The 57,671-nt window shown below is 50.6% G+C and carries 49 protein-coding genes and 5 tRNA genes (2 of these 54 cut by a window edge); 41 read left to right on the top strand and 13 right to left on the bottom strand.

What is annotated here, in order from left to right; translation table 11 throughout:
• Positions 1-558 carry the 3' portion of a DNA endonuclease SmrA gene (smrA, locus tag CWI83_RS04465; protein ID WP_126826320.1) on the top strand. Its footprint begins 18 nt before the window's first position, so 558 of the gene's 576 nt are visible here — the last part of the coding sequence; the start codon falls outside the window, past its left edge; its stop codon occupies positions 556-558.
• Here smrA and CWI83_RS04460 read toward each other — a convergent pair.
• Both CWI83_RS04460 and CWI83_RS04455 read right to left on the bottom strand, forming a co-directional pair.
• Positions 555-1,868: a dicarboxylate/amino acid:cation symporter gene (locus CWI83_RS04460; RefSeq protein WP_126826318.1), complete on the bottom strand. Its 1,314-nt coding sequence runs from the start codon at positions 1,866-1,868 to the stop codon at positions 555-557. The two genes, smrA and CWI83_RS04460, sit on opposite strands and share 4 nt — an antisense overlap.
• A gap of 124 nt (positions 1,869-1,992) precedes the next feature.
• Entirely contained in the window at positions 1,993-2,592 is a 600-nt protein-coding gene (locus CWI83_RS04455) for a Yip1 family protein (protein WP_126826315.1), read from the bottom strand.
• Positions 2,593-2,740: 148 nt separating this feature from the next.
• Between CWI83_RS04455 and miaE the strand changes: the two genes are divergently transcribed.
• A complete protein-coding gene (gene miaE, locus CWI83_RS04450; protein ID WP_126826312.1) occupies positions 2,741-3,532 on the top strand; it encodes a tRNA isopentenyl-2-thiomethyl-A-37 hydroxylase MiaE in 792 nt (263 codons plus the stop codon).
• Here the strand turns inward: miaE and CWI83_RS04445 are convergent.
• Together CWI83_RS04445 and CWI83_RS04440 are read right to left on the bottom strand one after the other, a co-directional pair.
• A complete protein-coding gene (locus CWI83_RS04445) occupies positions 3,529-4,257 on the bottom strand; it encodes a UDP-2,3-diacylglucosamine diphosphatase (RefSeq protein ID WP_126826309.1) in 729 nt (242 codons plus the stop codon). The genes miaE and CWI83_RS04445 overlap by 4 nt on opposite strands.
• A 10-nt stretch (positions 4,258-4,267) precedes the next feature.
• Positions 4,268-4,765: a peptidylprolyl isomerase gene (locus CWI83_RS04440; RefSeq protein ID WP_126826307.1), complete on the bottom strand. Its 498-nt coding sequence runs from the start codon at positions 4,763-4,765 to the stop codon at positions 4,268-4,270.
• 155 nt (positions 4,766-4,920) lie between these two features.
• Between CWI83_RS04440 and cysS the strand changes: the two genes are divergently transcribed.
• The 3 genes from cysS to CWI83_RS04425 are packed head-to-tail and all read left to right on the top strand — an operon-like array spanning position 4,921 to position 8,785.
• On the top strand, positions 4,921-6,306 hold the full coding sequence (gene cysS, locus CWI83_RS04435) for a cysteine--tRNA ligase (protein ID WP_126826304.1): 1,386 nt from the start codon (positions 4,921-4,923) through the stop codon (positions 6,304-6,306).
• A gap of 12 nt (positions 6,307-6,318) precedes the next feature.
• Positions 6,319-7,851 (top strand): M17 family metallopeptidase, encoded by a 1,533-nt coding sequence (locus CWI83_RS04430; RefSeq protein WP_126826302.1) that lies wholly within the window; start codon positions 6,319-6,321, stop codon positions 7,849-7,851.
• Between the two features lie 52 nt (positions 7,852-7,903).
• On the top strand, positions 7,904-8,785 hold the full coding sequence (locus CWI83_RS04425) for an MBL fold metallo-hydrolase (protein ID WP_126826299.1): 882 nt from the start codon (positions 7,904-7,906) through the stop codon (positions 8,783-8,785).
• A 27-nt stretch (positions 8,786-8,812) separates the two neighbouring features.
• On the opposite strand, the gene CWI83_RS04420 is transcribed toward CWI83_RS04425, so the two are convergent.
• From CWI83_RS04420 to CWI83_RS04410, 3 genes are all read right to left on the bottom strand, one after another.
• A complete protein-coding gene (locus tag CWI83_RS04420; protein ID WP_126826296.1) occupies positions 8,813-9,211 on the bottom strand; it encodes an acyl-CoA thioesterase in 399 nt (132 codons plus the stop codon).
• Positions 9,212-9,252: 41 nt separating this feature from the next.
• Positions 9,253-11,505: a S9 family peptidase gene (locus tag CWI83_RS04415; protein WP_126826293.1), complete on the bottom strand. Its 2,253-nt coding sequence runs from the start codon at positions 11,503-11,505 to the stop codon at positions 9,253-9,255.
• A gap of 123 nt (positions 11,506-11,628) precedes the next feature.
• Positions 11,629-13,833, bottom strand: a complete 2,205-nt coding sequence (locus CWI83_RS04410; RefSeq protein ID WP_126826291.1) for a TonB-dependent receptor — start codon at positions 13,831-13,833, stop codon at positions 11,629-11,631.
• 175 nt (positions 13,834-14,008) lie between these two features.
• Here CWI83_RS04410 and CWI83_RS04405 point away from each other — a divergent pair, with 175 nt between their 5' ends.
• A complete protein-coding gene (locus tag CWI83_RS04405) occupies positions 14,009-15,649 on the top strand; it encodes a M28 family metallopeptidase (RefSeq protein ID WP_126826288.1) in 1,641 nt (546 codons plus the stop codon).
• Here the strand turns inward: CWI83_RS04405 and CWI83_RS04400 are convergent.
• Positions 15,646-18,036 carry a zinc-dependent metalloprotease gene (locus CWI83_RS04400; protein WP_126826285.1) on the bottom strand — a complete coding sequence of 797 codons (2,391 nt, stop codon included), beginning with the start codon at positions 18,034-18,036 and terminating at the stop codon, positions 15,646-15,648. The genes CWI83_RS04405 and CWI83_RS04400 overlap by 4 nt on opposite strands.
• Before the next feature lie 37 nt (positions 18,037-18,073).
• Here CWI83_RS04400 and CWI83_RS04395 point away from each other — a divergent pair, with 37 nt between their 5' ends.
• The gene (locus CWI83_RS04395; protein WP_126826282.1) at positions 18,074-18,514 is read left to right on the top strand and encodes an HIT domain-containing protein; all 441 of its coding nucleotides are present in this window, start codon (positions 18,074-18,076) and stop codon (positions 18,512-18,514) included.
• Here CWI83_RS04395 and fldB read toward each other — a convergent pair.
• The gene (gene fldB / locus CWI83_RS04390) at positions 18,494-19,045 is read right to left on the bottom strand and encodes a flavodoxin FldB (RefSeq protein WP_126826280.1); all 552 of its coding nucleotides are present in this window, start codon (positions 19,043-19,045) and stop codon (positions 18,494-18,496) included. The genes CWI83_RS04395 and fldB overlap by 21 nt on opposite strands.
• Positions 19,046-19,149: 104 nt before the next feature.
• On the opposite strand from fldB, the gene CWI83_RS04385 reads away from it, so the two are divergent.
• Complete coding sequence (locus CWI83_RS04385) at positions 19,150-19,431, top strand: YfcL family protein (protein WP_126826277.1); 282 nt, start codon at positions 19,150-19,152, stop codon at positions 19,429-19,431.
• On the opposite strand, the gene mnmC is transcribed toward CWI83_RS04385, so the two are convergent.
• Positions 19,400-21,235 carry a bifunctional tRNA (5-methylaminomethyl-2-thiouridine)(34)-methyltransferase MnmC2/FAD-dependent 5-carboxymethylaminomethyl-2-thiouridine(34) oxidoreductase MnmC1 gene (gene mnmC, locus CWI83_RS04380; protein ID WP_126826274.1) on the bottom strand — a complete coding sequence of 612 codons (1,836 nt, stop codon included), beginning with the start codon at positions 21,233-21,235 and terminating at the stop codon, positions 19,400-19,402. The genes CWI83_RS04385 and mnmC overlap by 32 nt on opposite strands.
• 138 nt (positions 21,236-21,373) lie before the next feature.
• On the opposite strand from mnmC, the gene fabB reads away from it, so the two are divergent.
• From fabB to purF, 10 genes are all read left to right on the top strand, one after another.
• A complete protein-coding gene (gene fabB / locus CWI83_RS04375; protein ID WP_126826271.1) occupies positions 21,374-22,591 on the top strand; it encodes a beta-ketoacyl-ACP synthase I in 1,218 nt (405 codons plus the stop codon).
• Positions 22,592-22,703: 112 nt separating this feature from the next.
• Positions 22,704-23,873 carry a 4-phosphoerythronate dehydrogenase gene (locus tag CWI83_RS04370; RefSeq protein WP_126826269.1) on the top strand — a complete coding sequence of 390 codons (1,170 nt, stop codon included), beginning with the start codon at positions 22,704-22,706 and terminating at the stop codon, positions 23,871-23,873.
• Positions 23,873-24,889, top strand: coding sequence for an aspartate-semialdehyde dehydrogenase (locus CWI83_RS04365; RefSeq protein ID WP_126827395.1), 1,017 nt, complete (start codon positions 23,873-23,875; stop codon positions 24,887-24,889). Before CWI83_RS04370 ends, CWI83_RS04365 begins: the two co-directional genes overlap by 1 nt.
• 60 nt (positions 24,890-24,949) lie before the next feature.
• Positions 24,950-26,845 (top strand): FimV/HubP family polar landmark protein, encoded by a 1,896-nt coding sequence (locus tag CWI83_RS04360; protein ID WP_126826266.1) that lies wholly within the window; start codon positions 24,950-24,952, stop codon positions 26,843-26,845.
• The gene (gene truA, locus CWI83_RS04355; RefSeq protein WP_126826264.1) at positions 26,842-27,633 is read left to right on the top strand and encodes a tRNA pseudouridine(38-40) synthase TruA; all 792 of its coding nucleotides are present in this window, start codon (positions 26,842-26,844) and stop codon (positions 27,631-27,633) included. Before CWI83_RS04360 ends, truA begins: the two co-directional genes overlap by 4 nt.
• 89 nt (positions 27,634-27,722) lie before the next feature.
• Entirely contained in the window at positions 27,723-28,592 is an 870-nt protein-coding gene (accD, locus tag CWI83_RS04350) for an acetyl-CoA carboxylase, carboxyltransferase subunit beta (RefSeq protein ID WP_126826261.1), read from the top strand.
• Positions 28,585-29,862, top strand: coding sequence for a bifunctional tetrahydrofolate synthase/dihydrofolate synthase (gene folC, locus CWI83_RS04345; protein ID WP_126826258.1), 1,278 nt, complete (start codon positions 28,585-28,587; stop codon positions 29,860-29,862). Before accD ends, folC begins: the two co-directional genes overlap by 8 nt.
• A gap of 3 nt (positions 29,863-29,865) precedes the next feature.
• Positions 29,866-30,417, top strand: coding sequence for an SPOR domain-containing protein (locus CWI83_RS04340; protein ID WP_126826255.1), 552 nt, complete (start codon positions 29,866-29,868; stop codon positions 30,415-30,417).
• A gap of 76 nt (positions 30,418-30,493) precedes the next feature.
• On the top strand, positions 30,494-30,985 hold the full coding sequence (locus CWI83_RS04335) for a CvpA family protein (RefSeq protein ID WP_126826253.1): 492 nt from the start codon (positions 30,494-30,496) through the stop codon (positions 30,983-30,985).
• A gap of 15 nt (positions 30,986-31,000) precedes the next feature.
• Entirely contained in the window at positions 31,001-32,518 is a 1,518-nt protein-coding gene (gene purF, locus CWI83_RS04330) for an amidophosphoribosyltransferase (protein WP_126826251.1), read from the top strand.
• Positions 32,519-32,541: 23 nt separating this feature from the next.
• Here purF and astB read toward each other — a convergent pair whose 3' ends face one another.
• On the bottom strand, positions 32,542-33,885 hold the full coding sequence (astB, locus tag CWI83_RS04325) for an N-succinylarginine dihydrolase (protein WP_126826248.1): 1,344 nt from the start codon (positions 33,883-33,885) through the stop codon (positions 32,542-32,544).
• 243 nt (positions 33,886-34,128) lie between these two features.
• On the opposite strand from astB, the gene topA reads away from it, so the two are divergent.
• The 11 genes from topA to CWI83_RS04270 all read left to right on the top strand — a co-directional run bounded on the left by topA (position 34,129) and on the right by CWI83_RS04270 (position 44,892).
• A complete protein-coding gene (topA, locus tag CWI83_RS04320; protein WP_126826245.1) occupies positions 34,129-36,810 on the top strand; it encodes a type I DNA topoisomerase in 2,682 nt (893 codons plus the stop codon).
• A gap of 102 nt (positions 36,811-36,912) precedes the next feature.
• The gene (locus CWI83_RS04315) at positions 36,913-37,335 is read left to right on the top strand and encodes a hypothetical protein (protein ID WP_126826242.1); all 423 of its coding nucleotides are present in this window, start codon (positions 36,913-36,915) and stop codon (positions 37,333-37,335) included.
• On the top strand, positions 37,335-38,813 hold the full coding sequence (locus tag CWI83_RS04310; protein ID WP_126826239.1) for a hypothetical protein: 1,479 nt from the start codon (positions 37,335-37,337) through the stop codon (positions 38,811-38,813). Before CWI83_RS04315 ends, CWI83_RS04310 begins: the two co-directional genes overlap by 1 nt.
• A gap of 3 nt (positions 38,814-38,816) precedes the next feature.
• The gene (locus tag CWI83_RS04305) at positions 38,817-40,004 is read left to right on the top strand and encodes a hypothetical protein (RefSeq protein ID WP_126826236.1); all 1,188 of its coding nucleotides are present in this window, start codon (positions 38,817-38,819) and stop codon (positions 40,002-40,004) included.
• 19 nt (positions 40,005-40,023) lie between these two features.
• Positions 40,024-40,440, top strand: a complete 417-nt coding sequence (locus CWI83_RS04300; RefSeq protein ID WP_126826234.1) for a hypothetical protein — start codon at positions 40,024-40,026, stop codon at positions 40,438-40,440.
• Positions 40,437-41,834, top strand: a complete 1,398-nt coding sequence (locus tag CWI83_RS04295; protein ID WP_126826231.1) for a GspE/PulE family protein — start codon at positions 40,437-40,439, stop codon at positions 41,832-41,834. The genes CWI83_RS04300 and CWI83_RS04295 overlap by 4 nt, the downstream gene beginning before the upstream one ends.
• Positions 41,818-42,846, top strand: a complete 1,029-nt coding sequence (locus tag CWI83_RS04290; RefSeq protein WP_126826228.1) for a type II secretion system F family protein — start codon at positions 41,818-41,820, stop codon at positions 42,844-42,846. Before CWI83_RS04295 ends, CWI83_RS04290 begins: the two co-directional genes overlap by 17 nt.
• A gap of 22 nt (positions 42,847-42,868) precedes the next feature.
• Entirely contained in the window at positions 42,869-43,309 is a 441-nt protein-coding gene (locus CWI83_RS04285) for a type II secretion system protein (protein ID WP_126826225.1), read from the top strand.
• On the top strand, positions 43,306-43,530 hold the full coding sequence (locus tag CWI83_RS04280; protein WP_126826222.1) for a hypothetical protein: 225 nt from the start codon (positions 43,306-43,308) through the stop codon (positions 43,528-43,530). The genes CWI83_RS04285 and CWI83_RS04280 overlap by 4 nt, the downstream gene beginning before the upstream one ends.
• Positions 43,503-44,243, top strand: a complete 741-nt coding sequence (locus CWI83_RS04275) for a type II secretion system protein (protein ID WP_126826219.1) — start codon at positions 43,503-43,505, stop codon at positions 44,241-44,243. Before CWI83_RS04280 ends, CWI83_RS04275 begins: the two co-directional genes overlap by 28 nt.
• The gene (locus CWI83_RS04270; protein ID WP_157980362.1) at positions 44,236-44,892 is read left to right on the top strand and encodes a TadE/TadG family type IV pilus assembly protein; all 657 of its coding nucleotides are present in this window, start codon (positions 44,236-44,238) and stop codon (positions 44,890-44,892) included. Before CWI83_RS04275 ends, CWI83_RS04270 begins: the two co-directional genes overlap by 8 nt.
• A gap of 1 nt (position 44,893) precedes the next feature.
• Here the strand turns inward: CWI83_RS04270 and folD are convergent, their stop codons facing one another.
• Positions 44,894-45,757, bottom strand: a complete 864-nt coding sequence (gene folD / locus CWI83_RS04265) for a bifunctional methylenetetrahydrofolate dehydrogenase/methenyltetrahydrofolate cyclohydrolase FolD (protein WP_126826214.1) — start codon at positions 45,755-45,757, stop codon at positions 44,894-44,896.
• A gap of 246 nt (positions 45,758-46,003) precedes the next feature.
• Between folD and CWI83_RS04260 the strand changes: the two genes are divergently transcribed.
• The 12 genes from CWI83_RS04260 to CWI83_RS04205 all read left to right on the top strand — a co-directional run bounded on the left by CWI83_RS04260 (position 46,004) and on the right by CWI83_RS04205 (position 55,953).
• Positions 46,004-46,080 (top strand) — tRNA-Pro (locus CWI83_RS04260).
• A gap of 19 nt (positions 46,081-46,099) precedes the next feature.
• A tRNA-Arg gene (locus tag CWI83_RS04255) sits at positions 46,100-46,176 on the top strand.
• Between the two features lie 35 nt (positions 46,177-46,211).
• Positions 46,212-46,287 (top strand) — tRNA-His (locus tag CWI83_RS04250).
• 27 nt (positions 46,288-46,314) lie between these two features.
• Positions 46,315-46,391 (top strand) — tRNA-Pro (locus CWI83_RS04245).
• A gap of 90 nt (positions 46,392-46,481) precedes the next feature.
• Complete coding sequence (locus CWI83_RS04240) at positions 46,482-47,414, top strand: tetratricopeptide repeat protein (protein WP_157980361.1); 933 nt, start codon at positions 46,482-46,484, stop codon at positions 47,412-47,414.
• Between the two features lie 131 nt (positions 47,415-47,545).
• Entirely contained in the window at positions 47,546-48,847 is a 1,302-nt protein-coding gene (gene tig, locus CWI83_RS04235) for a trigger factor (protein ID WP_126826207.1), read from the top strand.
• 86 nt (positions 48,848-48,933) lie between these two features.
• The gene (gene clpP, locus CWI83_RS04230) at positions 48,934-49,551 is read left to right on the top strand and encodes an ATP-dependent Clp endopeptidase proteolytic subunit ClpP (protein ID WP_126826204.1); all 618 of its coding nucleotides are present in this window, start codon (positions 48,934-48,936) and stop codon (positions 49,549-49,551) included.
• Between the two features lies 1 nt (position 49,552).
• Entirely contained in the window at positions 49,553-50,836 is a 1,284-nt protein-coding gene (gene clpX, locus CWI83_RS04225) for an ATP-dependent protease ATP-binding subunit ClpX (protein WP_126826201.1), read from the top strand.
• Between the two features lie 142 nt (positions 50,837-50,978).
• Positions 50,979-53,312, top strand: coding sequence for an endopeptidase La (gene lon / locus CWI83_RS04220; protein ID WP_126826198.1), 2,334 nt, complete (start codon positions 50,979-50,981; stop codon positions 53,310-53,312).
• Between the two features lie 314 nt (positions 53,313-53,626).
• Positions 53,627-53,899, top strand: coding sequence for a nucleoid-associated protein HU-beta (hupB, locus tag CWI83_RS04215; RefSeq protein WP_126826195.1), 273 nt, complete (start codon positions 53,627-53,629; stop codon positions 53,897-53,899).
• Between the two features lie 7 nt (positions 53,900-53,906).
• Positions 53,907-53,983 (top strand) — tRNA-Asp (locus tag CWI83_RS04210).
• Positions 53,984-54,087: 104 nt separating this feature from the next.
• A complete protein-coding gene (locus CWI83_RS04205) occupies positions 54,088-55,953 on the top strand; it encodes a SurA N-terminal domain-containing protein (protein WP_126826192.1) in 1,866 nt (621 codons plus the stop codon).
• A 68-nt stretch (positions 55,954-56,021) separates the two neighbouring features.
• Here CWI83_RS04205 and CWI83_RS04200 read toward each other — a convergent pair whose 3' ends face one another.
• Positions 56,022-57,671: the 3' portion of a BatD family protein gene (locus CWI83_RS04200; RefSeq protein ID WP_126826190.1), read on the bottom strand. 90 nt of this gene lie beyond the right edge of the window; the window shows 1,650 of its 1,740 coding nt (coding positions 91-1,740); its start codon lies off the right edge, out of view; the stop codon is at positions 56,022-56,024.

Below are 57,671 nucleotides of genomic sequence, written 5' to 3'. Positions count from 1 at the left end.
TTGTTTCGTCGTGAAATGATGGGCGTGACGCCATTAAGTGGGGAAGAAGTCGCGGATATTCGCACGGCCTTTGAACCAACGTTAGCACAACAGCAACGGCGTGCGGCTGCTGAGCGGCAAGAGCAAGAAGATGCCAACTTCTTAAGCCGTGAGTATGTTGACTTAGTTGAGCCGGACGAGTTATTGAGTTTTCGTCGTGATGGCGTTCAGCATGGCGTTTATAAGCGCTTGCGGCTGGGCCAATACAGCCTCGAAGCGAGTTTGAATTTGCACCATCACACCCTCGAGGAGGCTCGTCGGGCGCTTTATCAGTTTGTCCAAGATTGTCATCGCAGCGGAGTTCGGTCAGGTTTGGTGATTCATGGTATGGGTAAGAACTCTAAGCCTCATCCGGCGCTGATTAAAAGTTATGTCAACAAGTGGCTGCGTGAACTTGAGCCAGTGATGGCGTTTCATAGTGCGCAACGCGCGCATGGTGGCCGCGGTGCGCTCTATGTGATGTTTCGTAAAAATGCGGAACAGAAACAACTTAACCGAGAACGGCATCAGCGTCGCTAACTGCGACGCTGTTCCAATTGTGATTCGACATCGCGAGCTGCAATATCTGCGTTCGGATCATTGAATACCGCAACATCCAAATCCCCTTCACTTTTCGCAATAATCACGCTCACCATGGCATCGCCGGTAACGTTGACTGCAGTACGGGTCATATCCAACAAGCGGTCGACCCCAATAATCAAACCAATCCCTTCAACAGGCAGGCCAACTTGGCCAAGCACCATAGCCAGCATGATTAAGCCCACGCCAGGTACACCTGCGGTGCCAACTGAGGCAAGGGTAGCAGTCAACACCACCATCAAGTAGTCCGCCATAGATAAATCAACCAGGTAGACTTGAGCGATAAAGACAGTCGCAACCCCTTGCATAATCGCGGTGCCATCCATGTTAATAGTGGCACCGAGAGGCACGGTAAAGGAACCGACTCGGTTGTGTACGCCAAGGCGCTTGGTGACGGTTTCTAGCGTCACCGGCATGGTGGCGTTACTGCTGGAGGTGGAGAAACCGAAGATCTGTACTTCGCGCATTTTGCGCAAGAACAAGCGAGGACTGAGGCCCGTCATGCCCTTCAGAATAATTGAGTACGACACTAAGCCATGCAGAATCAAGACCACGAATACCAGTAAGAAATACTGACCTAGGTTGATGATGGTATCGAACTCGGTTTCGGTGAAAAGTTTCGCCATCAAGGCAAACACCCCATAAGGTGCGATGTTCATCAAGATCACCACCAGCTTCATAATGACGGTGTTGAAATCTTCGAACATGTTCTTCAAGCGGTCGCCGGCAGGACCGACTAACGCCATCGCAATCCCAAACAGCAGCGCGAACACGATGATTTGTAGCATATTGCCATCGGCCATCGCGTTGAACGGGTTTTTCGGGAACAAATCAATAATCACCTGAGCCAAACTTGGCGCTGCTTTGGCCTCATAGACCGCGTCTGTGGCAAGTTCTAGACCAACGCCTGGTTGCACCAAGGTCGCAGCGAAAATCGCAAAGCTAATGGCGATAGCGGTGGTAATCAGATATAAGCCGACTGCCTTGCCACCGAGGCGGCCGAGTTTGCTCGGGTCGCTCAATGAACAGGTCCCGACGACCAGGGAGACAAATACCAAGGGCACTACAATCATTTGTAGCGAAGCAATAAAAATTTGGCCGATGACGTGGAATAAACCTTTAGTGAGGTAACCATCGACGAGCGTGTTGTCGGGGAATGCTAATTTAAGCAGTACGCCAACTGCGATACCGGCGAGCATCCCGATGACGATGCGAGTGGTCAGGCTCAATTTATTGTCATTATTCTGCATTGTTTATCCTGCTATATTGCAATTATGAGACGGGCTTTAGCCTATCAGATAATCGGCTTTGACCCTAGTCAGGAAATGAAAAAGCCACCGCAGGGGTGGCTTTATTCAACGAATCAAAGAGTCTTTAGCCAACGTATTGTGGCATAAACCCGTTGGTCCAGATAATGGCAGAAGTCACCATAAGTACGACCAACATAATTAATCCAGCAGTGACGACTGAACTGGCGTAGATAAAGCCGCGCTCTTCTGGGATATGCATCAAAATCGGTACACCAGTGTAGAGCAAGTACACCGAGTAGGCGATACCGGCGAGGAATACCATAGTGATGAACCAAAGTTCAGGGTATAAAGCGCCGACACCTGACATGATTGCAGGTGTTGCAGTGTAAGCGGCCAACTCAAATGATTGGGTGAAGGTTGGCTTGGCGCCAAATGTTTTGGCCATCCAGTGAATCAGGTAACCGAGCGCAAAGCAGCCGACGATAATACCGAGGTACATGGCAACGGCCATCATAGTTGCACTTTCAGCGGTTAAAAAGGTGGTATCACGGGCGCCAATGTTCCAACCAATGTGAACTGATGCGTAATATGCGATAGCACATGGGATCAGGGCAATCAGGAGAATGTGGCTGAGCGCATAGGGCATGGATTCATGCCGCTCGTCGATTGTTTTCCATTCTTTGAGCGGGTGAGCGTATAGCCCCCAAATATGATTCAAAATCATGACAGACCTCAACTTCGTTTCGTTGTTCTAAAGTTTTATTGTTATTATTAGCGTTATGAACCGATTATTTTTTTCGGCTTAACTTCTATATTGGTCGGATTTTATCGAGAGTCAAGCAGTTTTCTGATTAACTTTTAAGCGGTACCGAATGTCCTATAAAGAATTACTTACACCTATCCACGCGTTCCTCGGTTGTAAAACACCGCAGGCATGGATCGAGCTGGCCCGTCGTCCTGAGCATTTGCCCACGCTATTGATTGACCATGCAAACTGTGAATTGAAAGCGGCACAGTCGGCGATGCTGTTGATTCGACGTTATGCGGTGGATGATGAAAGCGGTAAAGCCTTACTCGCGTGGCTGAAACCCTATGAGGATTTCACCTACCGGCAAATTGGTGATTGGCACCAACTGGCGGAGCAAAATAGGCTCACCAAGGCGATGTTGCCGCGCACCGAAAGCAGCGAACAAAGCGAGTTAATCGAAAAGATGGTGCTGCTGATTAAAGAAGAGTTACATCACTTTTTTCAAGTACTAGAGATTCTCGAAGCGCGCGGCATCGACTATCAGCACCTGACTTCAAGCCGTTATGCCCGCGGGCTGTTTCGTGAAGTTCGCACCCATGAACCCGCGACCTTAGTGGATAAGTTGATTTGTGGGGCATTTATCGAGGCCCGTTCGTGTGAGCGCTTTGCGGCTTTAGCGGCGGTGGTCGATGACGATTTAAGTCGCTTCTACACGTCGTTGTTACGCTCAGAGGCGCGTCACTACCAAGATTATTTAAGCTTAGCGCAAAACTACGCGAGTGCTGATGAGATTGCACAGCGGGTGGCTGATTTTCGCGCCTGTGAAGCAGGCTTGATTGAAGCGGAAGATAGCCAATTAAGATTCCACAGTGGGGTCCCCGCGAGCGCACTCACGAGCACCGAGGCGGCTGCTTAATGGTTTGCGGTCGGCAGCGGTTGACTGAGTAATTCGTAGCCGTTTTCGTCCACCCGCAACATACTCCCTTGCTGGTACCAATCGCCAAGCACAATACGAGTCCCGTAGTGCTCTTGATGGATGGCGGGACGGTGCGTGTGGCCGTGGATCATAAGCGTGATTTGATGCTCGGCAAAGCAAGACTTCACACTGCTTTGATTCACATCCATGATGGCCAGTTGCGCGCTGGTGAGGGGTTGCTGAGTTTTTGAGGCAGCCCGCAGTTTAGTGGCAATCCGCATCCGCAAGCGCAGCGGTAAACTCAATAGCAACTTAATCAGCCAGCGCTGGCGAATGATGCGCCGAAAGCGTTGATAACTGACGTCATCAGTGCAAAGGCTATCGCCATGGAGTAACAGGGTGGGTTGGCCGCAGAGCTCTAGTTTGTGTGGTTCGGGTAACACGGTAATGCCGGTATCGGCAGCAAATCGGTGACCGATTAAAAAGTCACGATTGCCTGCCATAAAAAACACCTCAACCCTGCGCGTAACTAGTTTAGCAAGAGTTTGGCGCAGGGCATTGGCAAATGGACTCTGATCATCATCCCCAAGCCAAGCATCGACCAAGTCGCCAAGAATATAGAGCTGTTCGCCAGCTTTTAATTGCTGGCAAAAGCGTTCGAACAGCTCGGTTATATCCGGGCGACTGGGGCTCAGATGCAGGTCTGAGATAAACCAGGTTGCCATCAGTCGTCGCTTAGTCGATGACGACTGCAGACTCAATTACAACATCTTCGTAAGGCACGTCTTGATGGAAGCTCCGTGAAGTGGTGCGCACCGCTTCAATTTTTTGCACCACATCCATACCTTCGCTGACTTCGCCAAAGACACAATAGCCCCAGCCGCCAACGCTTTCATTTTTGAAGTTGAGAAAATCATTATTAGCGACGTTAATGAAAAATTGAGCTGTCGCTGAATGAGGGTCTTGAGTACGCGCCATAGCGATGGTGCCGACATTATTGGCCAGCCCATTGTTGGCTTCGTTTTTGATTGGGGCGCGGGTTTCTTTTTGAACGAACTCTTGGTCCATGCCACCGCCTTGAATCATAAAGCCTTTAATCACCCGATGAAAAAGCGTGCCATTGTAGAAGCCGTCTTTTACATACTGAACAAAGTTAGCAACGGTTTCGGGGGCTTTATCAGCGAAAAGGTTAAGGGTGATATCGCCATGGTTGGTGGTTAATTTAACGTGCATTTTCTCACTCCGTTTAAAAAGGCGCTCGACACGGCTCGAGCTTAATTAAAAGCAAACTCAAAATAGTTTAGCACTGTTTGTGACAAGGCTACACCATGCGGTATCATATGACCCTTATTTTTGGTCTCCGCAGCGACATTTGATAGGAACTTTCGATGCTAACCTTGTTTAATACCCTGACGCGCAAAAAAGAAGTGTTTAAGCCCATTACCGCAGGGACCGTCAAACTGTATGTTTGCGGGGTGACCATTTATGACTACTGTCACATCGGCCACGCGCGGACTTATGTCTCGTTCGATGTGGTGGTGCGTTACTTGCGTGCGCTCGGCTATCAGGTCACCTATGTCCGCAACATTACCGATGTGGATGACAAGATTATTCGCCGTGCCAATGAAAATAATGAATCTATTGATGCGGTCACCGAACGCTTTACCCGTGCTATGCATGATGATTTCGCTGCGTTGAATTTACTTGAACCGGATATTGAACCGACGGTGACCGGGCATATGGATGACATCATCCAGATGATTCAAGACTTGCTCGATAAAGGTCATGCTTATGTGGCCGATGACGGTGATGTTTTGTTTGCGGTTAAAACCTTCTCTAATTATGGTGCTTTGAGTCGCCAAGATTTAGAGCAGTTGCAGGCCGGCGCTCGCGTTGAAGTGACTCAGAGTAAAAAAGATCCACTCGATTTCGTTCTCTGGAAACGCGCTAAAGCAGGCGAGCCGAGCTGGGCATCACCTTGGGGCGAGGGCCGTCCGGGTTGGCATATTGAATGTTCAGCGATGAACAAACGCCACCTCGGCGCCCATTTCGATATCCACGGTGGCGGTTCGGATTTGATCTTCCCGCACCATGAAAACGAGGTGGCGCAGAGTTGCTGTGCCAATCACGGTCAATATGTCAATTATTGGATGCACAGCGGTATGGTCCAAGTCGACGAAGTGAAAATGTCTAAATCACTTGGTAACTTTTTCACCATTCGTGATGTGCTGGCACAGTACGATGCTGAAACCGTGCGTTACTTTCTGCTCTCGAGCCATTATCGCTCGCAATTGAATTACACCACGGACAATTTAGAGCAGGCTCATGCTGCGCTGGAACGACTCTACACTGCCTTGCGTGGAGTAGAGGCTGTGAACGTCGATCTGGAGCAGATCGCAACTGAACAGCAGCAAGCGTTTCATGCGGCGATGCAGGATGATTTTAACGTTCCTGAAGCCTTGGCGGTATTATTTGATTTAGCCCGCCAAGTGAACCGTGCTGAGCAGCCGCAAGATAAACAAAAACTTGCCGCAGTTCTGAAACATCTTGCCGCTATGCTCGGTTTGCTCGAGCAAGAGCCTGAAGCCTTTTTGCAAGGTGGTCGCGCGGATGCCGACGATGTGGCACAGATTGAAGCCTTGATTACCGAGCGCAATGAAGCGCGCGCAGCCAAAGATTGGGCTCGAGCTGATGCGGCTCGTGATCAACTCACTGCGCTTGGCATTGAATTAGAAGATACTGCCGAGGGGACGCGCTGGCGTCGTCGTGGCTAAGGAGACCTATAGATGGCATTCCCACAAGTAGAGATTTTTGCAAGTTACTCAGAGGCATTGGCACAAGATTTTGATGCGGTGGTGTTACTCGGTGACTTTAATCAGCACATTCCGGCAGAATTTAGCGACAGCGTGAAGCAAGCACGACAATTTGACCAACGGCTTGGCCAACACCCGATTCTGGTTGCTGCCGATGTTGCTGGTGGGCGCTTGATTTGCGCGCCAACGGGCGATTTGAGCAATGATTATGCGGATGCTAGAAGTATAAGTTCAGCCGCCGCAGATGCCGCAAAATTGTGCAGTGCTGCAGGCGTAAAGGCGCCGTTGCTGGTCGTTTTTGGGGTTCCTGAGCAAGCGCAATTTAGCCAAGCCGAGGCGTTGGCGTATTGGGGCTTTTGCCAGGCCGTATATCAACCACTTGAAGCACGCGAAGCGTATGGTGAAGAGGAATTAGAACCTATCACTCGGATTGGTTTGATTGCAGCAGTTGATGCGCAGTGGCTTACAGCAGTTGAAGCCGGCAAGCGCGTTGCCCGCGACTTGGCGGGCACCGAGCCGGAGCGGATGGCGCCGAAGCAGTTTGCAGAGTATTGTCAGCAAGTCTTTGCCGGCACGCCAGTGCAAGTGACCGTGATTGACGATATCCCCACCTTACAGCGTGACTATCCTTTGTTGATGTCGGTGGCACGCGCGTCGCTTGGGGTTGAGCGCCATTGGCCCTGTGTTATTCGGCTTGAATACACTACTCCAACAGCCGCGCAAACCTTGCTCATGGCAGGTAAAGGAATCGTCTACGACACCGGTGGTGCAGACCTCAAAACCGGCGGCCATATGGCTGGGATGAGTCGTGATAAAGGTGGTGCTGCAGGTGTTGCCGGCTTTGTTAAAACCGTCGCAGCAATGGCACCAAAGGATATCAATGTGATCGCGGAACTCGGTTGTGTGCGTAATAGTATCGGTGCTGATGCTTTTGTAGCGGACGAGATCATCACTGCGCACAGCGGCGTTCGGGTTCGTATCGGTAATACCGATGCAGAAGGGCGTCTGGTGTTGGCTGATTTATTGTCGCATCTCCGTGAGCGCGCGCTCAGCAGCGTTAAGCCACAATTGTTTAGCGTGGCGACTTTAACCGGTCATGCGGCACTTGCCAAAGGGCCATACACGGCTTTGGTCCCCAACGCTGTGGCTCGCTCTGCGAGATTAGCTGAAGGTTTATTCGAAGCGGGTGAACAAGCAGGCGATCCGGCTGAAATCAGTTGGTTGCGGCGCGAAGATTATGCCATGGTGAAAGCACGTACCCGTGCTGATGATGTCCTCTCGAGTAATAACGGACCGTCAGCGACGACCGTTCGCGGGCATCAGTTCCCTGCTGCGTTTTTATCGATTGCAGCAGGCCTTGAACAACACGGTGTGGGGAGCAACACCCCCTTACCTTACATTCATGTTGATATCGCTGGCAGTGGTGTTGAGGGCGGTGACTGGCAACATGGAAAACCGACAGCAGCGCCAGTGGGCTGCTTGGCGGATTATTATTTACAACGCTAGAGTAGTGCGACCGAGCGCTGCTCGGCATTGATCAACGACAGAGGATTTGAAGATGAGCAAAATGCGAACAGCGCTAGTCTTGACCTTAGCCATGATTACCGGAACGGCCTTATTGGCGCCTGCAGCGCAGGCACAAGCGACCATGGCAGATGTTGAAGTGAAAGCTCAACAACTCTCCGATAAGGTCTATATGGTCACTGGAGCCGGTGGCAACATTGGTCTGTTTGTGGGGGACGATGGCGTGGTCATGGTGGATGCCCAATATGCGGCCATTTCCGATAAAATTTTGGCAGCATTACGGGATATTACCCAACAGCCATTAAAACTGTTAGTGAATACCCACCATCATCGTGATCATGTTGATGGCAATGCTAATTTCGTTGCCGCCGGTGCCGTGGTCGTCGCTCATGAAAAAGTTGTGCCACGCGTCATGAATGATGAAAATTTTGACCCTGTTGGTGCCCCGACGATTACCTTCAGCGACAAGCTCAGCCTGCGCGTTGCTGGTGATATGTTGCAGTTACAACATTTTCCTACTGCGCATACCGACAATGATGCCGTGGTGTGGTTTGCCGATGAGAATGTGATCCACGCCGGTGACTTATTCTTCAAAGATCGTTTCCCGTTTATTGACCTCAACTCAGGCGGGACAGTGCAAGGCTATATCGATGCAATTGAGCACACCATGGCGATGCTAGCGGATGACACGCAAATTATTCCTGGCCACGGTAGCCTTGCCAACAAAGCCGATTGGCAGCGTTTGGTCTCAATGATTGTGATGACGCGCGAAGAAGTTCGCTTGATGATGTTAGACGGATTAACCGTTGAGCAGATGGTTGAGCAGGGCTTAGCTGAGCAATGGCAAGACTGGTCGTGGGGCTTTATCAACGAAGAGCGTTGGATCCGCACCTTGTATAACGATATGACCAGCTAATGGCTTGTTCCGATAATAACGCCGGCATTACGCCGGCGTTTCTATTTTAATCGCATCTAAATCTTGTTTGGTTTTACCGTGTGCAAGCGGTTTACGAGTGTTCGGGTCGATATGCACAAAAACAATATCGTCCGCCACACAAATGGTCTGCTTGGTTTGTTTGTTACGTACTACGCAGGTGAGGGTGATCGAGGTTTTACCGGCCGCTTTGACACCCAGTCCAAACTCCACCACGTCGCCTTGATAAGCCGACGATTCGAAGCTAATCGCACCAATGTGCTTGGTCACTAAACTTTTTGCATCAAGCTGACAAGCGGCGTAGATATATGCCTCTTCATCAATCCATTCGAGAATACGGCCCCCGAACAGAGAGCCAGCAAAGTTGAGATCGTTTGGCATGACCAAACGCCTTGATAAGAAATTCATCGGACAACTCCTTGCTGATTAATTACGCTAGCCTAGCATATTTAGCGTAAATGGCGATCAAAGAAGTCGGCAATCAATTGATAACGATGAATATTGGTTTCACGTCCGCGCAGTCCATGTTGCTTACCTGGGTAGGCCATCAACTCAAACGGTAACATCGCTTGTTGCAGGGCATAAGACAGCATTGCGGTATGACTGTAGAGAACGTTGTCATCGGCCATGCCGTGATATACCAGTAAAGGTCGCTTTAATTGGCTGGCATAGCTCATCACATTCGCAGCTCGGTACCCTTCAGGGTTGTCCTGCGGTGTGCCCATGTAGCGCTCGGTGTAATGGGTATCATACAAGGCCCAATCGGTGACAGGTGCACCGGCAACGGCAGCAGCAAAGACGTCGTCGGCCCGCAGAATCAAGTGCAAGGCCATATAACCACCATAACTGTGGCCGAATACGCCGATCCGTTCTGGATCAATATAGGGGAGCGAACGCAAATACTCGGCTCCCAAGCGCTGATCAGCAACTTCGAGCTGACTTAATTGGCGGTAAATGCCTTGTTCAAAACGATTGCCGCGATTGCCACTACCCCGGTTATCGAGTTGGAATACAACATAGCCTTGTTGGACGAGGTATTGGGTAAAGTAGCTCCCCCAGCGGTTCAGGACACGCTGGGCGCGCGGACCGCCATAGACTAAAACCACCGCGGGATAGCGCTTATTGTCGGCCAATACCTGTGGCGTGGTCATTTGATAATAAAGAGTCTGGCCATCGGCAGCTTGAAGCTCGCCAAACTGAGTTGTACCAAACTGATCGATATAGTCAGCTAACGGATGATCTGGGGTAATTTGATTCTCATGAATCCAGGTCAAGCGCTCGCCAGATGGACCATGCAAACTCACTTGCGGGGGCTGCTCGGTATTGGAAAAATAACTCACATAAGCTTGCGCTGAGCGACTGAAGCTAAATTGATGATAGCCATCCCGCTGGCTCAACCGGGTCGGTTGGCTTGGGGTTTTGGTGGCCAAGCTTGAGCGGTATAAATGGCGCTCGATTGCGCTGTCTTTGCGCCCGGAAAAATAGAACAGTCCAGCAGTTTCATCCACAGCTTCAAGTTGATCAACTTGCCATTCGCCACTGGTCAATTGCCGAATGAGGGTGCCATCGAGCCGATAGAGATACAGATGTTTGAAGCCTGAGCGCGCCGAAGCCCAGATAAAGTGTGGGCTATTGCTCAAGAAGTGTAAGTCATCGTGCAAGTTAATCCAGTACTCACTGGTTTCTTGTAAAATACGCTGATGTTCAGTGCTAGCGAGGTCATAGCGCCACAAGGTGAGCTCAGATTGGCTGCGATTTTGCCATTGATAAGTCAGGATATTTCGCTGCGGCACCCAATTTACCCGCGCCAAATAGCCATCCCCGTAACGCTGCTCGAGTTCCAACCAGTTGATGGTGCGGTCGCTCAGATTCAATACGCCAAGATCAACCGCGGCATTTGCTTCACCAGCGGCGGGGTAGCGCTGTTTCACTAACTCGCTACGATCAGCATAGATATCGACGCGCGTTTTGACTCCAACCGGGCGCACATCGACCCGCGTGAGCGCAATATGTTGTTCATCACTGGCCCACCAGTAGCCAGTCATGCGCTTCATCTCTTCTTGCGCAACAAACTCGGCAACGCCATAACTGATTTTGCGGGAAGCCCCGGTGGTGAGTTGGATTTGCTTGTTTTGTTCGGTATCAAAAGCCCACAAATTTCCCGCTTCAATAAAGCTAATAAAGCGCCCTTGCGGCGAAAAACCGGCATCGGTCGCCTGCTGCTCGGCGCTGGTTAGCGTCTGTAGCGCTGGAACTTCAGAAGTTGGATTCAAGCGATATAAAAACAGTTGCCCCGCAATCGGGATCAATAACGCATCGCCCTTTGGTGACCAGCGATAATCGACGATACCGCTATTGCGGATCCGCAGGCGCTCACGCCGAGCTTGCTCCGCTGCCGACATGGCAGTGACATCGGTGACCAGTTCAGTGGCCGCCAACAGCAAACGATGTTGCTGAGCTTTTAAATCATACACCCATAAGTCGAGCACATCGGGCGCTTGCTCTGAGCCTTTCAGATAGGTGAGCAGCGTCTCATCCGGAGAAAATTTAAGTTGAGTTGGCGCTGCGGTGTCGAGCGCGGGGGCTGAGAAAATGCGTTCAATGGTGAGCGCTTGCGCTGGCTTGCTTTGCCCATGCGCCACTGAGCTGAAGATCAGCATGACAGCAAGCACGGTCGAGTAAAGCAGGCGGTTCGGTTGCATCACAGGCTCCAGAAACGTGATTCTCAGTAAACTGTATATAGCGTACCAAAATAAAACGCGGTCTCGCATGAGCTGCGATAGACCGCGTTATGTTTGCGCTTAATGTAGGCGAATTAACGCGCGTTAGAACGAGCCTCGGACGCCAATACTGAAATTGCGACCACGCAATGGTGCGTCTTCTTTCAGGAATGAGGTGTGCATCAGGCCTAACTCATCGGTAAGGTTTTCGCCTTTAGCGTAAACACTCAAGTTATAGTCACTGAAGGCCTGCGGGTACCAGTTGACTTGTGCGTGTAGCAGGCCAAAGCTATCCGTTGGTGTTTCATTGACGCTAATTTGATTTTGCTCGCCATGCCAGGTGTAACCAAATTTCGCCACCCACTGTTGCTGGCTGAACTCAAATTCAGTTCCGATCCGTTGTGCTGGAATGCGCGGTAAATCACCTGAGCCATCGCGCGCACGGGCACGAATGTAATCGCTGAAGACATTCACTTTCCAAGCTTCATTGAAGGCGTAGTCAGCGCTCATTTCGTAGCCGAATAACTCAACATCACGCTGTACGAAGGCGACGACAGCAAGGCCCTCGCTATGGTCGTGTGCTTCCTCTTCGTGTGCGTGCTCGTCATGTGCGTGCTCTTCTTCAGCGTGCTCGCTGTGAAGATCCATGTTGTTGACGCCTGTGTAGGCTTCAAAAATATAATCATCTACGCGGTTGTAGAACAGGTTGTACTGGAAGTGGAAGTTATCCTGCTCGATATGAAAACCGAGATCGAAGTTATTTGAAACTTCCATCTCAGGACGCATGTTCACTGCTTCAATGTGATACTCATGCTCGCCTTCCTCGTGCAGTTCATACGCCAAACCGATCTCGTAGGTTTGAGTCGCCAGGTGAGCGCCATTTGCATAGACTTCATTACCGGCTGGAGCCCGCTCTGCATGGCTATAGTTCACCGCGACTTGTAATTCTGGCAGCCACTGATACGTAAAGCCTAATGATGCTGAAATGGGCTCAAAGCTGAGCGAGTTTAAAGCGAGGTTGTTAAGTGTTGGAGCGCTCAAGTCAACTTGCTCATAGCGCAGACCCGTTTGCACATTGAGGTCGCCATAGCTGCGCTCGAGTAACCAGAATAAACCGTTACGGGTGCTGGTCGATGGCGGTGTGTAAGCTTCTTCACCAAACGCATTCAGCTCTTGGTCAAAGAAGTGGTAGCCAATTGCGCCATTCCACTCGCCGAGTGGCGCATGAGTCGCAATTAAACGTAATTCTTGTTGCTCATTTTGGAAGGTGCTCGCAGCTTCGATACCTTCAATTTCTTGATGCTGATAATCCGTAAAAGCGTAGCGTAACTCGAGCTTTTCGATACCATTAACAGGGTTCATCCAGCCGCCATGAATTTGCGTACGGTTTTGCCAAAGATCAGCAAATGGACCCGCTTCTTCTTCATGATGCTCTTCTTCGGCATGTTCTTCGCCTTCATGCTCATCGTGGTGATGATGACCATGGCCTGGGATCCCGTACTCTTGTTCCATGCGGCCAAAAGATACCCCAAAGTAGCCAGTATCAAAGATATAACTTAAGCCAACGGTTGCACCTTGTGCATTGATAAAGGAGTTCTCGACTTTATCGACCACTTCGCCCTCATCGTTGGTAAAGCTGGGAGTTGAATAGTCTTCACTGCTGCGGGCGAAAGCGTCTGCATGAAATACCATTGAGCCAACATCTGAGGAGAAACTCAGGCTTCCTTCACGCTGTTCGCTGGCAGTGTTCAAACCGAGATCAAAATGACCTTCTTGACCACCGATAAAGTCTTGCGCAATGCGATTATCGACCACGTTGACGACGCCACCGATGGCACCGCTGCCGTACAGTAGGGTCGCCGGACCGCGCAGAATTTCGACTTGCTGAGCGATGGATGTTTCAGTTGTTACGGCGTGGTCTGGGCTGGCGCGTGATACGTCAGCGGTATCTAGACCATTTTGAGTGATTTTGACGCGTGGGCCGTCAAGACCACGAATAATTGGGCTACCGACGACACCACCGAAGTGAGAGTTATTGATTCCGGGCTCTTGTGCCAATGTCTCACCAAGCGTGTGCGCATGACGCTCGGCCAGCTCATCACCTGAAATGACACTGATCGGTTGAGCTGAATCTAAAACAGTTCGGGCAAGTGGAGAGGCGGTAATTTGAATCACCTCAGTTGGTTTAACTGGGGTTGTTTCCTCTTGTTCGGTGGCAACGGCTTCGCTAACTTGTTGCGCACTGACCATGACCGGAGCAAATAGAGCGCTGGTAAGCGCAAGAGTAACCGCTGACTTTTTAAACTGCATGATTAACCTCGGTAAAGTAAATCAAATTAAACCCAAGCAAATGTAATAATATAACATTACATTTATTTTCTGGCTGCTGCAACAATTTTCCATCTACGCTAGCCCTGTCGGCCAAGTCTGGGCATAATATCCAGTAGGTAACTTCCTTAATTGCAAAGAAAAAAGGACTCAATCAATGAACTCTCCCATGGTTAAGGCGTGGCTGCTCGGTAGCGCTTGTTTAGCGTTGGTTGCGTGCACAGAGGCGCCATCGACTCAGACCGAGGCGGCCAGTGCAAAAGCTGAGGTGCTGCAAGCGCATCTTGAATTTTTGGCGAGCGATGCCTTAGAAGGGCGCGATACGGGTAGTGCAGGACACGAAATCGCATCACACTATATTGCTGCGCAATTCAAAGCACTTGGATTAGAGCCTGCCGGCGATGACGGTAGCTATTATCAACGTATTCCATTTCGGCGCGCGTATTTAGTCGAAAATTCCGCCAGCTTTCGTTTTGAAGATGCCAACGGGCAGACAGGGCGTTTAAATTATCCGAAACAGTTTCTAACTAGTCCCAGTGTCTATAGTGAACAGGATGAAGTTACCGCGCCGCTGGTATTTGTGGGGTATGGTCTAGTGTCTGAGCGGTTTGGTTTAGATGACTACGCTGGCTTAGATGTCGCGGGCAAGATTGTGGTGATGTTAACCGGTCGCCCTGAGGATTTGCCAAGTGAAGAAGGTGCGCACTTAAATAATAACAAGACGCGCTTCGCGGCTGAGCGCGGCGCAGTGGGCATTATTACCATTCATACGCCGGAGCGTGAGAAAGTTCGCCCGTATGAGGTGAGCATTATGTATCAACGTGCACCTCGGGTCACCTGGTTGCAACCCAATGGTGAACCAAACGTAACCTACCAAAGCATCGTTGCCAGTGCCTATGTCCATCATGAGGCGGCGACCACTTTATTTCGTTCAGCACCGCAGCAACTCGAGCAGATTTTTGCGCAACAAGAAGCCGGTGAAGAAATTCGTGGGTTTGACCTTGGTATGACTGCGAGTCTTGGACGCGCATCTCGCTTTGAAGAAATTTCAAGCCCGAATGTTGCCGCGATTCTGCCTGGAAGTGACCCGGCTTTAGCGGATGAATATGTGCTCTATACCGCACATTCGGACCATATCGGCATCACCGAAGATTTCAGCCAAGATGATCACATTAATAATGGTGCGATGGACAATGCATCAGGTGTTTCGGTAATGCTCGAAACCGCGCGCTTATTTGCTGAAGCGGAACAAAAGCCGCGCCGTTCGATTCTATTCGTGGCCGTGACTGCCGAGGAGCGGGGCTTGTTGGGGGCTGATTATTTTGCTCATTTTCCAACTGTACCGCTTGGCCAGATTGTCGGTAACGTCAATCTAGATATGCCGGTCTTGCTCTATAACTTTGCCGATGTCATTGCCTTCGGTTCGAATCACTCGACTATGGGAGCTGCGGTTGCGAAAGCTGCGGGCCAATTTGGGATTGAGCTAAGTGAAGATCCAATGCCTGAGCAAGCGATTTTCACTCGCTCTGATCACTATGCTTTTGTTAAAAAAGGTGTTCCAGCTGTCTTTCTGATGACGGGCTTTACTGCTCAGGATGAGGGTGAAGATGGCGGTGAGATTTGGGGTAAGTTCTTTGCCGAGCATTATCATCAACCGAGTGATAGCCCGGACTTACCGATTCGCTATGATGCGGGTGTGATGTTTACCAATATTAACTTTGCTATTGGGCAAGAAATTGCCAACGCGACCGAGCGGCCGCGCTGGCATAGCGACTCTTTTTTCGCTCAGCCGAACTAAATCGGTGAACCCGGCGGTAACGCTGCCGCTGGGTCGAGTGGCCATTCATCCCCGGCAAACCAACGCTCAAGTGCATGTAAAGCAAGTGAGCGTTGCGGCGAGCTCGGAGCGGCCAACCACAACCGTTGCTGTTGCTGCATAAAGTGCACGAATTGAGCTTGCAGAGCGTGTTGACGCTGCGCCGCTTTATGTTGGCGAGCGACGCTGGTCAGGGTCTCGAGCGCAATTTGCTGGCTTAACGAGCTGCTTGTTTGAGCTCGGGCTGGGGCAATCAGATTTTCCTCTAACGCCGCCAAAACGTCTGCCACTGAAGGTATCGTGGCGAGTTGCTCGTGCTGTTGTAATAACCGCTCTAAGCGCTGTTGGTTTAATAATAAGTCGAGGGTAAAGCGCACCAGACTGGCCGCCATCGCATGCGGATCAGTGATTAAGCCGGTGTTACCGCTAAAGTACTCGCGACTGCTTGGCTCACCATAAGCGAGCGGTAACAACAACTGCTGAACTTCTGTTGGAACCGTTAAGTTGGTTTGCGAGAGGCTCGTCATTAAGGCTTGTAACGCCTGCCGTTGCATGGTCGCGGGTACAATTTGCTGAGCCACTGCCGAACCATCATTAACGGCATACTGATAATCAACGCCGGCAATCAATTTCACCGCCGCTTCAGTTTGATAGCGGTGCAACAGATAAATCGGCACCCATAATGCTTGCAAGCGGCTGACGGGTTGTTGCTCGGCCAGATTAGCCAAACCAAATTGATCGATTGCGTGGCGTCTCACTTGCAACAGGCGAGTCAGTTCTGCTGCTGGGTTTTCGCCATTGTCCCACAAATGTGCAGTAGGATGTGCACCGCCTACAGGACGCGCGTCGCGATCCGAGATAAAGCTAAAGCCTAACGCTTTGTTTTCGGCAATCACTGCGCTTGGTTGCTGATCACTGTAACCATAGGCGATCACGCGCTTATCCCAGGCGCCAATGCCTTCCGCATACGCATTGGCAAGGCTTAAGTCCTGCGCATCAGCAGTTAATTGCACCAATGGGTGCGGATAATCCATCACTGAACTACGATTCTCGGTGCTCGCGGCGAAGTTGTGGGCGATACCAAGGGTATGGCCAATTTCATGGGCGGATAATTGGCGGATGCGCGCGAGCGCCATGGCTTCAATGTCGGCCAGCAGTTGCGCTTGCTCAGCCGTCGAATATTGTTCGGCAAAAGGAGCAAGTAAGCCTTGTGCAATCAACATATCTTGACGCACGCGGAGCGAGCCCAGGGTGACATGACCTTTGAGAATTTCACCTGTGCGCGGGTCAATAATGGACGAGCCATATGACCACCCCCGAGTGCTGCGATGGACCCATTGAATCACGTTATAGCGCACGTCCATGGGGTCGGCTCCAGCCGGAAGTTCACGGATTTCAAAGGCATCCTCATAGCCGAGTGCCGCAAATGCGTCGCGCCACCACATGCCGCCTTCATAAAGCGCAGTGCGAACGGGCTCTGGAACACCTGGATCAAGATAGTAAATGATCGGCTCAGAGCCGTCGAAACGATGACGCGGAATATATTGCACCTGCATGGATTGTCCAAGTGGGGCGGCGTAATCGAGAAAATCATGGGACCAAAAACCACTTTGCGGGTAGAATGCGCGCGGTTGATAGTTATCATCCGGCAAGCGAATAAATGAATGATGAAGATGCAAGGTGAGATGGTCTGGGTCGGCTGCAACCGAGCGTAAATAAGCCCCCGTTCCGGTTCCGGTGAAGGTTACTTTGGCTTCGAGTTCTGTGTTGTCTGGGAAAGCCTTGCTGCGCGCAGGAAAAACCATTGAACGCTCTGGTGCGACTTTAAATTGTCCTTGCTGCGTTTGTGCTAGCCGAGTGCTCACACCGTGAGTATCGCTGAGCAAAAATGGTGTGTAATCAATGAGCACGGCATTGCTATCGGCCGCGACCACGGTAAAGCCGGCAATTACGCTGTCGGCAAAGGCTTCATCGATGCTGGCGCGTTCCGCAGCATTGGCGGTTTGGGCGCGAAATTGGGTGTTTTCTTGTTGCAGTAAGACTTTATTCCCAGCAATGATGAAGCGAGCTAAGCGGGTTGCGCCTAATTGACCGCGATCAAGGCCAATATCATTTGAGCCTAACCCCCAAGGTAAACTGGTTTGAAAAATAAAGGTTTGGTTTTGGCGGGGGACTTCGAGATAAATTTTGTCTTGTTGCGGTGCATAGAAAAAGCGGAAATAGCCGCTATGCTCCTGCATTGCTTGGCTGAATTCGCCAATACTTGGGAGTTCATTGTTGGTCTCAGCCTCAGCCTTGGCTGGGGTGAGAGTGAGTGTTGCCAAGAGCAGGATCAGGCTGACCAGACTAGCTTTTACAGTGGCTTGCATTAGAATGCCTCATACAATCGGTTAAGTTGGATAAGATATGAATACAGCAGGTTATAGCAAATTCAAACTGGATAAGCGACTCGAGCAGGACACCCTGTTACTCGCAGAATTACCGCTGTGCCGATTGTTGCGGATGAATGATGCGCGCTATAACTGGTGCATTTTAGTGCCACGTGTAGATGGTTGTGTGGAATTGCTTGATTTAACCGATGCCGAGCGGCAACAGCTTTATCGCGAACTTGAATGGGTGTGTCACGTGTTAAAACATCAGCAGCCCGAGGATAAGCTCAATTTTGGGGCGCTTGGCAATGTGGTCCGCCAATTCCATTGGCATGTGCTGCTGCGCCATCAGGATGATCCGGCCTGGCCCGGTCCGGTGTGGGGGCATAGCCCGGCGCAGCCGTTATCAGCCACTGAACAGCAACAACAACGGCTATTTTGGCAACAGCAGTTCAGTCTAGTCGAGGATTTCAGCTAGTTCAGCTTTGAGTTGCGTGACCCATGTTTCAATGCGCTCTTCACTGAATTGATACTGACTATCTTCATCAAGTGCCAAGCCAACAAAGTAGGCTTGATCTGGGGTCAGTGCTTTTGAGGCATTGAATTCGTAGCCTTGGTTGGGCCAAAAGCCGATGCGAATGCATTCGCGGGTAGTGGGGTGGCTGGCGAGTTCATCGTGCAACATGCCAAGCGCATCTTGAAACCAGTCGGTGTAGCCTACTTGGTCGCCCATTCCGAATAGGGCGACGATTTTATTATTCAGTTGCAGCTGCTGGATATCGCTCCAATGGCTCTCCCAATCTTCTTGGATTTCACCGAAATCCCAAGTCGATAAACCAAAAATAATGACGGCATAATCCTCGCACGCCTGTAACGGAGTGTCCTTGATATTAAACAGCTCGACTTGTCCGGGGGCAAATTGCGCCTGAATTTTTTCCGCTGCAATCTCCGTAAAACAAGTGGTTGAGCCGTAAAATAAGCCGATTTTTACCGTCTCGCTGGTGCTCATAGAATCCTCATGGGTGCATCATTTTCGGGGCGAATGATAACAGAAATCTTTTCATCTGTGCTAAGCTACGCAGCCATTTATTGAACTGATCACAAGGATTTTCGATGTCTGCCGATCCCTCGTTTCAGCATTATGTTGCGCAACTTGAAGCGGTCTTTGACCAAGCCGTGCAATCGACCAGCGATGACGAACTGTTTGCCAGTGGCTATCTGCGCGGTCATTTTGATTTAGTTGTGGCCCAACTAGAGCTAGCCAATGATGCGCAAGTAGAGGCCCTCATGCCAGCTTTAGAAGCTGCAGTTACTGCTGCGAAACATGAGCTTAGCCCGGCTGACCAAGCTCATATCGCCGCTTTTATGGAGAAGCTTGCAGCCGTTGCGGTTTAAGCCGCTCGATAAGTTCGGCAGCAAGCGGCTGTGGCTCTGCACACCAATGACTGGCGATGATCTCAGCTGCTAATGGCGCAGCAGTGTAGCCCCGCGAGCCCAGCGCGCCAATGACCGCCAAACCAGGCTTGAGCTCACCAATAATCGGCAAATGGTCGCGGCTGGTGTTGCGCTCAGAGGCGCGTTGATGAACCACTTTAAGTTCGCTTGGCCATGTCATTGGGGCTAAATTGCTCTGTAACGTGGCAAGATTTTCTTGGTCATCCGCAACTTGAGTTTGTCTCGCCTTGCTTCGGTCATACTGGCGTGCGTAGGTTGCACCGACACAGTGTTGACCGTCTAGCACAGGGGTGAAATAGCCCTTGTAGCAAACCACCGATGGGCACTCTTGAGTGGCGGCGCTACTGTTTACGTAACTTACCTGACCACGGACATTTTGCAGCTCGATGCCAAATTGGGGCAGCCAATCCACTAAGTCTGCTCCTGTCGCTAGCACCACATAGTCTGCTTCATATGCACTGCCGTCAGCACAACGCACGTGCCAGCGCTTTTGTTGACCTGTGCTGATGTCTGTCACACTGGCATGCTGGCACTTTGTTGCTGGCGTCTGTAACTGTGCGACCGCAGGCGCAGGTGCGAGCCAGCCGCCTTGTGGATACCAAAGTGCGGTTTGCGCAGGTAGCTGCTGCCAATGCTGTTGCACTTGCTCTGGGCTCCATAATTGTACCGTTTCAGCTGCATAAACCTGGGCAATTTGCTCCGCGCGTGCCGCTCGCTCGGGAGTGAAGTTGAGTTGTAATACTCCGCTTTCATGCCAGTTATGATGCAATTTCTGCTGATAGTGCTGGCGCGCATAACCAAATGCGGCAACAAAAAACTGGGCCAGCGGGCTCCGCTGTACATGTAATAGGGGATAGACCGCGCCTTGAGCATTGCCTGAGGCGCCATCAGCACAGCCCCGTTGCAGCAGGCAGACTTTGATATTCCTACGCGTCAGTGCTTGCACTAAGCTTGCTGCGGCGATTCCACCACCAATGATAATGACCTCGTCGGGGGCGCTGGCTGTGCTTGCTGCCTGCAGTTGTCCGCATAACATCTCGCGCTTGCGGCCAAAGCCTTTAACTTTAGTCACCTCATAACCCGCTGCTTGGAGCCCACGGCGGACCGCGCCGGCGGCAGTAAACGTGGCGAAGGTGGCCTGCCCGCGACTACTTTGTGCCATGGCGTGATATAACTCCGGCTGCCACATTTGTGGGTTTTTATCCGGCGCGAAGCCATCAAGGAACCAGCAGTCCACGCTAGCCTGCGCTGTTGGCAACCAGTCCGGTAATTGCTCCAGCAAATCACCAAACCATAAATCGAGGGTAATACGGCCACCAGCGAACACGCGTCGGTGGCAGCCTGGTTCGGGACTGGGGTAGGCATCAAGCAATTCCGTGACCAAAGCTTGCAGTTCAGGGAAATGAGCCAGAGCTTGAGCAAGTTCAGCTCGCTGCAATGGGAATTTTTCAAACGAGATAAAATGTAAACGCGTCGTAGCAGGGGCAGAAGCGATGAAAGCTTGCCATGTCGCCAAAAAATTCAGCCCGGTACCAAATCCTGTTTCGGCAATAACAAAGCTGCCTGCCGGGTGTTCTTGCCAGCGCTGAGGCAGCTGATTTTGCGCTAAAAATACGTAACGGGTTTCCGCCAAGCCGCCATCATTGCTAAAATAGACGTCATCAAATTGGGTCGCAACGGGCAAACCAAGTTCATTGAATTGAATTTGTGCGGGCTCGGGACGCGTTTGCTTGTTTCCGCTCATGACAACCTACGTAATCAATCGTAATGGATAGAGAATGGAACTATTCTACCTAAATTTGCGTAAAAAAGCGGAAAGCAGACCACTTTTTAACTGAACTAGGCTACCATACAGCAGCGCTCAGCAAGACAGGATATTAGCATGAGAAGAGCAGTCATTACCGGACTCGGAATCGTTTCGAGTATCGGCTTAAATCAAGAAGAAGTTCTCGATTCACTCAAGCAGGGTAAGTCGGGGCTTGAGTACTCCCAAGAATTTGCCGATATGGGCTTGCGTTGCCAAGTGTGGGCGCCGGTGCGGCTGGACCCGAAAGACCATATCGATCGTAAAGCGTTGCGCTTTATGGGTGACTCGGCAGCGTATGCCTACATTGCCATGGCGCAAGCGATTGAAGATGCAGGCTTGAGCGAAGAAGAGGTCTCGAATCCACGAACCGGCTTAGTGGTTGGTTCAGGTGGCGCCTCCGGTGAGCAGCAAGTCGCCGCAGCGGATACCTTGCGTGAGAAAGGGGTGAAGCGAGTTGGGCCGTATATGGTTCCGCGTTGCATGGCGTCGACGACCTCCGCCTGTTTGGCCACGCCATTTAAAATCAAGGGTGTGAACTACTCCATTAGTTCTGCCTGTGCAACGTCGGCACACTGTATCGGTCATGCCTTAGAGCTGATTCAGTTTGGTAAACAAGATCGAGTTTTCGCTGGCGGTGGGGAAGAACTGCACTGGACTTTAGGAATGGAATTCGATGCCATGGGGGCGCTCAGCACGAAATATAACGATGAGCCAACCAAGGCCTCGCGCACATACGATGCAGATCGTGATGGATTTATTCCAGCTGGTGGTGGCGGTATTTTAGTGATTGAAGAGCTGGAAACTGCCTTAGCGCGTGGCGCGAAAATCTATGGTGAGATTGTTGGTTACGGTGCAACCTCTGACGGTTTCGATATGGTGGCACCATCTGGTGAGGGCGCAATTCGCTGTATGGAAATGGCGATGGCCACCGTCGATCAGCCGATTGATTACCTCAATACTCACGGTACCAGTACTCCAGTGGGTGATGTGAAAGAACTTGAAGCTGTGCGTGCGGTGTTCCCTGAGAAGCAACCTTTGATCAGTGCAACCAAAGCAATGACCGGACATGCGCTAGGTGCTGCGGGTGTGCATGAGGCGATTTATTCGATCTTGATGTTGAATCATGATTTTGTCGCACCGTCGATCAATATTGAGACCATTGACCCAGCCGCGGCGGATATGAATATTGTCCGTGAACCACAAGCTGCGAAGCTGACCACAGTGATGTCAAACAGCTTTGGTTTCGGTGGGACCAATGCAACCTTGATCATTCAGCGCTATCAAGGTGAGTGATCAAACCTCGATTGAGATGAAAAAGCGCCATTATGGCGCTTTTTTTTGTCTGCTCGAGAGGCTGTAGTACAATTCACTTCATTAACTCACGAAGCGAAGAACTCTGCAGCGTATGATTTCGATTTTGGCAGATGCCAACATGACTGGTTTGGCCGAGTTGCTCGACTGCTATCCCGAGCACTTCGAAGTGCAATGGTATCAGGGGCGCACGCCAACCGCGGCACAACTTGCGCAAGCAGAAGCCTTATTGATTCGCTCAGTTACCCAAGTCGATAGCGCGCTTTTGGCGCAAGCTCCGCGCTTGCGCTGGCTCGGTACGGCAACCATTGGCACCGACCATGTCGCTGCAGACGCCTTGCGCGAACGCGGTATCCTCTTTTACTCAACTCCAGGTGTCAATGCTGGCGCAGTCGGCGACTATGTGGCCAGTGTGGTCGCCGCTGAAGTCATGCGGCGCGGTGAATTACCCAACCCGTCAGGGCAGTTACGCGCAGCGATTATTGGTGCGGGTAATACGGGAACGGCTGCAGCGGCCCGCTTGCGGGCATTTGGCTATCAAGTTGAATGTTACGATCCGCCCCGTTATCAGCAGGGTGATTCGACTGTTCATCGTGACTGGCAGCGCGTTTTGAGCGCCGATGTGATCAGCTGTCACGTGCCGCTCACTCGCGCCGGCACTCATGCGACCCATCATTTAATTGACGCAGAAGCGTTAAGCCAATTGCACGCCAACGCACTGTTAATTAATGCCAGTCGCGGCTCAGTGGTGGCTGAGCAAGCGCTGTTAGAGCAGTTACAAAAAACTCCAGAGTTAACCGTTGCGCTCGATGTTTGGGAATATGAACCGCAACTGAATCGTGAGTTACTGGCGCTGGTGCAATATGCCACTGCGCATATTGCGGGCCACAGTGTCGCCGGTAAAGTAGGGGGTGCACTGCGTCTCATGCAGCAGCTGGTGCGAGATTTTAAGCTTGAGGTTGAGTTACCCGAGTTGGCATCGCAAGTTGCTCAGCGCCTACCACAGGCTGTTTATCAATATTCGGTAAAGGGCGAAAAACTCTCACTACAAACGCTAGCGTCGGCGCTGCTCTCGATTTATGATGTTCGCTATGATGATAAGCTATTACGAGGTTCAGACCTGAGCCCACAAGCTTTTGATCAACTGCGGAAAAGTTATCCAGCGCGGGCGGAATTAGCGAGCCTCGAGCTGATTGATTTGAATTCGACCGATTTGCAGCGGTGGCAACAGGTACAACAATTTTTACAGGTAGCAGGAAGATGATGACGCGGACAGTTAATGTTGCAGTGCTTGGCGCAACCGGCTTGGTTGGGCAACAGATGATGGAAATTCTCGCTGAGCGTGAGTTCCCAGTTGGGCAACTGTTTCCTTTGGCGAGTCAGCGCTCGGCTGGCTCCGAGGTCGAATTTCGCGGCGAGACGTTGACGGTTGAAGATGCTGAGAACTTTGACTGGAGCCAAGTTGAAATTGCGTTTTTTTCTGCCGGGGGGGCGATTTCACGTATTTATGCCCCACGTGCAGCGGAAGCCGGCTGTGTGGTGATTGATAACACCTCTGAGTTTCGCTATGAGCCAGAGGTGCCATTGGTGGTCCCAGAGGTCAACCCAGAAGCCCTTGCTGACTTCCGTAATCGCAATATTATCGCCAATCCAAACTGCTCGACGATTCAGATGCTGGTGGCGTTAAAGCCGATTCACGCAGCGGTCGGTATCGAGCGCATCAATGTCGCGACCTATCAATCGGTCTCGGGGGCGGGCAAAGAAGCGATGGATGAGCTGGCCAAACAAACTGCATCATTGCTCAACGGGCGAGGCGTAGAAGTGGAGCAGTTCCAGCGTCAAATCGCCTTCAACTGCATTCCGCAAATTGATGTCTTTTTGGATAACGACTACACCAAGGAAGAAATGAAAATGGTGTGGGAAACCCAAAAAATACTCGGCGATGATGAGGTTAGAGTGAACGCGACCGCGGTGCGGGTGCCGGTATTCTTTGGCCACGCTGAGGCGATTCACATCGAAACCCAGCAACCGCTGGATGCTGAAGAGGCAAAGCAGTTGCTGCGCGAGGCGCCGGGCGTTGTGTTACTTGAGGCACGCGAAGATTATCCAACGCAGGTCGACAATGCCGCTGGCCATGATGCGGTTTATGTTGGCCGAGTTCGGAATGATATTTCGCATGCACAAGGGCTTAACTTGTGGGTAGTCAGTGACAATATTCGCAAAGGCGCAGCGACTAATAGTATTCAAATCGCTGAACTTTTATTACGCGATTATCTGTGAGATAACAGAGCGCAACAACAATAAAAACGAGAATAAAAGGACTGCAAGCAGATGTTCAGGGTGGCGATAAAAACAGCAGGAATTTTCCTTGCGAGCGCAGTATGTTTGACTGCGTTAGTTGGAGCGCAGACTGCACATGGTCAATTGCGATTATTGCCGCAATTGACGATGCTGCAAAGCTCGGCGACGGTATCACGTTGGCAAGATGACCGCTTCGGTCCGATTGTTTCGAGCGATACACTCTGGACTATCGCCACCTATTATGGCCAAAAGCGCGGCTTAAGTGTTTATGCGATGATGGATTTAATCGTCGCCAATAATCCGCGGGTGTTTATTAATAATTCACCGGATCGGATGCTCGATGGGTATTACCTCGATATCCCGCAAATTAACTCAGGCCTGGACGAAACTGGCACCTATGTTGGTCGCGCAGCGCAGCAGGCCCAACAGCAGGCGCTTGCTGAGGACGTCGCTGCTGCGGATGAAAACTCTGAGGCAATCGTCACGGTAGACCCTCTCGCTGAAGAAGAAATGCAAGCGATGCGTGACCAACTGGCCGAATCGATCGCTTTAATTGAGAGCCTGCAACAGCAAAATAGTGAGCTCCAAGCTGATTTGGCGAGAGTAACCAGTGAACTTGAGGCGCTGCAAGAATCTGTCGATGTGGAGCGGCAGGCTGAAATCGAATTACAACGCATGGCCGCTGAAGTCACCGAAGATGCCCGTGCAGAGCTAACCGCACAGCAAGCGGCAGAGCCAGAACTGCAGCCAGAACTACAGCCAGAGCCGGAAGTGACAGCTGAGCCAGAAGTAGCGGCGCAGCCAGAGCCTGAACCTGAACTTGAATCTAAACCTGAATCTGAACCAGAGGTAACGGTTCAGGCTGAAGTAGTGGAAGCAGCGGAACCTCAAACTCAACCCGCTGTGGTTGAGACGCCAGTGCGTGCAGCGAGCGTGCCGAAGCAAACCAGTCCTGATTTTTTCCAATGGCTAATGCAGCCGCCGCAACTTTGGCTTGCAATCGCTGTGCCGGTCATTCTGATTTTGGTCATTTGGTATGTTTGGTACGTGCGTCGCCTGAGCAAAGAAGAGCATGGAACCTATCATGATGTGCAGAATAAGCGGCGTGATGAGGATACTAATGTCGATGCTACAGCTGAGCCACAGGTTGAAGCTGATGCTGAGCTTGATACGGCCATTGATGAAGCGAACGGTTCGGGAGCGGCTATTGCAGCGACCAGTGAAACCTTTGTCGAAGAAGAGCCAGAGCAAGAGGCAGAGCATGAGCCAGAGCAAGAGCCAGTTTCAGATGAAGAGCAAAGTTTGGATTTTGAACTCGCGCAGTTCGAGCCAGAACAGCAAGAAACGGATACTGCGGCGGCAGATGCTATAGCAGTAGACAGTCTCGAAGAGGAACCTGCGGAAGCAGAAGTTGAAATAGCAGAACTTGAGGATACGCCAGCAACAGCCGATGAATCGGACGAGCTAGCTGTCGCTGAAGACGACCCTCTGCTCGCGGATCTTGATGATATTGACTGGTCTGAAGCATCACTTGAACTTGAGCCGCAGCCTGACACTGAGACTGAAATCGAGACAGAAGTCGAGAGCAGTACTGAAATTGAGTTAGATGACTCTGACGAAGAGTTCGTTCCCATTGAAAAGTTACTCGAAGAAGCCGAGGCAGAAGCGAGCGATGAAGCAGAAGATCTCTATCGGGCTGAAGATGTCAGTGATGTCTTAGGCGAAGTCGAGCAAACCGATGATGAGCCAGAGCCCGCTGCTCCAGCCGATAAAGATGTGCTGGCCAAACTTGACCTTGTGCATGCCTACATCGAGATGGGTGAGAGCGACGAAGCCTTGGAAATGCTCCGTAAGATCGGTGTGACTGATGATGCTGAGGTCGACCGTGAAGTTGCTGAATTAATCCAACAGCTTGAGGGTAGAAGCGGACGATGACAGAGCGCATTGCGCTGGGCGTTGAGTATGATGGTCAGCGTTATTATGGTTGGCAACGTCAGCAAGAAGTCATAAGCGTTCAGCAAGTGTTAGAACAAGCACTGGCCAAAGTTGCTGATCATCCCATTGAATTAACCTGCGCCGGTCGCACCGATGCGGGCGTGCATGCAACCGGACAGGTGGTGCATTTTGATACCACAGCCAAGCGCAATATGGCGGCTTGGACACTCGGTGTGAATAGTCAATTGCCAAATGATGTGGCTGTGCGTTGGGCCAAGCCGGTACCGGCAGATTTTAATGCGCGATTCAGCGCGACAGGACGCCGCTATCGCTATCTGATTGCCAATACCAAATTGCGTCCGGGGATCCATTCGCATGGCGTCAGTCACTATCATTTCGAGCTTGATGCGGAGCGGATGCAAGTTGCTGGGCAAGCACTGCTCGGTGAGCAAGACTTTAGTTCATTTCGGGCCGCACAGTGCCAATCGAATTCGCCCAATCGCAACGTCACCCACCTACAGGTCAAACGCCAAGGCGATTTTATTATTGTGGATATTGCCGCCAATGCTTTTTTGCATCATATGGTCCGCAATATTGTCGGCAGTTTGCTTGAGGTCGGGCGTGGTGCACGGCCAACTGAGTGGATTGCCGAGTTACTGCATGCGCGCGATCGAACTTTGGCGGCAGCAACCGCTAAACCCCATGGCTTATATTTAGTCGCAGTAGACTATCCGGCTGAACTTGAACTACCGCAAACTCGTCTCGGGCCACTTTGGATAGGTGATTGAGGTCAGTCATTCGACCACTTTTTACTGCAATACTCCTGCTTTGTGTGCTTTAATATGGCCTTATTAAACCCTAAATCGGACGGATTTTAATGAGCTGGATTGAGCGAATTCTTGCTAAGCCGAAAAGTGGCAAACGTCGGAACATCCCTGAGGGAGTGTGGGCGAAGTGTACTCAATGTGATGCGATTCTATATGGCGCAGATCTCGAGCGTAGCTTGAATGTGTGCCCCAAATGTGACCACCACATGCGAATTACTGCGCGGCGACGGCTCGAGACATTCCTTGATACGGGTACTGGGGTCGAGATCGGAGCTGAACTTGAGCCGCAAGATGTCCTGAAATTCAAAGACTCGAAAAAATATAAAGAGCGCATCGCGGCGGCGCAAAAGGCGACTGGCGAAAAAGATGCGTTGATCGCTCAGCAAGGGCGCTTAAAGGGTATGCCGATTGTTGCGGTGGCCTTTGAGTTTAACTTTATGGGTGGCTCAATGGCGTCAGTAGTGGGTGCTCGCTTTGTCAAAGCCGCTGAAGTGTGTTTGCAAGAGCGTATTCCATTAGTGTGTTTTTCTGCCTCTGGTGGCGCGCGCATGCAAGAAGCGCTGTTGTCTTTAATGCAGATGGCGAAGACCTCTGCTATTTTGGCGCGCATGAGCGAAGAAGGGATTCCATTTATCTCGGTTTTAACTGACCCGACTATGGGCGGTGTTTCTGCCAGTTTAGCGATGTTGGGCGATTTAAATATCGCTGAGCCCAAAGCACTCATCGGTTTTGCCGGTCCACGAGTCATTGAGCAAACCGTGCGTGAAACGCTCCCAGAAGGGTTCCAACGCGCTGAGTTTTTGGTCGATCATGGTGCCGTCGATATGATTGTCGATCGCCGTCAGATGCGCAATAAAATTGCCGCTTTACTGGCTAAGTTCCAACACCTTCCGGCGCTCGCTGACGAAGTAAATGACTGAGTCTGTGCCCGCAGCGCCAACGACTGCAGCCGGGCTCGACGCCTGGCTAAGTTATCTTGAGGCAATCCACCCCCAACAAATTGAGCTTGGTTTAACTCGGGTTGCCCAAGTTGCCGCACGTTTACTTGAACGGCCACAGGCGCAAGTTTATACCGTTGCAGGGACCAATGGTAAAGGGAGCACGGTGCGCATGCTAGAGAGCATTCTCAGTGCTCAAGGTTATCGCACTGGGGTCTATATCTCGCCGCATATTGAACGGTATAACGAGCGCGTAAGAATTGCTGGGGAGCAGCTTGATGATGCCGCACATGTTGCTGCATTTGCTGCGGTGGAAGCGGCAAGAGGCGATATCTCGCTGACTTATTTTGAATTTGGGACACTTGCCGCGCTGTGGCTGTTACAGCAGCAACAGCTCGATGCATGGATTCTTGAAGTTGGCTTAGGGGGGCGCCTAGATGCGGTCAATATTATTGACCCTGATGTGGCGATTATCACCAGCATTGGCATTGACCATATACAGTTCCTCGGTAATGATCGAGGCCTGATAGCCACTGAGAAAGCCGGTATTTTTCGACCTAATAAAGTCGCAATTATCGGTGAACCGGATTTTCCTGTTGCTGTGTTACAGCAGCTTCGCGCAAATGGGATCGAGCCGCGTTGCGTTGGGCATGAGTTTAACTACCAGCGCAGTAACCATGACACCTGGACTTTTGTTGGCCAAGACACGCGCTTATCCGAGTTACCCTTACCCCAACTACCGCTGCCGAATGCTGCGACCACCTTAGCCGCGCTAGAAGCCGGTCAGCTTGCTGTCAGTGCCGAAGCGATTGCAACTGGGTTGAGCCAAGCGCGGGAACCAGGGCGCTTGCAGCGGGTGCACATTGACGGCGTCGAAGTGCTCCTTGATGTGGCCCATAATCCGCACGCAGCAAACTTTCTCGCGGAACAACTCAAACATGACTCCCGAGCTCAACAAGCCGGGGTTTATGCGGTCGTCGGGATGTTGCATGATAAAGACATCGCCGGAACCTTGGCTGAACTTACTGAGCAGATTGATCGTTGGTTTTTAGGATCTTTGACTGGAGCGCGCGCGGCCACGGCAGAGCAACTGGCTGCGGCTTTACCAGCAGCGCAGAATTTCGTCTGTTGTGACAGTGTTAAAGCTGCTTTTGCGCAAGCCTGTCAAGCCGCCAAGAAGCAAACTCAGATGCCTCTGGTATTGGTGTTTGGCTCGTTTTACACTGTAGCGCAAATTCCTTTGGAGAAGTGATCTATGGCGACTGCATTACAAAATCGAATTGTCGGAAGCGTCATTCTGATTGCCTTGGCGGTGATTATTCTGCCTGAGCTACTTGATGGTAAGCCGCAACAACAGCGTGAGCAGTTCGAGACGATGCCGTTGCAGCCTGAGGTTGAGGTGACCGCGCAAGAGGTCAAGACCATTCCTGCCGAGGAGGAGTTTACGCCCGTACAGACTCCTGCCGAGACGGTCGAGGTGACGGCAGTGAATGCGCCCACAGTGAGTGCATCAGCTGCTGAACAGCTCCCGCCACCGGATCGTGAACCAACAGATGTGAGTCTAGCTGAACCGGGCTGGACCATTCAGCTTGGAGTATTCAGTAACCCCGAATCAGTCGAGCGTTTGATCGCAACACTCACGGCAAAAGGCTATCCAGCCTATAGTGAGAAAATTCAGCGCAACGGCCGTGAACTCACCAAACTCATGGTAGGACCGGGGCTAGTGCAAAGCGAATTAGAGGCGCAATTACCGGCGTTGAAAAAGCTCACACAATTAAATGGTGAAGTGATTCGGTTTGAGCCTTAAGTAAAAAATTAGGCGAAATCAGCGTATATTTCTGCTACACTTCGCGCGTTTTTAAGCAGCCAATGGATCTTTCCTTATGGTCTGGATCGATTATGCAATTCTAGTGGTGATTGGGTTATCTACCCTGATCAGTCTCACGCGCGGATTTGTCCGCGAAGCGATGTCTTTGGCAATCTGGATTGTCGCGTTTTTTATCGCTAGCTGGTACTACGTCGACCTCGCAGTTTTCTTTACCGGCATCCAAGACGAGCTTATTCGCAACGCGGCGGCGATTGCTGCGCTCTTCATCGTTACCTTAATCGTCGGTGCCATCATCAATTTCATTGTTGGCAAACTGGTTGAATCGACCGGATTGACTGGAACAGACCGTGTGCTCGGCGCAGTATTCGGCGCACTTCGCGGTGTTTTGATTGTTAGCGCGGTGCTGTTCTTTATGGATTCATTTACCGGTTTAGCGAGCAGCGAGTGGTGGCAAAACTCCACGCTCATCCCGCATTTTGGCATTTTTATTCAGTGGTTCTTCGAATATCTCGAGAACTCTTCAAGCTTTCTTCCGAAGCAAGTTTAACGAGGGTTAACTGACATGTGTGGTGTAGTAGGTATAGTAGGTAAAGGGCCAGTCAATCAGGCGCTTTACGATGGATTAACCATGCTTCAGCATCGCGGCCAGGATGCCGCCGGTATTATGACCGTGGATGGTCAAACCTTGCGCTTACGGAAAGCCAATGGCTTGGTTCGCGATGTTTTCCACACTCGCCATATGCACCGTTTAACCGGTGATATTGGGATTGGCCATGTGCGCTATCCTACGGCCGGCAGTTCAAGCTCAGCTGAAGCACAGCCGTTTTATGTGAATTCTCCATTTGGTATTGCGATGGCCCATAACGGCAACTTAACCAATGCCGGTGAATTGCAGCAGCAACTGTTTGAGCAAGCGCGTCGGCATATTAACACCACCTCTGACTCAGAGATTTTACTCAATGTTTTCGCCCACGAGCTCTATCAGCAAAAGTGTTGGAGCCTGACCGCAGAAGATGTATTTGCCACCATCAGTCGTGTCCATCGCCAAATTAAAGGTGGTTATGCAGTGGTGGCTATGGTCATCGGGCAAGGCTTAGTTGCGTTTCGTGACCCACATGGCATTCGTCCGCTCGTGCTCGGTGAGCGCGACAGTGAATTAGGCAAGGAATATATTGTTGCTTCGGAGAGCGTCGCGATTGATGGAACTGGGTTCCGTTATGTCCGCGACGTGGAGCCGGGTGAAGCCCTTTATATCACTAATGATGGCCAATTGTTTTCGCGCCAATGTGCAGATAATCCCAAACATGTGCCATGCATTTTTGAATATGTTTACTTTGCGCGCCCGGACTCATTTATAGACAAAATTTCTGTTTATGCGTCACGGGTCAATATGGGACGCAAATTGGGTGAAAAGCTCAAGCGCGAGTACGCTGATCTTGATATCGATGTGGTCATTCCGATCCCTGAAACAAGTTGCGATATCGCCCTTGAGATTGCCAGTGTGTTAGATAAACCTTATCGGCAGGGCTTCGTCAAAAACCGCTATATCGGGCGTACTTTCATTATGCCAGGGCAAACCTTGCGGCGTAAATCAGTACGGCGAAAGCTGAATGCCATAAGCGCGGAATTTGCCGGTAAGAATGTCCTGTTGGTTGATGACAGTATTGTCCGTGGCACCACCTCTGAGCAGATCATTGAAATGGCCCGTGAAGCCGGAGCCAAGAAGGTTTATTTCGCCTCAGCAGCCCCGGAAATCAGATTCCCGAACGTCTATGGGATTGATATGCCAAGTGCGAAAGAGTTAATTGGACACGGGCGAGAAGTGGATGAGATCAATGAACTCATCAAGGCCGATGGTTTGATCTATCAAGACTTGAGCGATCTGATTGCCGCGGTGCAGCAAGAAAATCCAGCGATCGAGCAATTCGAAACCTCGGTCTTCAACGGTGAATATATTACCGGTGACATCGACACCGACTATCTTGATCGACTTGATGCTTCCCGCAATGATCTTGCCAAGAGCGCAGCCGCTGGTAGTGAAGACGCAAACCTAGAATTACATAACGAAGCGGACGATTAAGTCCGCTTCATCTTGTTGCCAGCTCAGCCTTCGAGTTGGAATGGATAGACGCTACCAAGCTTGAGAATTTGCGTCAGTTCGTCAAGTGCAGTTTGAGTTTCAGTGAGCAACTGTGGGTCGGCTAGATCAGCAACCGCCAGCTCATCGCGGTAATGTTTGTCGACCCATTGATTGAGGCGCTCAAACAAGCTATCACTCATCAATACCGCAGGATTCACTGCTGCCAACTCATCTTCATTTAAGGCAACCCGCAAGCGCAGACACGCCGGACCGCCGCCATTGCGCATGCTTTGTTTTACATCGAAATAATGGACTTGACGGATAGGGGTATCGCGGGTGATGAGTTCAGCTAAGTAGGCGGCAACGCGCTCATTTTCTTGGCACTCGGTAGGCGCGATAATGGCCATCTGACCCTCGCCGAGAGAAATCAGCTGAGTATTAAATAAGTAGGTCGCAACAGCATCTGCAACCGATACTTCATGGTCTTTTACTTCAATAAAATGCAGCGGATGATCGCCGAATTTACGCTGAATTTCGGCGAGTTTCGCGTCCGTATCGAGAAACGCTTGTTGATGATAGAAGAGCACGTTTTGGTTACCGACAGCGATCACATCATTGTGAAATACACCTTGGTCAATCACTGCGGGATTTTGCTGAATATAAACCGTTTGGTCTGGATCAAGCCCGTGCAATCGTGCAATTGCGGCTGAGGCTTCGAACGTTTGCCGCGCAGGAAAACGTTGTGGAGCTGGCTTACTGCCATCAAATGCATAGCGACCAAAGGTGAAGATCTCGACGCCGGCATGACCATAATCATTACAAAGACGGGTATGATTAGCCGCCCCTTCATCGCCAAAATGCTCATTATCAGGCAAATGTTCGTGATGCTTGAAGTAACGCTCATTGCTAAACATGGCCTGCAAAATACGACCACTGGTGCGTGGCTCAAGCGAGCGATGGAATTTATTGGTGAGGTTGGCTGGAGTAAAATGGACTCGACCATCAGCGGTATCGGCACCAGGTGAGACGGTCGCCGCATTAGCGGTCCACATGCTCGAGGCGCTGCAGACGGCTTGAAAAATTTCTGGAGCATCCGCGGCTGCACGTTGTAGCACGTCCGCATCCGTTCCGGTAAAGCCGAGTCGGCGTAAGGCTGCAATATCAGGACGTTGGTGCGGCGCAAAGACACCTTGGACCATGCCGAGGTCATGCAAAGCCTTCATTTTTTCCAAGCCTTGCTTCGCCGCTGAGCGTGGGCTAGAGGTGGCTCTTGCATTCGATAAACTGGCAACATTACCGTAAGAAAGGCCTGCGTAATTGTGGGTTGGCCCGACGAGTCCGTCGAAGTTTACTTCTACATTGCGCATGATGAGCTTCCTTGATTTGGCTTGCATAGGTTAATTTTGCCGCTATTATACGCACAGTTTAAGCCACTTGTAACTCGCAAATGATCAACTAAATCAAGGGCTGCGGGGCAATTTGAATAGATATTGCTTGGTATCGCATGGTTATGAATTTTGATCTCAGTGGTTGTGTCGCGCTTATAGAACAGATATATCTAAAAAAAGAAACCTGTACTTCCATAGGTTATCAGGATACTAGAGAGCTTCATGAGCAAATCACTCGTTATTGTCGAGTCGCCTGCTAAGGCGAAGACTATAAATAAATATTTAGGCAACGATTTTATTGTGAAATCGAGTGTCGGCCATGTTCGAGATTTACCGACTCGGACCGTGGAAAGTGTTAAAGCTAAGCCCGCAGCTGAAGTTCGTAAGATGTCAGATGAGGCGAAAGCTGCCTATAAGAAACAGCGCGAATTTGAAAAGCTGGTGGCGCGTATGGGTATTGATCCCACCCACAACTGGGAAGCCCACTACGAAGTTCTGCCCGGTAAAGAAAAAGTGGTGGCAGAATTACAAAAGCTTGCCAGCAAAGCTGACAAAGTCTATCTCGCAACGGATTTGGACCGCGAAGGAGAAGCTATCGCGTGGCATTTGCGCGAGCTTATTGGCGGCCCGAACGAGCGCTTCCAGCGTGTCGTCTTTAACGAGATTACCAAAAATGCAATTCAGGATGCCTTCTCACACCCCGCGCAGGTTAACCTTGACCGAGTAAATGCTCAGCAAACTCGGCGCTTCCTTGATCGGGTGGTGGGCTTTATGGTGTCGCCACTGCTGTGGAAGAAAATTGCCCGTGGCTTATCCGCAGGTCGAGTGCAATCAGTTGCAGTGCGCTTGGTTGTTGAACGTGAGCGCGAGATTAAGGCCTTTGTTCCAGAAGAATATTGGGATATCTATGCCGATTTACGGGCGGCCAAAGCTGAATCACTGCGGATGCAGGTCCAGCGTTATCTTGGCAAACCCTTTAAAGCGGTGGACCAAGAAGCCGCCGAACGCACGGTTGCAGCGCTCAAACAAGCTAATTATGTCGTCCGTGAACGCGAAGATAAGCCGACCAGTAGCCGTCCATCCGCACCTTTTATTACCTCAACTTTGCAGCAAGCAGCGAGCACTCGGCTCGGGTTTGGGGTAAAGAAAACCATGATGCTGGCGCAGCGCTTATACGAAGCGGGTCATATCACCTATATGCGTACTGACTCGACCAATTTGAGCCAAGAAGCGCTCTATCATTGTCGCGAGTTTATTGAAAAGCAATACGGCGCGGATTATTTGCCGGCTAAGCCGAACTTTTATGGCTCGAAGCAAAACGCGCAAGAGGCGCACGAGGCGATTCGTCCGTCTAACGTGTCGGTACGGTCTGAGCAACTAAAAGATATGGAGCGTGATGCGCAGCGTCTATACGAACTCATTTGGCGCCAATTTGTTGCTTGTCAGATGACCCCAGCGCAATACGATGCAACAACCTTGACGGTTGCTGCGGGTGATTATGAGTTAAAAGCGCGTGGGCGAGTTCTGCGTTTCCCTGGCTGGACCAAAGTGCAACCGCCAGCGAGTGCGAAAAAGAGCGAAGAGACGACCTTGCCTGATGTCCAACCTGGGCAAGTATTGGATTTGCTTGAGCTTGATCCGCAACAGCATTTTACCAAGCCACCGGCTCGATTTAGCGAAGCGTCATTGGTTAAAGAGCTAGAAAAACGTGGAATCGGACGTCCTTCGACCTACGCCGCGATTATTTCAACGATTCAAGATCGCGGCTATGTACGCGTTGAGAATCGCCGCTTTTTCGCAGAAAAAATGGGTGAAATTGTCAATGACCGCTTAGTCGAGAATTTCTCGCGCCTGCTGAACTTCAACTTCACTGCCGAAATGGAGCAGGCCCTCGATGATATTGCAGCAGGCAAGAGGAACTGGAAAGAAACCCTCGATCAGTTCTATCTCGAGTTTAGTAAAAAACTTGAACAAGCCGAGCTCCCTCCGGAAGAGGGGGGTATGCGTGGCAATAAGATGGTGTTAACGGATATCGACTGTCCAAGCTGTGGCCGCAAGATGGGGATTCGAACCGCCAGCACCGGGGTGTTCTTAGGCTGTTCGGGCTATGAATTGCCGCCCAAAGAGCGCTGCACGCAAACCATGAACTTGCTGCCGGGTGAAGAGGCGATTGCGGTAAGCGATGATGAAGAAGCTGAAACCACTGCGTTGCGGGCGAAGAAACGCTGTCCAAAATGTGGTACCGCGATGGACAGCTATTTGATCGACCAGCACCGCAAATTGCATGTCTGCGGGAACAATCCGAGCTGTTCGGGGCAGTTGCTCGAGCAGGGCGAATTCCGCATCAAAGGTTACGATGGTCCGGTCCTTGAATGTGATCGCTGTGGTAGCGACATGCAGCTCAAAACTGGACGTTTCGGGAAGTATTTCGACTGTACCAACAGCGAATGTAAAAACACCCGTAAATTGCTTAAAAATGGTCAGCCAGCGCCACCGAAAGAAGACCCTGTGCCACTGCCAGAGTTACCATGTGAGCAATCGGATGCTTACTTCGTGCTGCGTGATGGCGCCTCGGGTATTTTCTTATCGGCCAATACCTTCCCGAAATCACGGGAGACTCGGGCGGTAAAAGTTGCCGAATTGAAGCGCTTTAAAGATCGTATTCCAGCGAAGTTTCATTATCTTGCCGAGGCTCCCGTAGCTGATGCTGAGGGTAACGAGGCAATTGTCCGCTATAGTCGCAAGCAGAAAGAGCAGTATGTGGTGACTGAGCAGGACGGTAAGCAAACCGGTTGGCAAGCGTATTATCGCGATGGTGAGTGGCAACAGGTCGAAGCACCAAAGAAAAAAGCCAAGCCGAAAGCCAAGGCTAAGTCGAAAGCAAAAACTAAAGCGAAGAAATAATTTACAGCACAAGACGTTTTTGCGCTCTTGTTGAGTTGATCTCAGTGCACTAGATTGAAAGGGTATTTCACGGATGGAATACCGGGTGTACAAGGAGGTCACATGGTTCTTAAACCAACTCAAGGGCTTACCCAGGTCCTCGTCGGCGTCAGCTCAGGGCTTTTCCTGAGCTTGATGTCGGCACCACTGCAAGCACAGCAATGCGCGCCCTTTGCTATTGCGGCAGCTTGGCAAACACTCGCAGCGAGTACGCCAACTCCGCTTTCTGAGTCTAAGCCAGCGGTCAGTGCTGAACTCAACCAAGGTTTATTGCAACCCCAAGTCGAGCAGCTTATTCGAGCTCATCTCGAGGTCGATTGGATCGATTGGCAAATCTCACCCCATCACCGCTGGCCCGCTGATATGCGGCTTGATGCACCGAGTTGGGGTGAGCTACTGCAGCGACTCCTGAAACCCTACGGGATTCAACTTACCATTTACGCCAATCGCAGTGCGCGGCTTAGCTATCGCGGAGCGCAAAGCTGATGCGCCCCCACTTCATTTTGTTCGCAACTGCGACCACTTTACTGTTCAGTTGCAGTAGTCAACCGCAAGCGGATTCAACCCCACCAACTGAACTGCAGCAGCAATTAGCTAAAGCGCAGCAACAAGCGTTGGCGCTGCGGGGCGAACCTCAGACTGTGGCTTATGAAGATGAGTTTTGGGTACCGAGTTTATCACCTGATGAATTGTCACAACCTGCTTGGTTTCATCGCCCTGTCACTGTAGCGGTTACAGAGATAGGTTTTACCGCGTTAGTGCACGAGACATTTGCCGCCCATGAGATCCGCGTTGACTTTATTGACCGCCCTGAATTAGAGCGGCCAATTTCATTGCAATACCATGGCTCGCTCGGTGGTTTACTGGCTGAGCTGAAGCGACAAACTGGGTTTCATCTTGAATTCGGTCGTGATTTTATTAGCTGGAGTAAATATCAACTCCGTAGTTTCGATGTCGCTTTCCTAAATGGTTCGACCCAGTACTTTTTGGGGAATAAAAATCAGCAACAGCGGACTCAAGGGAATACCGAGCGGAGTGCTTTCACCCAAACTAGCGACCAATTCCTAAACTTTAGCAATGATGAACTCTCGGTCTGGCGCGACCTCGAGGCTGGCCTAAAATTATTGCTATCAGCACATGGCACGGTGCAATTGAATCAAAGTTCAACCTCTGTCCTAGTGCGCGATACACCGCAACGAATGGAACGCGTCGCACGCTATCTCGCCGAGCAAAATGAGCGACTACTGCGTCAAGTTGCAATCGATGTGCAAATCATCGAGGTAACCTTTCACCAGAACGAGCAGTTCAGCATTGATTGGCAGGCGTTGCTCGAGACCGCCAGTGGCTCTGGCCAATTGGCACTCTCTTCTGCCAGTTTTACCAGTGGCGGAGTGCTCGGTAGCCAATTAAGTTGGACTCAACAAAGCGGGCGCGCCGCAGGGAGCCAAGTATTTTTCGAGGCTTTGCAAGAGCAGGGAAGGGTAAATAGTCGTAAGCAGCCGCGCTTACTGAGCCTTAATAACCAGATCGCTAAATTAGTGCTCGAAGATAACGCCACCTATTTAGCCGCAGCTGGCAGTGTCGCAACTGCAAATGTTGGGACCTCGACCACATTAGAGCCAGGGGTTGTGACGACGGGTTTTGAGCTGTATTTGCTCCCCAGTATTCAGCAAGACCAGGTGATTTTGCAGCTCTCCAGTGAAATTTCCGATTTACAAGCAATCGATGAGGTTCGCTCCGGTGAGCAATTAATTCAAACGCCACATACACAGCGCAAAAAGTTCTTTATGAAGGCGCGGGTGGGAGATGGCGAAACGCTACTGTTGTCTGGCTTACAACAACATCGGGAAACCACTCAGGAACAAGAATCTTGGTTGAGCTTGTTGTTAGGTGGGCGGAATCAACAATCGCAACAACAAACCGAGACTTTGCTGTTGATTACCCCACGAATTATTGAGGGCTAGCCGATGCGTCAACACGCTCCAACTTGGCACTGGATTGAACAATGCTGGCGGGTACAGGCCGCTAACGCCAGGGCACTGCGACAGGTGCTGGAGGAAGCACGGCAATTGGGCTTTAACCATTATCACAGTATTCGGGTAAAAGGCGGCTATTGGGTAAGTTGTATTGAGGCTGAGCGCGGTAAGCGTTATGCAGACCGCTTAGCTCTTATCGTGGAGCGGTTTAAAGCTCATGAACGGGCACAGATTCTGATTTCGAGTTCAGATCGATTGTTTTGGGTCAGGTGGAACCAAGGCCAATTATGTGGCGCCATTCAACTGGGTCGCACTGCTCAGGACCTCGCTCAATTGCAAACTTTGTGGCAACTCGATGGCAATCAGACAGCGGCACTGCCTTTGCAACTTATCGAGGCGCCAGAGCATCCTCTAGCGAAACAATTAGAGGCTGCAGGAATCGCATTTGAGGCGCAACAAACACCACTTGGAGATACGCTCAAGGGCTGTCGCCGTTATCGTTTTAAGCCGCTGCCAGGAGTGAGCTTTTGGCGGCCTTGGCAACTTTTGGTGTGTGCACTCGTGCTGGTTGGCTTGGGCCTCTGGCTAAGTTTTGATTTACAGCAAGAAGCCGCTGCGCAAGCGGCGCCACTCACTGCTGAGGTGGCTGAATTAAGACCGGCTGGTTTGGGTATGGCGCTGGCATCGCAGCTTGCTGCTGCACTTGAAGAATTACAAAGCGTGAGTGGTTGGCGTCTGACGAAGGTCCAGTTGCAGAGTGATGGCAAGCTCAGTGCAAATTATCAAGCTGATTTTGCGACTTTAGCTGAATTGCAATTGCAGCTCGACGCGGTTTGGCAAGTCAGCTCGAGTCGGGGCAGTGCGCTAGTGGAGCAGGTCTTGGTGAATGATATCGTTGCGCCGCTAAGACTCGCAGATACATGGCCTTGGCCACAGCAAACCGATGCTGCCTCGCAATTACCTAGGTCGGCGAACTTATTGCTCACCCAGCAGCATCCGCTGACCACTGAACATTGGTGGCAGCATCAGGACCTCCAACTCGAGCTAACGGAACATAGCTGGAGTGAATTGTTACAGCTAACTCACTTGAGCGGAGCTTGGCGGCTCTTGAGTTTTCATTATGACGTCGGCGCCAACCCCGCTGTCACCATGAATTTGCGCTATTACCAGGCGCGCTAAGTTAGGGAGAACCCATCGTATGATCACCGCACTGGTGTTGTTATTAGGAACTGAATTGGTGAGTGTCGCACCACCAAGCGCCAACCATAGCGAGCAGCTTAAAGCGATTCGTACCGAAGAGTTGCGCGAGCGCCGAGCACAATTGCAAGCGCAGCAGGCTCAGTATGCGCTGCAAGTCGCGCAAGCTAAACATGCGATGGCACAACTGCAACATGCGCCAGTTGCAGCGAATCCGCTGGCAACATTGCAGTGGCAAGGACTGATTGAAACCGCAGATAAAGCATTAGCGGTGGTGGTTTGGCAGCAACAATTATTGCAGTTACCGTTAGCGTTTGAACATCCCTCTGGGTTATATCTTTGGCGTGAGGATGATGCAGTTTACGCGCGTTACGATGGCCAGCAAAAAATGCTCAGTCGGTTGGGGGAATTAAGATGAAAACAGTCGGTTTAGAGCAATGGCATTGGCAGCAACTGGCGGAACCTATGTTGCCTTACTGCCTGGCAATTTCTGAGGCTGATGAGCAAGATGTTGCAGCCTTAGTCACCAAAGATGGGGTGTTAGTAGTGTCGCCTTCGGCTTGGCATTATCGAGCACTGGAATTAAATAACATTTGTGTACTGATGGAACGCTCTGGGGCGCACATCAAAGCGCAGCTTTGCTCTCCTGCTCATGAAATTCGCAAGTTATTGCATGACGCGGTGGCCAGTCAGGAAGTTCAACGCCGCAGCTTGGTCACCGAGCAACAACGTAGTCGAGCGCATCAGGCCTTAGAAGACTTGGTTCAACAAGCATTGGTCTATGCGGCTTCGGATATTCATTTGCTGTTTGAGCCGCAACAAGCGACCGTCGCATTTCGGGTGCATGGAGCTTTGGTACAACGAACTGAGCGACCACGCGAACTGATGAGTGCTGCTATCGCCGCGGCCTTAAATACGCGTTCAGACGATTTTCACGAGCTTTACTCTGAGCAAAGTTTATCTAGTGCCAGTATTCGCTTAACTGTCATTGTTCGTGAGCGACCGCTGGCACTGCGCCTGCGCGTCCAGAAGTCACCGACGCGATTAGGCTTTGCGGTAACCATGCGGATTCAAAATGAACAGGCCGAAGTGTTAACTCTGGCTCAGTTAGGTTTTGAACCAGCTGTTTGTCGCGCGGTTGCGAGTTGGTTGCAGCAAAAAAGCGGACTGATTTTAGTGATTGGCGCAACTGGGCAGGGGAAAACCACCACCCTAGCAGGATTAAATCTACAGCTATCGAGTGCGCAAAAGGCAATTTCGCTTGAAGACCCGATCGAAATTGTACAGCCACAGATCGAGCAAAAGCCAGTGCTTGCTGAGCATCCTGAGTTGAATTTTGCCAACATGGTGAAAGTTGCCTTGCGCGAGGATCCTGATCTTATCTCGATTAGCGAGATTCGCGACGAAAAGACTGCGCAGGCGGCCTACTCAGCGGCGTTGACTGGGCATATTGTGACGGCAACCTTGCACGCGCATGATTGCGCTGGGGCGGCACAGCGGTTACTTGATCTTGGTTTGAGTGCGGCAAATTTAGCCCAACCAGGAGTGCTGCGAGGCATTATTGCGCAGCGGCTGGTGAGCATTCGCTGTCCGCATTGTCTGGGTAATAATCCTGTTTGTGACCACTGTCACGGTGTTGGCGCAAGTGGTCGACGGTTAGTTTATGAATGGATTGATTGCGACCAGGCTTTTGCACAAGCCTTTCGTGAGGGACAGCTCGCACGTTATTTCCAGCAATTAGTCGAGCAAGGCTGGCAGTCAATTGAAACCCAGCTCAAGGCCAGTGAGGCAAATCATGAAGCAACTGAGTAAGGCACGGCAACTTGAGCTGTTAGAGGATTTTGCCCTCGCTTTGCAAGATGGCTTGAGTCCATTACAAGCGACAGCACAACTTGCACGTCATGCACAAACCCAAAACCTGCGCGGGGAACGTCAATTTGCACAGCAGGTCGCCAGCGCACTACAACGCGGTGAGCCGCTCGCAGCAGCTCTCACGCCGTTTATTAATGCTGACTTATTAATGTTAGTCGATGTCGGTGAGCGCAGCGGTCAGTTACCGCAACTGCTCGCCCGTTATGGCGCCGCGCAGCTGCAACGTAGCCAAGCTCTGCAGCAGTTTATTCGGCCCCTGCTATATCCCGCGATTATGTTATTTATTGCCGTGCTAGCCGTGTTTTTTATCGGCCAAACCGTGTTACCCAAATTAGCAACTAATCTTCCGATCAGCGCTTGGCCAGAATTAGCTCAAGCCCTGTATTGGCTGAGCCAACCATTACTGGTCACGGCAGTGTTGCTGGCGTTATTACTGCTATTGATTTGGGTGTGTGGTGTCCCAAGTGGCGCGCTGCAACGCCTTAGCAGTTACCAATGGCTGGTAAACTATGGCGCCTTTCGAGTGCAACGTTATTTTATCGCGGTTGAGTTACTGCAAACATTAACCGTGCTATTGGCCGCGCAAGTGAATCTCAATCGGGCGGTTAACGCGATGCAAATTCGAGCTGGAGGGCTCCTTGCGCGCGCCTGTCGGTTGATTCAAAGCCGTCTTAACAACGGTGAAAAGGAGCTAGCGCAATTATTGAATGTTGGCTTACTGGCGCCCCGAATGTTGTTCCGCCTAGCCAATGCGAGTCGCAGTGCAACGGAGCAGGCGACTCTGGCCCGCGTTGCGGGGTATGCGGCAAATGATGCGGTAGCGAGTTTAGCGCGCTTGCGGCAAGGCTTACAAAGTTTCTGTTATCTCATGATCTTTAGTTGTCTTGGGGTAGCAGTCGGTGGCATGGGGACTATGCTCATGCAATTAACTCAGCAGACTCAATTGGTCTGATGTGAATCAAAAGGAAAGTAAGATGAAACAAGTAAAGGGATTTACCTTCATTGAAGTGCTCACAGTGTTATCGATCATTGCGATCGCCACAATTGGCTCCTTAACGGTCCGAGATTGGGCGTTGGGCAATGCTCGAGTGAGTGAGGCGAAAAGCCAAATTATCACCATTCAGTCAGGTTCAGCATTGTGGCGCCCGCGCGACGGTACCTATAGCGGCATTAGCTTAGCGTCAATGTCGGGTATTGCTGCAGTACCACAAAATTGGGGCGATGGTGTGGGTCTCAACCCTTGGGGGGGTGATGTCAATGTTGAGGTTGATGGCTCCGACCCCACCCGTTACGTCGTCACCCTTGATGGCATTGATGAGAATGCTGAAGGCGCGCGTCTGGCTCGTGATTTCGCTGACTACGCTCTCGATGCAAGTTACAGTGCCGGCGCCTTGGTCGTGCGCTTCCAAGGATGAAACGACAAGCGGGTGGATTGCTGCTGGAGTTGATTTTTGCGTTGCTGATACTGAGCACGGTTAGCGGAGGCTTTTGGTACTGGTCACAGAGTTTATCTACAGCAGCTGTGGTAGAAGGGAGTTTGATGCTGGCGCAACGTCAGCATCAAATTGCGCAGCAGAGATGGCAAGCCTATCAAGAGAGGCAGCAAAGATGGCGACAAAGCGCGACCATAAAGTAACTGGATTTGTTCTACTTGAGTTGATCGTGGCGCTCACCTTGATTGGGGTTGGCTTGATGTTCTTAGGCCAATGGTATGCTCAACAGCAACAATTGAGCACCCGTCAAACGTGGGTCTACGACACGGAATTATTGATATCTGCGTTGCAAACACAGTGGCAGCAAACTCACAAAGTACCGAGTGATTTGAGTCAACTAAGCCATCCGGATGGCAGCTCCGGATTTGTTGAGCCGTGGCAACAAACTTGGCAAGTGTTACCGCAGGCAGAGCATCTACAGTTACAAATTGCTGCGCCAAATCATGCAGAGGCGCGCTGGTTCGCAAGTCAGTTGCCAGGTGCTCGGGCCGTACAAGAGCAAGTTTTTATCGAAGTGTTAGAGCCAGATTATAGCCAAGTCGCGAATGCCGAACGGTTTTTACATCGGCAGCCACAGCCGCAGCAGCCAGAGTTAAACGAGATGCAGGTTGATTTGCAGATGAACGGTCATGCGCTAACGAATGTGAGTCAATTGCAAGCTACTTCAGCGAGTGTGACTATGGTGCAAAGTGATTTGGTCCAAACCAGCGACTTTAGCGCAACGCATGCCCGCATTGAGCATCTCGAGGTAGACTCCTTGATCAGCCCAGAAGGGAGTTTGCTGCAATTGAAGCAGCAGCTGGACCTGCTCCAGGCTCTTTGGAACAGTTGCGTTGCTCAAGGGCGTTGTGGTTAAGTTTGGTCGCTACAAAGGACAAGCTGTGGTTGAGGCGTTACTCGCGTTACCTTTGCTGTTGTTTATCAGTTTCGCGGTGCTCCAAATCCTGTGGCTGATTTGGGCGCAACAAATGCTGCAAGTGGCAAGTGCGCAAGCGGCGCGCTCTGCTGCATTACAACAAGGGCAAGTAGCGGTCGCCGAGGCGGAATTAGCCGCGGCGATGTTAGGAGTTGAGCCCCAAGCGCTGGCGTCGATGCGCAGCGGTGCCACGGTCGAACTCGGTCGCGCTTATTTACAGCAGCGTTTGTGGGTGAAACAAATTGCGGCTTTGAAAATTATGGAGTTTGGTGAAGCTGAACGGCAGTTGGCAGTCACTAAGGATAAGCAACGCGTCATCCCATGGTCACATTTGCCTCTACGTTATCAGCTTTCGACTCAACCTGAGCTTGAACAGCGAGCACGAACTTTAACTTTGCGGATCCGCTGGTGCCAGCCCTTACGGCTTCCCCTCATTGGTACATTTTTTAGCTGGGTGGCAGCGCAATCAAAGCATCCGGCTCAGCGTTTTTGTCGAGCCCGTCAACAGCTTGTTGGGATACCTTTATGGGGTTTGCAGCACCAAGTGAGTAGCCCAATGTTGAGCGATCGCTTGGTGCTTCCAGAATGACTTAGGCGATTGGATTATGCCAGGTGTCGCAGGCCTGCAGGGTATTTTGCATAAGCGTAGCTACCGTCATTGGACCAACGCCGCCCGGGACAGGGGTGATAAACGCAGCGCGCTCAGCTGCGATAGCATATTCAACATCGCCGCAGAGGCTGCCATCAGCGCGGCGATTGATGCCAACATCGATGACAATTGCACCTGGCTTGATCCAGTCACCTGGGACGAAATTCGGTTTACCCACTGCGACCACTACTAAATCCGCTTGGCGAACATGATGTTCAAGATCATGGGTAAAGCGGTGACAGACGGTGGTGGTTGCCCCAGCGAGCAAGAGTTCAAGCGCCATTGGGCGGCCGACGATATTTGAAGCGCCGACGACGACTGCATGCAAACCATGGAGATCAACCCCAGTCGTCTCGAGCAAGGTAATCACGCCCCGTGGAGTACAAGGTCGTAATGCAGGGTTACGTTGAGCTAAGCGGCCCATATTAAAAGGGTGGAAGCCATCGACATCTTTAAACGGGTTAATCCGCTCTAAAATAGCTTGAGAATCGAGCCCTTCAGGTAGCGGTAGCTGGACTAAAATGCCATCCACTTCAGGGTCTTGATTAAGTTTATCGATGAGTTGTTCAAGTTCAGCTTGGGAGGTGGTGGCGGGAAGGTCAAAGGCTTTTGAGGTAATTCCAACCTCTTCGCAGGCACGGCGTTTACTGCCAACATACACCTGCGAGGCGGGGTCGCGGCCCACTAGCACGACCGCTAGACCTGGAGCCCGATAACCCTGACTTACGCGTGCGGCGACGCGTTCGCGGACTTGATCACGCACTTGTTGAGCCACTTTTTTCCCATCGATAGTTTGCGCCGACATGAATGTTTCCCTAACAGCAAGAAGATGAAGCTTTGAAGAAGATGCTATTTTCTCATGTTTTTCGGTCAGGTGAAACTGTTACGCGCGAGCACAGAGAAACCGACTATGACTGCAGTTGGATTTGAATTGCTGTAAAATTGGGCAGTCGCACGCGAATTAGAAAAAAATGTTTGACGCTTCATAGCGCAATGGGTATTATTCGCCCCCGTTGTCAGGCCGCGTCCTGCACGGGTTTACACGAAATGTCGGCGAGTAGCGCAGCTTGGTAGCGCACTTGTTTTGGGTACAAGGGGTCGCTGGTTCGAATCCAGTCTCGCCGACCATTTTCGCGTTGGATGACATGCGCCCGTAGCTCAGCTGGATAGAGCAACGGCCTTCTAAGCCGTCGGTCGCAGGTTCGAATCCTGCCGGGTGCGCCATTTATGCCCTGGCACAAATTGTCTCTTTTGTTGTGGTGGCTGTAGCTCAGTTGGTAGAGCCCCGGATTGTGATTCCGGTGGTCGTGGGTTCGAATCCCATCAGCCACCCCATTTCAAAAAAATCCTAAGATTCTGTGGCGGCGAGTAGCGCAGCTTGGTAGCGCACTTGTTTTGGGTACAAGGGGTCGCTGGTTCGAATCCAGTCTCGCCGACCATCTTTTCACGTTTTGTTACTTTTCTTCGTTTTGCAAAACAGTATTACTCTGTTCATACTAACATTCTGATAACAATGCAGGATGTTTAATATGCGCTCGTCTTTTATTTTTAGCTTGATGTTTGCCATGACGCTCTTACTCACCCCGACAGTGATTATGGCTGATGAAATGGAATGTACCTCGGATGAATGTTCTGAGGCGATGGCTGAGCTGGTGCGGTTCTCGCTTAATGGTAGCCCTGATGCACAAGTTATTGTGGCGCTTGCTTATGCGACCGGGGACGGCGTTCCTTTGAACCACACCTTAGCGCGTCAGCATCTAAAACGCGCCTTGCGCAATCAAGACCTGCGTGCCTGGCATATCTACTCTCGTTGGCTGCGCGATGGCTTTATCTTTGAACAAGATCTGAATGCCGCCACCGAAGCATTAAATCGTGCTGCTGACCGTGGCTTTTTAACTGCTTTGCATGAACGGGCGATCCGTAATTTCAGCGAAACAGCCACGGATAACTCTGCCACAGTGGCGGACTTAGAGCGCGCTGCAGAAGAGCTTTACAAGCCGTCAATGTATTTGCTTGCGCAACTCAAAGCAGCCGGTCTTGGCACTCCTCAAGATATTGAACGAGCGGCTGAGCTGTATGCTTTTCTGGCTCGCTCGAATTATCGCGAGAGTGAGCAGCGTTTAGAAGGTCTGGTCGGCAGTGCAGCTTTAGCTGAGCAAAAGCAGACCTTATCGATGCGCGTTGTAAATGAAATCGCTGAGCGTTACCAAATTGAAAATGAACAGGCGATGGAAGTCATTACGGTGAGCGCGGCGCGAATCGAAACACAGGATTATGTGATCGACTTAGCGGCCCAACTCGATAAATTGCGCGTCTTTGATGGCCGCGGTTCGACCGGCTCGAATATTCGTGGCCAAGTATGCGGTCGGGGCACGGCCAGTTGCCGCGTAATTTATGATGCGGCTGCAGGCACCGTCTCCTTCGCTGATACTGCCGGTGGTGTGATCAACGGCGGGTTTTAAACCAACTGAGCACAAAAAATAGCGGTGGACTCTCGACTACCGCTTATCCTCTCGCTATAATGCGGCGTCATTTTGAGGGGTCCCGACCATTGAGGGCTCAAGGCCATTAGTGAAGCCGAGGTAAAAAAGTAATGCAGGTTTCTGTAGAGACAACCCAAGGATTAGAGCGCCGCGCGACGATTACTGTGCCGGCTGAAGTTATCGATAATGAAGTTAAGCGTCTATTAAAAGACGAGTATCGTAATCGCCGCATCAACGGTTTCCGCAAGGGCAAAGTGCCACCGAACGTATTACAAAAGCTGTTCGGCAAAGAAGCGCGTGCGCGCGCCGCGTCAAACTTGATGCAGAGCAAATATTTTGAAGCCATGATGCAGGAAAAAATTAACCCAGTTGGGGCACCTAGCATCGAGCCAAAAGTCAATGAAGCAGGCCAAGATTTAGAGTTCGTCGCAACTTTTGAAGTCTATCCAGAAGTCACTGTACAAGCGCTCGATAAAATCACTATCGAGAAGCCAGAAGTTGAAGTCACCGACAAAGATGTCGATAACATGATGGAAACTTTGCGTAAGCAACATGGCGAGTGGAAAGAAGTGAAGCGTAAGTCTAAAAAAGGTGAGCGCATCACAATCGATTTCGTTGGTTCGATTGACGGCGAAGAATTCGAAGGTGGGAAGGCGTCTGATTACGCTCTCGAACTCGGCTCTGGCAACATGATTCCAGGCTTCGAAGACCAGATCATCGGCATGAAGACAGGTGAAGAGAAGACGATTGAAGTCACTTTCCCAGAAGACTACCATGCAGAAAACCTTAAAGGTAAAGCCGCGCAATTCGTGATTACTGCGAAGAAAGTTGAAGAGCGCAAGTTACCGGAGTTAAACGACGAGTTCGTGGCTCAGTTTGGGGTAACTGAAGGTGGTGTTGAAGCGCTTAAAGCTGAAGTTCGTAAGAACATGGAACGTGAACTGAAAAACTCGGTTTCAGGTAAAATCAAAGAGCAAGTCTTGAAAGGCTTGGTTGAGCACAACGAAGTTGATTTACCAAAAGCCATGATTGATCAGGAAATCGATGCGTTGCGTAAGCAAACAATGCAGCGTTTCGGCGGCGCACAAGGCGCGCAAATGCCAGAATTGCCAGCAAACTTATTTGAAGAGCAGGCGAAAGAGCGCGTTAAGGTTGGTTTGTTGCTCGGCGAAGTGATTCGTGGCAACGAACTTAAAGTTGACGAAGCGAAAGTTGATGAAATGATTGCAACTCAAGCGTCTGCTTATGAAGATCCAGCCGAAGTGGTTGCGTACTACAAGGCGAATGAGCAGTTAATGCAACAAGTTCGCAACGCTGCGCTCGAAGAACAAGCGATTGATTTCATTTTGGAAAAAGCCAAAGTTAAGGCGAAAAAGACGTCATTTGACGCGCTGATGAATCCAAAGAAATAATCCTTCCGTCATTGACGGAGTCAAGGACAACTTGCTTTAATGGCTCGTAACTGTACGGGCCATTTTTATTTCAGGAGTTTGTATTTATGTCGGAGTCTACTCAGTCACCTATGGCTGCCCTTGTCCCGATGGTGATCGAGCAAACCTCGCGGGGCGAGCGTTCGTTCGATATCTATTCGCGTTTGTTAAAAGAGCGCGTTATTTTCTGCTGTGGTCAAATTGAAGAACATATGGCGAATTTGATCGTCGCACAGTTACTCTTCTTAGAGTCTGATAACCCTGATAAAGATATCTACCTGTATATCAACTCGCCTGGTGGTGTGGTCACTGCTGGGATGGCGATTTACGATACCATGAAATTTATCAAACCGGCGGTGAGCACGGTTTGTATGGGGCAAGCGGCCAGTATGGGCGCGTTCTTGTTAGCTGGCGGTGAAAAAGGCAAACGCTACTGTTTACCTAATTCTCGGGTGATGATCCACCAACCGCTCGGTGGCTTCCAAGGGCAAGCCTCAGATTTTGAAATTCACGCCCGTCAGATTCTCGACATTAAAGAGAAGATGAACCGGATGTTAGCGGAAAACACCGGGCGTGATTACGAGCAAGTTGCGAAAGATACCGACCGTGACTACTTCATGAGCGCCGAAGATGCAGTGGAGTATGGTGTCGTTGATGCAATTTTAAGTAAACGAGCTGGAGCATAAGATGTCAGATACCCCACAAGATACAGGTGATAAACCTTTGTTGTGTACATTTTGTGGTAAGAGTCAGCAGGAGGTTAAAAAACTGATTGCTGGGCCTTCTGTCTATATTTGCGATGAGTGTGTCGAACTGTGTAATGATATTTTGGCGGAAGAAATTCAAAGTATCGCCCCCAGTGAAGGGCCTCAGCAATTACCGACACCGCGCGAAATTAGAGAGCATCTTGATGGCTACGTGATCGGTCAAGAGTTGGCAAAAAAGGTTCTCGCCGTTGCGGTTTATAACCATTACAAGCGATTACAGAATGCCAGCCGAAAAGGCTCAGATAGCGACGAAAATGTTGAGCTGGGTAAGAGTAATATTTTGCTGATTGGCCCGACCGGCTCAGGTAAAACCTATCTGGCGGAAACTCTGGCGCGCTACTTAGATGTTCCATTTACGATGGCCGATGCGACCACCTTAACTGAGGCGGGCTATGTCGGTGAAGATGTTGAAAACATCATTCAAAAGCTACTGCAAAAGTGCGACTACGATGTTGAGAAAGCTGAGCGTGGTATTGTCTACATTGATGAGATCGATAAGATTTCGCGCAAGTCAGATAATCCATCTATTACCCGTGATGTATCGGGAGAAGGCGTGCAGCAAGCTCTGTTAAAACTGGTTGAAGGCACCATTGCAGCGGTTCCCCCGCAAGGTGGACGTAAGCATCCGCAACAAGAGTTCGTTCAGGTCGATACCTCAAAGATCTTGTTTATTTGTGGCGGCGCTTTTGCCGGCTTAGATAAAGTCATCGAACAGCGCACCAGTGTTGGCACTGGGATGGGGTTCGGGGCTGAAGTAAAGAGCAAAAAGCCACAAAGTGAAGGCGAGACGCTTGCTAAAGTTGAGCCTGAAGACTTGGTCAAGTTTGGTTTGATTCCAGAATTTATCGGCCGTTTGCCGGTGCTTGCGACCTTAACTGAGTTAGACGAGGATGCCTTAGTTGAGATTTTACGCTCACCTAAAAACGCACTGACCAAGCAGTATGCTGCGCTCTTTGCGATGGAAGATGTGGAGTTAGAGTTCCGTGATGATGCGCTCCGCGCTATCGCTCGCAAAGCGATGGCACGCAAAACTGGGGCGCGTGGACTTCGCTCAATTGTCGAAGGGGTGTTGCTCGATACCATGTATGAGTTACCGTCTCTTGATGATGTCAGCAAAGTGGTGATTGATGAATCCGTTGTGCAGGGTGAATCACAACCGATTATGCTGTTCGAAGAGAAAGAGAAACACGCTTCGGGTGAATAACACCGCTATTTAGCATGAAAAATGTGCAAAAAGGGCCTTTTTGGCCCTTTTTTTATGCAAAACATTGAACTTTCGCTGGTGGACCACATATTAACAGGTAAGATAGGTTTAACGACCCCATGGATTCAGTCGGAGATAAATTATGAGCGAACAGCAGGCCACTCGCCTGAGTATTCCGGTTTTACCACTACGCGATGTTGTGGTTTATCCACATATGGTGATTCCCCTTTTTGTTGGGCGGGAAAAGTCGATTCGCTGCCTCGAAGCAGCAATGGAAGCTGATAAGCAAATCTTCTTGTCTGCGCAAATGGATGCCTCGGTGGATGAGCCGGAGCAAAAAGATATTCATACCACCGGCACCATCGCGACCATTTTGCAGTTGCTTAAATTGCCTGATGGGACTGTCAAAGTGCTGGTTGAAGGGGTGCAACGCGCCCAGCTTGATGAGTTTGAACAAACCGATGACTTTTTCCGTGCGCAGGTCACGCCGCTGCATTCAGAGCGGATGGATGACAAAGAAGAAGAGGTCATGATTCGCTCGGCGGTGAATCAATTTGAGGGTTACGTCAAACTAAATAAAAAGATCCCGCCAGAAGTTCTGACCTCATTGTCGGGGATCGATGAAGCGGATCGGTTAGCGGATACCATGGCTGCGCATATGCCATTGAAGCTGAACGACAAGCAAAAAGTGCTTGAGTTGATTGATGTGCGTGAGCGACTTGAATATTTAATGGCGCTCATGGAAGGTGAAATCGATCTGCTTCAGGTCGAGAAGCGCATTCGCACTCGCGTTAAAAAGCAAATGGAGAAAAGTCAGCGCGAGTACTATTTGAATGAGCAAATGAAAGCGATTCAAAAAGAACTTGGTGATATGGAAGATGGCCAAGATGAATTCGAAACACTCGAAAACAAAATCGCCGAAGCCAAGATGCCAGAAGAGGCAGAGCAGAAAACTCGGGCTGAACTACAGAAACTGAAAATGATGTCGCCGATGTCAGCTGAAGCAACAGTCGTGCGTGGCTACATTGATTGGATGGTCTCGGTGCCATGGAAAAAGCGTTCACGGATTAAAAAGGATTTGGCCTTAGCTGAGCAGATCTTGGATGCTGACCATTACGGTTTAGAAAAAGTTAAAGAGCGGATCCTCGAATATCTTGCGGTACAACAGCGCACTAGCAAAGTTCGTGGCGCTATTTTGTGTCTCGTTGGACCGCCAGGAGTGGGCAAAACCTCACTGGGACAGTCGATTGCCAAGGCGACTGGGCGTAAATATATTCGCATGGCCCTCGGTGGGGTGCGGGATGAGGCTGAAATTCGGGGACATCGCCGTACTTATATCGGCTCAATGCCGGGCAAATTAATTCAGAAAATGGCTAAAGTTGGGGTGCGCAATCCGCTGTTTTTATTAGATGAAATCGACAAGATGGCATCTGATATGCGGGGTGACCCGGCGTCAGCTTTGCTCGAGGTCTTAGACCCAGAGCAAAATATCAACTTTAACGACCACTATCTTGAGGTCGATTATGATCTGTCAGATGTAATGTTCGTTGCGACCTCGAATAGTATGAATATTCCTGGGCCGCTGCTCGACCGGATGGAAGTGATTCGGTTGTCGGGTTATACCGAAGAAGAAAAGCTGAACATTGCGAAACGCCATTTATTGCCAAAACAAATTGAGCGTAACGGTTTGAAAGCTAAAGAAGTGAATATTACTGATGATGCAATTGTCGGAATTATTCGCTATTACACCCGCGAAGCTGGGGTGCGTAACCTTGAGCGCGAAATCTCACGGCTGTGTCGTAAAGCAGTGAAGAAAATCGTCCTCGATAAGCGCGTCAAGCATGTTGAAATCAATCAAAAGAACTTGAGTGATTTCCTTGGCGTGCAGCGGTTTGATTACGGCAAAGCAGAAGAGACGAATCAAGTTGGGCAGGTGACAGGTCTCGCCTGGACCGAAGTCGGCGGCGATTTGCTGACTATTGAAGCGACCAATGTGCCGGGTAAAGGCAAAGTGACCTCTACCGGTTCATTAGGCGAAGTGATGCAAGAGTCGATTCAAACCGCGTTAACCGTAGTCCGCAGCCGCGCCGAAAAACTTGGAATTGAACCCGATTTTTACGAGAAGCGCGATTTGCACGTCCACGTGCCAGAAGGCGCCACGCCTAAAGACGGCCCAAGTGCCGGTATTGCGATGGTGACAGCCATGGTCTCGAGCCTTAGTGGTATTCCTGTGCGTGCCGATGTAGCGATGACGGGTGAGATCACGCTGCGCGGTGAAGTACTCGCCATTGGTGGCTTGAAAGAGAAGCTGCTGGCAGCTCACCGAGGCGGTATTAAGCATGTCCTGATTCCGAAAGATAATGAGCGTGATTTGAAAGAAATCAGCTCTGAAGTCATCGGTGATCTCGATATTCGCCCAGTTAAATGGATTGATGAAGTGCTGCAAGTCGCCCTTGAGCACGGAGTGAGTGATTAAAAAACAACCAAAAAACGAAAGAATGCGGGGTTCAGACGGCTAAAATCGCTACAGACCGCATTCTTTCGTGAAAAAAATTAAGAAAAAGGGTTCTCAACTGAAATTGTTGTGGTAGCCTAGAGTCAAAGTGATTGGTCAGAACAAACCTAACTAAACGTTTTGGCTCCACACTTTAGCGTTAGGGTAACGTATAGCAGTCGCTCGCTAACGCCGAAGCAAACAAACCTTACAGTGGGGCGTTTGCATTAAACTTCGCTGGCCCATGCATATGGAACCATGCAAATTTGATAATAATAATCTAAGGGGATGATACTGTGAATAAGTCTCAGTTAGTTGACAAAATTGCAGATGGAGCAGAAATTTCGAAGGCTGCTGCTGGTCGTGCTTTAGACTCTTTCATCGATGCAGTAACAGATGCATTGAAGAGTGGTGAGCAAGTAGCACTTGTCGGTTTCGGTACGTTCAGTGTTCGTGAGCGTTCTGCTCGCACTGGTCGTAACCCACAAACTGGCCAAACAATTCAAATCGCTGCAGCTAAAGTTCCAGCATTCAAAGCTGGTAAAGCACTTAAAGACGCAGTGAACTAATACCCGCGGAGCGGTAGTTCAGCTGGTTAGAATACCGGCCTGTCACGCCGGGGGTCGCGGGTTCGAATCCCGTCCGTTCCGCCAACTAACAAAGTTATAACCCGAAGCTTCGCTTCGGGTTATTTTTTTGGCGAGAACAAGGTATACTCTTGGCCAGTTTTTTTGCTTATTTTGAGGTTTAATCGAGCATGTTGGACAGTATTCGAGAGCGGTCCCAAAGTTTTGTGGTGAAAGCCATTCTGGTTTTTCTCGCTTTGACCTTCGCATTGTTCGGGATTGGCAGCTATGTCACCAATCAACCCGAGCCTGCGGTTGCTTTGGTCAACGGTGAAGAGGTGAGCCGAGTTCAGTTTGATCGGGCAGTTGAGAATGAACGATTGCGCCAAGAGCAGCAGTTTGGTGACTTTTACGCCACCCTCGCTGCTGACCCATCGTTTAATCAACGTTTGCGGCAACAAGTATTAGATAGTCTAGTGAATCAAAAGCTGTTGGAGCAATTTGCCCGTGACAGTGGCATTCGGATGTCGAATGAACAAGTTAAACAGGCGATCCGTGACTATCCTGCATTCCAAGTAGCGGGTCAGTTCGATAACGATACCTATCGTTTGGTATTGGCACAGAATGGTTTGAGTGTCGACCAATTTGCGGAAAATCTTCGTGCTGATTTGGCGCGCAGCACCGCGCTTGAAGGAATTCTAGAAAGCGAATTCGTGCTTGCCAACGAAGTCGAGCAAATTCAGGCTTTGTTGAATCAAACGCGTTCTGGTGGCTATGTCACCTTTAAGCTTGATGATTACAAAGGCCAAGTCGAATTAACTGAAGAAGAGATCAACAGCTGGTATTTGGCGAATCAAAACCGTTTTGTCGTGCCAGAGCAAGTAAAGGCTGAGTTTGTTGAAATCGACGCTGGCGCGTTAGCGGAAGCCGTGGAAGTTGATGAAGCGAGGATTCGTGAATGGTACGACAACAACCGTGGCAACTACGAAACTGCGAGCCAATCACGTTTCTCACATATTCTGTTTGAAGGTGACGATGCCGAGGCTCGGGCGCGAGACGTGCAGCAGCAACTTGCTGCGGGTGCTGATTTTGCTACGCTTGCTGCACAGTACTCGGATGATACTTTCTCAGCAGAGCAGGGCGGTGATCTTGACTTTATCGAGCAGGGCACTATGGATCCTGACTTTGAAGAAGCGGCATTCGCACTGACTGAGATTGGTCAGGTTAGTGATATCGTCGAAACGACCTTTGGTTTTCATTTGATTCAGTTAACCGATCGCATTGCCGGTGAAGTGACCCCGTTTGAAGAAGTTCGTGACAGTATCATGAGCGATATGATCGATCGTGAAGTGAAACAGCAATACTACGAGCTTCAACAACAGGTTGCTGAACAGGCGTTTGAAATCCCAGACACTTTTGCGCCGATTGCTGAAGATACTGACCTAGTGGTGCGCAGTGCCGATTGGTTTAGCCGCAACTCTGCGCCGACTGCGTTGAATCACCCTGCGGTGCTTGCGCAAGTATTTGATCAAGATTTTATTGCGGAAGGTTTGAACAGCGATCTTATTGAAGTGAGTGATACCCAGTCGATTGTAGTGCGTGTCACAGACTATCAAGCCGAGACGGTGAAGCCACTTGCTGAGGTTCAGGCTCAGGTTGAGCAGGCATTGTTGCAAGAAAAGGCCCAGCAGCTTGCGGAACAAGCCGCTGCAGACGCAGCGAGTGCGGTGCTCGCCGGTGAAACAGTCGAGTTAACTGAGATTACTGCGGCGACGCGGCAAAATGCGGATTATCCGGCAGCGGTATTGCGTACTCTATTTGATTTGAATGCGCCGATGAGTGACCTAAGCACAACCGAAGTCACTAACCTTGGTAACGGTGATGTTGCCTTGGTGGTACTCAGTGAGGTTGCTGCTGGAACAGCTGACGAATCGGTTACTCCGCAGCTACGTGAGCAGTTAAGCGGCAGCCAATCGCAGCAAGTTTATGCAGCCCTGTTAGCGAGTTTACGAGCGCAGGCGGATATCGAGTTACAACTTGGTCGTGAAGCTGAGTAACATGGTTTAAGAAGCGCAATAAGAAGTGCAATAAAAGGCCGCTATAGTTGCGGCCTTTTTTATATCTGCTAGTTGTTGTTACGCGGATATAGCTCTGGGATATCACTTGCTTTCGGTTCAGGTTGTTGTTGCCGAAATGCTTTGAGAGCACGTAATAAAGCGCGCCCTTCTTGCCAAGCGTTCGGCTTGGTACCGTATTGACAAGCAAGTAAGTAATCGAGCTGAGTTGCAACTGGACTATCGGCAAAAAACTCACGCAAGCCGCTCAAATTAAGGTGACCGGTCTGGAATTGGCGTTCGGTCCAAGTGCGCATAGCCGCCAAGGTTTCTCGTGCTTGATTGGCGCTGGCAGCTTGTTGTAGCTGTCGCCAGGCTTTGCCAGCTGACGATGGCGGAATGGACGCTTGAGTCGTGCTCGCACCTGCCACAGCGATCTGCTCAGTGCGCTTCCGCCGGAGGAATAATGTCCAGCCAAGCGTCAACAACCACAAGCTTGCAAAAGCGAGCGTTAGGATAAACCACAGGTGTTGCGGCGTCGTTGCCTCAGACGTATCGGTTCCCGCTGGTGGTGTTGACGGGATCATGTCAGTCGCTGTTGATGTAGCCGGTTGCTGTTGTTCTGGTTGTGCCGGCAACTCAGGTTGCAGCGAGGTCGCAGGGGTTACGGTGAAGCTAAAGCTCTCACTAGCGGTAACTGATCCTTTATCGATTGCCGTGTTGAACCAAGGCAAACGCACTTCGGGGATGCTGAGCGGGCCGGTTTGACGCGGGATAATGGTGATATCAACGGTTTTTTGGGCAATCACTTGGCCATTACGCAACATACTCGATGATTGCGGTTGCTCAGGGTAAATACTTACGCCGTCTAGGTCAGGTAAGCGGACCGTGGGCAGTTGCTCTGGTTTGATGCCAAGTCCAGTTAAGCGATAACGCAGGGTAAGGGGTTGCCCTTGTTCAATTTGGCTCGGGACAGCGGCATTTTCCGAGACTATTTCAGCGGATAAGGTGACTAACTCTGCCGGAACCCAATCTCCTTGCCAGTTTGCTGGGATAGGCTTAACTTCAAGCGGAATATCTTGCGTTGCCGTAGTGACTGCTTCAGTGGCAAAACTGGAGAAAATAGCAGTGCTGTCATCACCACTAATTTGTCCCGAGAAGACTGGCCCGCGAATCATCACTTGACCCGAGCGCTGTGGGGTTATTAAGTAACTACGCTGAAAGATTTGGAAGCGTTTGCCGTCGATGATCTCGTAGCTTTCCTCATCCTTACCCAGCTGCACGATATCAGCATCGGCGAGCTGTGGGGCGATGATATTGCCACTTTGCAAATTCGTTGCGAGATATAAGCGCGCGACTAAGGTCACTTGTTGCTGTACGTAGACGCTGTCATCACTCAAGCTAACTTTAATAAAGGCATCACGGTTTTGTTGCGTTTGCTCAGCCTCAGATAATGGCAATACCTTCACTTCAATCGGATCAGAGCTCACCCCGGCTAAGCTTAGTGCGGGGATACGATAATATCCCGGTTGTTGTGGTGCGCGGACGCTGACGAGGAAATTAGTGGTGCGGTTAAATTGGTTATTGACCATCGAGGTACGACGGTTTGTGCGCACATTCAAGACCTCGAATGAATCGCCCAGCCATTGATCGGGATTAAAATTGTCGTTTGCAACATCATCATCGATAGTCACGGTAATAATAAGGCTATCCCCAATTAA

The organism is Pseudidiomarina taiwanensis, assembly GCF_003987435.1.
Classification (GTDB): Bacteria; Pseudomonadota; Gammaproteobacteria; order Enterobacterales; family Alteromonadaceae; genus Pseudidiomarina; species Pseudidiomarina taiwanensis.
The sequence above is the reverse complement of the archived record's forward strand: the minus strand, read 5'-3'. Positions and strand labels throughout refer to the sequence as shown.

What these genes read in the sequence shown, in the direction of transcription:
- folD (WP_126826214.1), bottom strand. Translation starts at nt 45,757, where the DNA reads ATGTCGGCGCAAACTATCGATGGGAAAAAAGTGGCTCAACAAGTGCGT.
- CWI83_RS04385 (WP_126826277.1), top strand. Translation starts at nt 19,150, where the DNA reads ATGTCTGCCGATCCCTCGTTTCAGCATTATGTTGCGCAACTTGAAGCG.
- CWI83_RS04240 (WP_157980361.1), top strand. Translation starts at nt 46,482, where the DNA reads ATGCGCTCGTCTTTTATTTTTAGCTTGATGTTTGCCATGACGCTCTTA.
- CWI83_RS04300 (WP_126826234.1), top strand. Translation starts at nt 40,024, where the DNA reads ATGATCACCGCACTGGTGTTGTTATTAGGAACTGAATTGGTGAGTGTC.
- CWI83_RS04365 (WP_126827395.1), top strand. Translation starts at nt 23,873, where the DNA reads ATGACGCGGACAGTTAATGTTGCAGTGCTTGGCGCAACCGGCTTGGTT.
- truA (WP_126826264.1), top strand. Translation starts at nt 26,842, where the DNA reads ATGACAGAGCGCATTGCGCTGGGCGTTGAGTATGATGGTCAGCGTTAT.
- CWI83_RS04285 (WP_126826225.1), top strand. Translation starts at nt 42,869, where the DNA reads ATGAAACAAGTAAAGGGATTTACCTTCATTGAAGTGCTCACAGTGTTA.
- CWI83_RS04425 (WP_126826299.1), top strand. Translation starts at nt 7,904, where the DNA reads ATGAGCAAAATGCGAACAGCGCTAGTCTTGACCTTAGCCATGATTACC.
- CWI83_RS04305 (WP_126826236.1), top strand. Translation starts at nt 38,817, where the DNA reads ATGCGTCAACACGCTCCAACTTGGCACTGGATTGAACAATGCTGGCGG.
- astB (WP_126826248.1), bottom strand. Translation starts at nt 33,885, where the DNA reads ATGCGCAATGTAGAAGTAAACTTCGACGGACTCGTCGGGCCAACCCAC.
- CWI83_RS04295 (WP_126826231.1), top strand. Translation starts at nt 40,437, where the DNA reads ATGAAAACAGTCGGTTTAGAGCAATGGCATTGGCAGCAACTGGCGGAA.
- CWI83_RS04275 (WP_126826219.1), top strand. Translation starts at nt 43,503, where the DNA reads ATGGCGACAAAGCGCGACCATAAAGTAACTGGATTTGTTCTACTTGAG.
- accD (WP_126826261.1), top strand. Translation starts at nt 27,723, where the DNA reads ATGAGCTGGATTGAGCGAATTCTTGCTAAGCCGAAAAGTGGCAAACGT.
- CWI83_RS04410 (WP_126826291.1), bottom strand. Translation starts at nt 13,833, where the DNA reads ATGCAGTTTAAAAAGTCAGCGGTTACTCTTGCGCTTACCAGCGCTCTA.
- CWI83_RS04420 (WP_126826296.1), bottom strand. Translation starts at nt 9,211, where the DNA reads ATGAATTTCTTATCAAGGCGTTTGGTCATGCCAAACGATCTCAACTTT.
- CWI83_RS04395 (WP_126826282.1), top strand. Translation starts at nt 18,074, where the DNA reads ATGAATACAGCAGGTTATAGCAAATTCAAACTGGATAAGCGACTCGAG.
- fabB (WP_126826271.1), top strand. Translation starts at nt 21,374, where the DNA reads ATGAGAAGAGCAGTCATTACCGGACTCGGAATCGTTTCGAGTATCGGC.
- CWI83_RS04430 (WP_126826302.1), top strand. Translation starts at nt 6,319, where the DNA reads ATGGCATTCCCACAAGTAGAGATTTTTGCAAGTTACTCAGAGGCATTG.
- CWI83_RS04440 (WP_126826307.1), bottom strand. Translation starts at nt 4,765, where the DNA reads ATGCACGTTAAATTAACCACCAACCATGGCGATATCACCCTTAACCTT.
- CWI83_RS04455 (WP_126826315.1), bottom strand. Translation starts at nt 2,592, where the DNA reads ATGATTTTGAATCATATTTGGGGGCTATACGCTCACCCGCTCAAAGAA.
- CWI83_RS04400 (WP_126826285.1), bottom strand. Translation starts at nt 18,036, where the DNA reads ATGCAAGCCACTGTAAAAGCTAGTCTGGTCAGCCTGATCCTGCTCTTG.
- fldB (WP_126826280.1), bottom strand. Translation starts at nt 19,045, where the DNA reads ATGAGCACCAGCGAGACGGTAAAAATCGGCTTATTTTACGGCTCAACC.
- purF (WP_126826251.1), top strand. Translation starts at nt 31,001, where the DNA reads ATGTGTGGTGTAGTAGGTATAGTAGGTAAAGGGCCAGTCAATCAGGCG.
- CWI83_RS04310 (WP_126826239.1), top strand. Translation starts at nt 37,335, where the DNA reads ATGCGCCCCCACTTCATTTTGTTCGCAACTGCGACCACTTTACTGTTC.
- CWI83_RS04405 (WP_126826288.1), top strand. Translation starts at nt 14,009, where the DNA reads ATGAACTCTCCCATGGTTAAGGCGTGGCTGCTCGGTAGCGCTTGTTTA.
- CWI83_RS04460 (WP_126826318.1), bottom strand. Translation starts at nt 1,868, where the DNA reads ATGCAGAATAATGACAATAAATTGAGCCTGACCACTCGCATCGTCATC.
- topA (WP_126826245.1), top strand. Translation starts at nt 34,129, where the DNA reads ATGAGCAAATCACTCGTTATTGTCGAGTCGCCTGCTAAGGCGAAGACT.
- CWI83_RS04415 (WP_126826293.1), bottom strand. Translation starts at nt 11,505, where the DNA reads ATGCAACCGAACCGCCTGCTTTACTCGACCGTGCTTGCTGTCATGCTG.
- clpP (WP_126826204.1), top strand. Translation starts at nt 48,934, where the DNA reads ATGTCGGAGTCTACTCAGTCACCTATGGCTGCCCTTGTCCCGATGGTG.
- CWI83_RS04335 (WP_126826253.1), top strand. Translation starts at nt 30,494, where the DNA reads ATGGTCTGGATCGATTATGCAATTCTAGTGGTGATTGGGTTATCTACC.
- CWI83_RS04340 (WP_126826255.1), top strand. Translation starts at nt 29,866, where the DNA reads ATGGCGACTGCATTACAAAATCGAATTGTCGGAAGCGTCATTCTGATT.
- cysS (WP_126826304.1), top strand. Translation starts at nt 4,921, where the DNA reads ATGCTAACCTTGTTTAATACCCTGACGCGCAAAAAAGAAGTGTTTAAG.
- miaE (WP_126826312.1), top strand. Translation starts at nt 2,741, where the DNA reads ATGTCCTATAAAGAATTACTTACACCTATCCACGCGTTCCTCGGTTGT.
- CWI83_RS04280 (WP_126826222.1), top strand. Translation starts at nt 43,306, where the DNA reads ATGAAACGACAAGCGGGTGGATTGCTGCTGGAGTTGATTTTTGCGTTG.
- tig (WP_126826207.1), top strand. Translation starts at nt 47,546, where the DNA reads ATGCAGGTTTCTGTAGAGACAACCCAAGGATTAGAGCGCCGCGCGACG.
- folC (WP_126826258.1), top strand. Translation starts at nt 28,585, where the DNA reads ATGACTGAGTCTGTGCCCGCAGCGCCAACGACTGCAGCCGGGCTCGAC.
- lon (WP_126826198.1), top strand. Translation starts at nt 50,979, where the DNA reads ATGAGCGAACAGCAGGCCACTCGCCTGAGTATTCCGGTTTTACCACTA.
- CWI83_RS04205 (WP_126826192.1), top strand. Translation starts at nt 54,088, where the DNA reads ATGTTGGACAGTATTCGAGAGCGGTCCCAAAGTTTTGTGGTGAAAGCC.
- CWI83_RS04315 (WP_126826242.1), top strand. Translation starts at nt 36,913, where the DNA reads ATGGTTCTTAAACCAACTCAAGGGCTTACCCAGGTCCTCGTCGGCGTC.
- clpX (WP_126826201.1), top strand. Translation starts at nt 49,553, where the DNA reads ATGTCAGATACCCCACAAGATACAGGTGATAAACCTTTGTTGTGTACA.
- CWI83_RS04290 (WP_126826228.1), top strand. Translation starts at nt 41,818, where the DNA reads ATGAAGCAACTGAGTAAGGCACGGCAACTTGAGCTGTTAGAGGATTTT.
- CWI83_RS04370 (WP_126826269.1), top strand. Translation starts at nt 22,704, where the DNA reads ATGATTTCGATTTTGGCAGATGCCAACATGACTGGTTTGGCCGAGTTG.
- mnmC (WP_126826274.1), bottom strand. Translation starts at nt 21,235, where the DNA reads ATGAGCGGAAACAAGCAAACGCGTCCCGAGCCCGCACAAATTCAATTC.
- CWI83_RS04445 (WP_126826309.1), bottom strand. Translation starts at nt 4,257, where the DNA reads ATGGCAACCTGGTTTATCTCAGACCTGCATCTGAGCCCCAGTCGCCCG.